The organism is Sorangium sp. So ce448, assembly GCF_051520915.1.
In the GTDB taxonomy this organism is placed as follows: domain Bacteria; phylum Myxococcota_A; class Polyangia; order Polyangiales; family Polyangiaceae; genus Sorangium; species Sorangium cellulosum_B.
Map to the genome: position 1 here is coordinate 12749820 of NZ_CP150343.1, position 57671 is coordinate 12807490.

The window sequence follows — 57671 nt, forward strand, 5'->3', positions numbered from 1 at the left end:
GACCTGCCCGGTTTTGTGCTAAGACCGGACTCCGTCGTGGTGGCACGCAAGAAGATTCTCATCATCGAGGACGAGCCCCACATCGTGCTGGGGCTGACGGACGCCCTCGAGTTCGAGGGCTTCTCGGTGGCGTCGGCCTCGAAGGGGAAGGACGGCGTGCTGCTCGCGCGGCAGGAGAAGCCGGACGCCATCCTGCTCGACCTCATGCTCCCCGACACCAACGGCTTCAAGGTCTGCGAGGATCTGCGGCGCTGGGACGCGTTCGTGCCGATCATCATGCTGACGGCCCGCGGCCAGGAGATCGACAAGATCCGCGGCCTCGACGCGGGCGCCGACGACTACGTGACCAAGCCGTTCAGCGTGGGCGAGCTCATCGCCCGCCTGCGCGCCCTCTTCCGCCGCGCCGCCCGGCCGGCCGAGGCGCCCGTCGAGGTGTTCTCCATCGGCAACGTGCAGATCAACATGACCGCCCACACGGTCTCGCGGGGCTCGCGCTCGGATCAGCTGTCGTTCTACGAGGTCGAGCTCCTTCGCCTGCTGCACGAGCGCGTGGGCCAGCCGGTCTCGCGCGAGGAGATCCTCCAGAAGATCTGGGGGATCGAGGCCGGGCCGTCGAACCGCACGGTCGACAACTTCATCGTCAAGCTGCGCAAGAAGATCGAGCGCTCGCCCGACAAGCCGGAGCACATCCTCACGGTCTACGGCTTCGGTTACAAGCTCGCTCCCTGACGGAGCGGCAGGACGTTGCGGAGGTCGCAAGGCACCGTCACCGCGGCGTCGGTGATGCGCTTCGCATCGAGCTCGGGGAGGCGCGCGCCCTCGCGGATCTGCCGCGCCTCGAGGCGGAGCCGGACGAGGCCCGGGCTGCCCGTCTCGCCGGCGTACCCGACCACGTCGCCCGCGTCGAGGCGCGCGCCCGCCACGACGCCGGGGCCAGGGCGATCGAGGTGGCCATGGAGCAGGAGGTACCTGCGCACGCGACCCACGTCGCGTGCCTCGCGCACGTCGTGCGCCGTGGCCACCGTGATCCCGGACAGCGCGCCGACGAAGACGACCTCGGCCTTCCCCTCCTGGCCCTCGAGCCTGAGCGCCGCCACCCGCTCGCCGCGCGCCGCGGCGATGTCGATCCCGCCGATCCACGACGGCGGCTCGGGCCGCGCGGCGCCGATCACGGCGACGGAGCCCGCTGCAGGCAGCGCGCCCGCTCCGGCTGGAGCGTCCTCGACAAGGAGGAACCCCGGCGGCGCGTCCGGCGCGCCGATCGGGAACGTGTACGCGGCGGCGCTCGCCGGACGTTCCGGGCGGCGGGGGATGTGCTCCTGGGCCTGGCTGCGCGTGCCCGCCCCGGCGGGACGCGCGCCGGCAGGCTCAGAGAGCGCCGCAGCGCCGCCTTCGGGGAGCGGCGCGCCCGGAGCAGGCAGCGGGACGCAGGCGGCGCCCTCCGGCACGGTGCGCGGGCCGCAGAGCGCCGCGGCGCCCGCGGCGCCGCGCGCCGCGGCCGCCGGAGGGACGACCGCGGGTGGCGGCGGCTCGGGATCGTCGATGCCGCCGAGCGCGAGGACCAGCGCCGACGCCGCGGCGCCGCGCACCAGCGGGGAAGGGGAGACCGCTGCCCTCGCCGGGCGGCCTTGCAATGAGCCGGACACACGCATGCCACGAACGGTCTACCGCATCGCGCGCGGCGGGCGAGCTCGATGCAGCGGCGGCGCGCTCGCCCCGCCCGGCTTGCGCGCGGCGGCCACGGCGCGGGCGGCGCCGGGCACGCGCGTCCGCGCCCGCCGTGGACGGGAATTCGCGAGGAACAGGCCCTTGTTGCCTGCCGGCTTGCGGAGGCGACGCGCTGTTGATAGCTCCTCTTCGTGCAAAATCGTCAAGCGATCGAGACGACCCTGAACAAGCTGTTCGACGCGGAGCGCACGGCTCGCCGGCTCCACGACGACCTGACGGCCATGCCCGGCGATGGGCTGCTGGATGTCCTCACCGACGCGATCGCGGCCGCGACGCGCGAGAACGACGAGGACGAGGCGGCGCTCCGGCTGGTGCGGATCGCGTCGCTGCTCGGCGAGCACGAGGGGCCGCGCGCGCTCGACGCGCTCATCGATGTGCTCGCGTCGGAGCACCCCGAGGCGCGGCAGGCCGCGGGCGAGGAGATCGAAACGCTGGCCTACGACCGGTTCAAGGAGGTCGCGCAGGCGATCGAGCGCGCGCTGAAGCGGCTGCCGGTGGGCTCGTCGGCGCTCCCGGAGCTGCCGTACCTCATCGCCGAGGTGCCGGAGCCGGGCGTGCCGAAGCTGCTCAGCCAGTTCCTGGGCCACAAGGATCCGGACGCGGTCGCGGCGGCGATCGAGACGCTTGTCGAGATCGGTGACCCGGCGCATGCGCCGCTCATCCAGCCGCTGCTCGACGACAAGCGCACGGTCGAGCTCGCCGACGACGGCGGCGACGACGCGACGTCGGAGGTCACGATCGGCGAGCTCGCCGAAGAGGCGCTCAGCCTCCTCGCGCCCTACGACGACGAGGAGGACGGGGTCGCCTGATGATCGGCCCGCCGCTGAGCGCGGCGGACGCCGTGTTGTTCGAGCACGCGGTCGTCCCGCGCTACCTCTCGTTCTTCGCCTCGCTGGCGGTCGAGATGCTGCTGCCCTCCGAGGCGGCGAGCATCGTCCACCTCGGCTGCCGGAGCGGCTTCCCCGACGCGATCGTGGCCGACAAGCTGCCCGGCGCGACCCTCGTGGGCGTCGACGGCTCCGCCGCCGCGCTCGAGCTCGCGCGCGACAAGGCCGCGCTGTTCTCCGGGATGAACGCGAGCTACGTGCTCGCCGACGCCCTGCCGACGCCGCTGCCGGACGCGAGCTTCTCCCACGCGTTCACGCTGCACCCGGTCTGCCGTCCGAGCGAGCGGGCGCAGCTCCTCGCCGAGCTGCGCCGGGTGCTGGTCCCCGGCGGCCAGGCGCTCATCGCGATGCCGTTGCGGGGTTCGTTCCCGGAGATCGCGGACATCGCGCGGGAGTGCGCGCTCAAGCAAGACCTCTCGGAGCTCGGCGCCGCGGTGGACGCCGCCGCCCTCAGCCGCCCCACGATCGAGACCATCGCCGAGGAGATCGAGGGCGCGGGGCTCGACGAGGTCGAGGTCGACGTCCAGCTCATCGCCGTGTCGTTCGAGAGCGGGCGTGAGTTCCTCGAGGATCCCATCTCGAGGTTGATGGTGATCCCCGAGTCGACGGCGATGCTCGACGTCGAGCCGCAGATCATCGACTCGATGCTCAAGTACCTGCACCACGCGGTCTCGAAGTACTGGTCCGAGGGGGTCTTCGAGCTGACCGTGAACGTCGGGTGCGCGAGCGCTCGGCGCCCCCTCGTCTGATCTCGATCGACGATCGGGCCAGGGCGCTGGTCGCGCGGAGCGCGGCCAGCGCCAGCGAGCGCGGCTAGCGCTCGCGCCCGCCGCCGCGGAGGCCGAGCTCGTCGAGCCCGGCGAGCGCCGCGAGCGAGACCGGGTGGTACGGCGGCCGCGGGGTGATCGGCTTCCGGGCGTCGCCCCCGCGCTCCTCGATGAGCCGCGCGCAGAGCGCGAGGCACCACTTGCCCTGGCACCAGCCGGTGCCGAAGCCCGTGTAGCGCTTGACGGACTCGATGTCCTTGTAGCCGCGATCCATCGCGGCCTCGAGCTCGTGCAGCGTGACGTCCTCGCAGCGGCAGACGAGCGTCTTCATCGACCTAATCGCCCTCGTACTCGCAGCGGGCGTCGCAGGTCTCGAAGATGGTGACCCGGTTCAAGGACGGCAGCGACGGCGCGAGGCGGGTCCAGATCCACCGTGCGAGCACCTCGCTCGTCGGGTTCTCCAGCCCGGGGACCTCGTTCAGGTAGTGGTGATCGAGCAGGTCGTGGAGGGGCGCCCAGGCCTCGTAGAGGTGGCTGTAATCGATGAACCACCCCGTCTCCTCGTTCACCGGGCCGCGGATCGCGACCTCGACCTTGAAGCTGTGACCATGGAGGCGCGCGCACTTGTGCCCCTGCGGAACCCTGGGAAGGCGGTGGGCGGCCTCGAAGCGGAACTCGTGTACGAGACGGACGTTCATCGGAGCAGCGGTCATGGGGCGGTCGCCGTGGGGCGTCAACGCCCCGTGGCCCGAACAGGGGGCGGCGTGAGTACGGGGTTCCCTCGAGGGGCTCGAGCGACTATACCGCCGGCCATGCCGCAGAAGCCCGCAGTGAGAGCCAAGAAGAAGCGTCGCGATACGAAGCGCCTGGCGAACTGGCGCGCCAAGAAGGAGCTGCAGAGCGCCCAGGGGACGCCGGCCGAGCCGGCCGCCGCCGCGCGGTCCGGCAGCTGAGCCTCGAGCACCGGCTCCGGCCGGTGCTCAGCTCGCCGGCTCGTCCTCTTCGTCGTCGTCTTCGTCGGTTTCCGGCGACGCCGGTCCCCTGCGTCGCGCCGCGCGAACGGTCGCGACCTCGGCTCGGGACGGGTTGATCACCAGGAAGCCGTGGTCCGCGTCGAGGAGCGCGACGTCTCCTGGCGACGCCCAGCGGAACGCCCCCGCCACGTCCACGATCGACGGCACGCCGAGCAGCTGGAGGAGCACGAGCGAGCGCGGCCCGGACCGGTCGCTGAGCGCGACGCCCACCGGGTGGGCCCGGGCGGAGATCAAGAGGTCGAAGACCGTCAGCTGGTCTCCCACGAGGACCGCCTTCGAGGGGAGCTCGGCCCGGGCATCCGGCGTCGCCAGCATCAGGATCGCATCGCAGAGATCCTCGATGTCACGGGCGCGATCCTGCAAGAACGGGTCACCGACGATCCCGTTGGCGGCCCGCGCCACCTCGCGAGCGACCGTCCCGAGCGCCTGCGCGACGTTGCGCCCGCTGGCCGCGAGCTCGAAGGCGCGCGCGCGCAGGCGGCCGTCGCCGATCATCAGGAGGTAGGTCGAGAGGAACGCCGCCTCCTGCGCGAGCCCTCGCTTCGCCGCGCGCGCGTTGAGGTCGAGGAGCGCCTTCTCCGCGATGTCGAACGCGAGCCGCAGGAGCTTCGGATCGCCGCTGCCCGGCCGCGCGCCGAGCGATGAGGTCGCCGGCCGCCGCAGGGCCGCGATGGCGCCGAGCGCGCGCCCGGCGACGACGGGCAACCCCGGCAGCGTGACCTTGCGCGTGCCGCCGCCCGTGCGCCGCCGCCGCTCGCGCAGCTCGTCGAGCACCTGCGCGTGGCGAGCGCCGGCCGCGATCGGGGCGGTCAGCGCCATGACGAGCTCGACGTCCCGCGCCGTGAAGGCGCGATCGCCCGCGCGCTGTACGACCAGGGCGCCGAGCGGGCGGCCGCTGCCGAGGATGGGCGCCGCGAGGAAGACCGGGAAGCGCTCTTCACGGAGCTCAGGGAACGCGCGATAGCGCTCGTGCTCGGTCGCCTGGACGACCGAGATCGGCCGCAGGCACTCGACCGCCATGCCCGTGATGCCCTGCCCGACCGAGAGCCGCACCGTGCCGCGCGCCTCGCGCGGAAAGCCGACGTTGCCGCGCAGCACCAGCTCGTCGCCGTCGCCCTCGAGGAGGTACAGCGAGGCCACGTCGGCGCCGAGGATCGCGGCGATCCGCTGCGGCGCCTCGTCGAGGAGGAGCGACAGCGGCATCGGCTTCGCCACGAAGGCCAGGTACTCGATCACGAGATCCAGGCGCTCGTCGCGGCGCACCTGGATCCTCGCGGAGGCGACCGACGGCGGCACGCCCTCGTCGTCGGCATCCGCGGCGCGGGCCGAGCTGCGGGCCGGGTCGCTCGAGACGGACGCGTCCTCCTCGTCGGGGCGGAGCTCGTCCAGCGGGCGGTCCACGAGGCTGTCTCGTGAGCCCTCCACGCCGGACGGCGTCGCCGACGGGCTCGCGATCGCTTCGAGCTCCGTGGGCGGATGGGTCGCCTTCGGATCGGTGCGCGACGACATGCCATGATCGCTATCACACACCGTCGCTCGAGCGCACCTTGCTCCCACCACGTCCGGATCGTGTCGCGGTCTGGACGGCGCGGCCGCGCGACGTGCGCGCTCGCCGCGAGCCGCCCGCGCGGGCAGCTGGACGTCAGGGCGTCCGCAGATCGACAGGGCCGTCGAGGGGCGGGCGCTGCATCGACCCGAGCGCGGAGAGCCGGGCGCGCGGGGCTGCCGTGGCCGCCGCGCGCGCGAGCGTCCCGCCTCCGCCCGCGCCGATCGCGGTGATCGCGCCGCGGATCGGCGCGAGCAGCGCCGGAGCGGCCTCGGCGCTGCTCGCCGCCACGTGGACGACGCGCGCCGCCGGCGGCAGCAGCAGCGATCGCGGCGCCGGATCGAGGCCGATCCCGTGTCCTCGACCTTCCCAGAACGAGCCCACGGCCTCGAGCGTGGCCCGGTACATGGTCACCTCCGCGCGGGCGGCGCCGTCGAGCGGCCCGCGCGGGACGCGCGCGCCCGCCTCCTCGAGCGCCTCGTGCAGGGCGCGCGCGAGCGCATCCGCGCGCTCGGCCGGGCCTTCCACCAGCGCGAAGCGCGGCGACAGGCAGCCGCGCTGATCGAATGGCACGACGTCCGCGGCGATGTCCCGAGCCGCCTCGACGAGGTTCGCGTCCAGGCCGACGACGGCGAGCCCCAGGCCGGCGCCGTGCCCGCGCACGAGCACGCCCGGGCCGGCCTGGGCCCGCAGCGTCGCCACGGTCTGGTCCGAGCCGTAGACGTGCAGCTCGGCGTGGGGCAGATCCCCGGGAACCCGCTCGCTGGTCGCCCCGGCGCCCCCGAGCGCGACGTCCGCGACCAGCGCGATGGCCCCGCCGGCGCGGCGGAAGCCTTCGTCGGCCTGCAGCGCGCGCACGAGGAGCTCCGCGATCACCGGATCGCGGCGGGACGGGCGCACGAAGACCTCCGGCGCTGTGGCCGTCGCGACGGCGATGGCCCGCAGCGGCGCCGTGCAGACGTTGGCCGCCAGGACCACGTGGCAGCGGCGCGCGCGCCCCGAGGACGCCACGAGCGCGTCGAGCTCGCCGTGGCTCGGCGCGACCTCGAGGTGGCGGGCGAGCGCGAGCTCCACGCCCTCGGACGAGAGGCCGCTCGTGGAAGGCAACCGCTGGCGCGCCTCGTCGCCCAGCGGATCGCGCGCGTCCGCGATCCGCGCCGCCGCGGCGACCGCGCGCTCGACCCGGAGGCGCCGCGCCGCGCCGTCGTCCACCATCACGCCTCGCCGCCGAGCATCTGGTCCATCGCGATCGAGCAGCCGCGCGGCGGTGCCCCGGACGCGCGGCCCAGGAGCTCGACGCCCTCCGCGGTGACGCGCACGCGGTCGGCGGTCTGGATGGCGACCGCCGAGTCGACGTTCGCGAGATCGACGATCCGCGCGAGCCCGATCGCCCCCGAAGGGAGCGGCGCGAGCGTTTCGGGGTCCACCGCCGTGACGCGCGTCCAGGGAGGCGCGAGGTACAGCCCCGGCGCCGCGCCCGGTGCGCCGGCGAGGGCCGCCGCGAGCGTGCCCTCGTAGAGCTGGCTGGAGAGCTCGGTCATGCCGTACTCGCTCACCACGTGCGAGAGGGGCACCCCGAGCTCCCGCGCGATCGACGCCCGCAGCTCCTCCGCGGGCACCTCCCGCGAGCGGCCCTTGTAGCCGCCGGTCTGCATGACCCGGCTCCCTTCGGGCAGCAGCGCCGCGCCCTGGGGCAGTTGCGCCTCGAGCAGATGCTCGATCAGATGAACGAAAGCGAACGACGTGCCGAGCACGAGCGCCGGCTCTCGCGAGGCGCGCGCCTCGGCGCACGCGCGGGCGAACCCTGCGGCGTCCAGCTCGCCGCCGCGAACGTGCCAGCTCGCCGGCCCCGAGAGGCGCGCCGCGAAGCGGTCGATCATGAAGCCGAGCGACGAGTCCGGCGCCTCGTGGAGCGGCGGCGCGAGGACGATCGCCCGGAGCCGCGCGCCGTCGGGCCACAGCAGGCGCTCCCCCCACGCGAGCGCGGCGAGCTCGTACGTGGCGGTCGTGCGGAACGGGTGCTCGCCGCGGGACGCCGCGCCGAGGGAGGTTCCGCTCGTGCGGAAGACGCGCTCGTCCGCCTCCGGCGGGTGGGCCGCGACGCGCGCGAACCGGAACACGTCGCACGGCACGGCGGGGATCTGCGCCGCGTGATCCATCGCGGCGACGTCCGCGCCGCGCGCCTCGAAGAGGCGCGCGACCGGCGCGCAATGCGCGGCCTGGTGCCGGGCGAGGTCGATCGCGAGCGCATCGAAGGACTCTGGGAGCGCCGCGCGCTCGCCCTGGTCCTGCGGAGGAGAGGCAGCCGCCGCTCGGCCGGCCCCTGTCGAGCCCGCCCCGTCCACGCCGAGCGACGCCTCGATGAACGCCCGCGCGCGGCGGTGCAGCGCCTCGCTCTGGTCTATCGGTCCCACGGGCACCGGGATAGCATGCGCGTCCTGCTCCGCTCGCGCGCTACGCCGTCAGCACGCGCGCGAGCGCGCCGGCCGCGGCCGAGAGCAGCGCCTCGGGGATGGTGAGCGCCGGCGTCAGCGTCAGCGTCTCGCCGCGCACCCCGCCCGTGAGGACCAGGTACCCTTCGGCCAGCATCCCGCGCATGGCCCGGAGCCCCAGCTCGGCGCTCTCGAGCTCGACGCCGACCATGAGCCCCGCGCCCCGCACGTCGACGACGCCCGCCCTGCGCGGGAGCGCCTCCCGCAGCATCGCCTGGAAGCGAGCGCCCACGTCGCGCGAGCGCGCGGCCAGCCGGCCTTCGTCGAGGGCGTCGAGCGTCGCGAGCGCGGCGCTCGACGCGAGGGGCGATCCGGAGTGCGTCGAGGTGTGGACCACCTCGCCCTCGCGCGCCCACGCCCGCATGATCGGCTCGGGCGCCACGCACGCGGAGATGGGCAGCCCGCCGCCGAGCCCCTTGCCGAAGCAGAGGATATCGACCGGCGCCCCGAGCTCTCCTGTGCGCGTCATCGCCCCCGAACGACCGAGTCCGGTCCAGATCTCGTCCGCGATCACGAGCGCCCCGTGCCGGTGCGCCGCTTCGCAGACCGCGCGCAGGAACGCGTCGGGCGGGACGACGCAGCCGCCCCGCCCGAGGATCGGCTCGAGGAGGACCGCGCCGACGTCGCCCCCGCGCAGCGCGAGCTCGACGGCGTCGACCGACCGCGCGGCGCCCGCCTCGTCGCGCGGGTAGGGCGCGAACGTCACGCGCCGGTTGAGCTGCTCCGCGAAGGGCGACCGGTAGCTCTCGCGCAGCCCGCACGCCGCGAGCGGCGCGTACCCGAGCCCGTGGTACGCGCCCTCGAACGCGACGAGCCCCGGCCGTCCCGTCGAGAGCGCCGCCGTCTTGATGGCCGCGGTGATCGCGTCGCTGCCGCTCTGGCCGAGCAGCGCCATGGGCGAGGGCCCGGGGTGCAGCGCCGCGAGGCGCTCCAGCAGGGCGATCTTCACGTCGGCCGAGTACACGTCGCCGAGCGCGAGGGTCAGCCGCGACAGCTGCTCCTCCGCCGCGCGCCGCACCGGCGCCGCCGCGTGGCCGAGCAGCAGCGCGCCGAAGCCGGCGCACAGGTCGACGTAGCGGTTCCCGTCGACGTCGCAGACGTTCGCGCCGCGCCCGTGCGACAGCACGATCGGCAGCATGTCGGCGCCGCTCTTCTGCGCCCGCGCCTCGCGCCGCCGGCCGAACGCCGGGCACTCGACGCGCTCGAGGCGCTCGAGGGCGCTCCGCGACAGGGGACCAGGCGGCGGCGACAGGATCGCAGGCAGCTCGGCGCCGCTGCCCGCGTCCGGCGCCGCCGGCAGCGGCAGATCGCTGTTCGGCATCGTCCTTCCTCCGCCGGAACCTAGCGCGCCCGCGGGCGGCTGCTCAGGCGCACACCCGGTTTCTCCCGCTGTTCTTCGCGTGATAGAGGCGCTCGTCCGCGCGCTTGATGAGGTCGTTCGCGGTGCGATCACCCTCCTGGAGGAGCGCCACGCCGACGCTGATCGTCACGCGGATGCTGTCGGCCTGGAACACGAACAGGTGCTCCGCGACCTTTTGACGCAGGGTCTCGCCGAGGGCCGCCGCGCCCTCGATGGACGTCTCCGGCAGGATGATGGCGAACTCCTCGCCGCCGTAGCGCGCGAAGACCTCGTCGCGGCGGATGCGGCTCTGCACGATGCGCGCGACCTCCTTCAGCACGAAGTCGCCGGCCAGGTGGCCGTGGACATCGTTGATGCGCTTGAAGTGGTCGATGTCGAACAGGAGGATCGCGAGGTCACGCTCGTGGCGGCGGCCGCGGATGATCTCGCGCTCGAGCGCCTCGTAGAGGTAGCGCTTGTTGTGGATCTGCGTGAGACCATCGATGATGGTCATCCGGTAGATCTCTTCGTGGTATTGCGCCTCCACGTCGGCGCCGGACAGGAACTTGAAGATCGTGGGGCCGATCTTCACCCGGTCTCCGTTCTTCAGCACGACCTCGCGGGAGATCTGCTCATCGTTGCAGTACGTCCCGTTGGTGCTCCCATCGTCGACGACCATCCAGGCGCTCGGCCGCTGCTCGAAATGGGCGTGCCTTCGTGACACGGAGTCGCCGTCGAGCACGATGTGGTTGTCCGCGCCGCGACCGACCCGCGTCGGGTTGTTCTCCAGCACGAACCGCTTGCCGAGCAGCGTGGGCTCCTTCGTGTAGATCACGACCAGGCAGTCGGTCGTGTTCTTGCTGCCGCCGCCCGGTGGGGGCTGGACCACCTGCGTTACACGAGTCTTTTCGTCGAAGTCACTCACGCGCGCTCAGCCCAACCCGTCGTGCGACCTAGCCTCGACATCGTTCGAGCTCTTCCCGAGACGGAACCTACCCGGGCGTGGCTCTTCGGCCGTGATGCAACGGTTCGATATGCCCTAGCTCGCCCAACGTCAAAGCGTACTGACATGCCCCGACTCCCGTCAAGACGGCCATCCGGGCGGAGCCGTCTTCAGTGCTTCCTCCGCCTTCCCGACCCGACAACGGCCTACGTCGCCCTCTGCGCTCCGTCGCGCTCGTTGTGCCCTTCCACGTTCTCGGCTTGTTCCCCGCACGCCGTCCGCCCCTCGCCGCCGTTTGCTGCCGCTCACGCCGCGCCGCACCGCCGGTGCTCGCCGATGCGCCTTGTGGGGCGCTGTGCGCTGCTATCGCAGTTGGCGCCCCATCTCTTTCCTCTTGTGCAGCCCGAGCTGCCGAGGACGCGGGTCTCTCTATGCGTTTCCCGAGCGCGCCGCCACCCGTCCGGCGAGCGATTGAGCCGGCAAGGGAGAGAATGGTTCGCTGGAACACGATGTGTCTGTTCGCCTGGCATGCCCGCGTTCTGCGGGGACGAGGCTCTGTGAGTTCTGCCTCAAAACCAGGGCGCATCACAACGCTGAACTGAGCCGAGCGGAACGCAGCGGATCGGAACCGTGCGAAGCGGAACGGAGCGAAGCGGCACGGAACGGAGCTGCGCCGGAGCGGAACCGAGCGGAACGGAGCGGAACCGAGCGAAGCCGAGCAGAACGGCGTGAAGCGGAGCGGAACGGAACGGAGCGGAACCGCGTGGACCCGCGTGCGCCGCGACCGTGCAGCGGCCCCGCCAGCGTGCCGGTTAGTTGACTTGGCACACAGGGTGCGTAGGATAGACCTGCGTCGCGGCGGAGACCTTCCCCCCCCAGGTCCGTCGCGGCGTTTTTCTTTTCAGGCTGCCGTGCCCATCTCCAGGCCGCAGCACGACAGCGCGCGAGGGGTGGACACCGCGCTGGCGCGTCGGTCAGGCGAGCGACGACAGCGTCGCGCGTAGCTCGCCGCCGTCGAATACCCAGAGCTCGCCCGGTCGTCCGATGGTCCAGGTCTCGTTCGCGGTGAGCGGGCTCGTCGCGACCACCGCGATCCGATCCTTCGGGGTCGTGACGGCCGAGAAGTCGACGCGGACATCGTCGTCGAGGAGCGTCGCGATGCCGAAGGGGGCCTTGCGGATGATGTGACAGAGCCGGGTTGCGCAGCGGGCGAAGAGGTGGCGCCCGTCGCCGAGCAGGAAATTGAACGTCCCGTCCTGGCCGAGCTCGCCGCCGAGCGCCGCGATCGCCTCCCAGAGCTCGCTGGGCCGGCGCGGATAGCATGGGAACGAGCTGCGGAGCCCCTCCAGCAGGTAACAGAAGGCGTGCTCGCTGTCGGTCGTTCCGATGGGGTTGAAGCGGCCCAGCGCGCGGCGCCGGACGCGAGGGAGCGTCCCGTTGTGCGCAAAGACCCAGTGGCGTCCCCAGAGCTCGCGCACGAACGGGTGCGTGTTGGCGAGAAGGACGTCGCCGCGGGTCCGGCGCCGGATGTGGCCGATCGCGAGCAGCGTCTTGATGGGCGTCTCGCTGAGGAATCGCGCCAGCGGGCTCTCCGCGGCGGGGCTCGCGTCGAGGAACACGCGAGCGGCGCGCCCCTCGAAGAACGCGAGGCCCCAACCGTCAGCGTGGGGACCGGTGCGGCCACCCCGGTGCCGGAGGCCGTTGAACGAAAAGACGATGTCTGTGGGGACGTTGCACTCCATCCCGAGGAGCTCGCACATGCTCGCGGCTGGACCATATCACCCGGGAGGGCGTCTGAGATCTCGACGGTGAGGCGCCGATGCGGCTTCTTCATCAAGGCCAGGCGGCGGCGCGGCCTCGCTCCTCGCCGCACGATCCTGGCCAGCGACGCGGCGCGATGCGCTGCCGCGGCGCGCCGGCGCGGCCTGGCGCCCGCCCCATGATCCCGGTCGACGCCGCGGCGCGATGCGCGGCGTCAGCGATCCGGCTCGCCCTGGAGCGACGCGCGCGGGATGGAGTGGACGAGATCGATGACCGCCTTGACCGTATCGACCGGAGTCTCCGGGATGATGCCGTGGCCGAGGTTGAAGATGTGCCCGGCGCGCCCGCCGGCCTCCGCGAGCACCGCGCGCGCGCGGCGCTCGGCGACGGCGCGCGGCGCGCAGAGCAGCAGCGGGTCGAGATTGCCCTGCACCGCGCGATCGTACCCGATGCGCTGCCACGCCTTGTCGAGCGGCGTGCGCCAGTCGACGCCGATCACCGTGCCGCCGGCGTCGCGCTGCGCCTCCAGGAGCGCCCCCGTGTTCGTGCCGAAGTGGATGACCGGGACCCCGGTCGCCTCGAGGTCGCGGAGGATGTGCCGCACGTGCGGCTGCACGTGCTCGCGGTAGTCGTCGATCGAGAGCGAGCCGACCCACGAGTCGAACAGCTGCACCGCCTGGGCGCCCGCGGCGACCTGAGCGCGGAGCAGGCGGCGGACGACCTCCGAGATCTTGCCCATCAGCGCCGACCACGCCTCGGGGTCGCTCCACATCAGCTGCTTCGTGAGCCGGTAGTCGCTCGACTTGCCCCCCTCGACCAGGTAGCTCGCCATGGTGAACGGCGCGCCGGCGAAGCCGATGAGCGGCGTCTTGCCGTCCAGCTCCTTGCGGATGAGGCGCACGGCGTCGAGCACGTAGCCGAGGCCCTCCTCGGGCTCGAACACCCGCAGCCGCTCGATGCCGGCCCGATCGCGCACGGGCTCGTGGATCACCGGGCCCTCGCCCTTCGCGAACTCGAAGGGGGCGCCCATCGGCTCGAGCGGCAGCAGGATGTCCGCGAAGAGGATCGCCGCGTCCATCCCGAGCCGCAGCGGCTGGAGCGTCACCTCGAGCGCGAGCTCGGGCGTCTTGCAGATCTCGAGGAGCGTGTACTTCTTCCTGAGCTCCCGGTACTCGGCCATGTACCGGCCGGCCTGGCGCATGAACCACACGGGCGTGACATCGGTCGGCTCTCGCCGGCAGGCGCGCAGGAAGCGATCGTGCATGGAAGGCTCCAGGAGGGGTCGACGGGACGCCGTCGGGACGCCCCTTCATGTCCGTTCAGCCATCGCCCGGCAATGGGTTTCAGCCCATCGCCCGAACGTGGGTCGCCGGGAGCGCGGCGCGGCCGGGCCCGAGGCGGCCCGGTCGAGGGGGCGGACCCAAGCGTCGGCTCCCCCGCCGTGTAGACTACGAGTCTATGGCGCGTCCCTCCAGACCTCCCGGCTTTGACATGACGTACAGGCCCGAGAAGCGCATCGCGTTCGGGCCGCCGCTGAAGGAGCGCCTCCCGGCGCTGCTCTACCTGACCTTCGCCCTCGGCGTCTCGGCGGTGATCTTCTACGGCCAGAACGCTCCCTCGAGCTCCCGGATCTTCCAGTACGTCGTCGAGGGCGATCGCCACCGGCTCGTCTCCTCCAGCGTGTGCGCCATCATCCTGTGCGTGAGCGCGCTGGCGATGGTGCTGCGCGAGCAGATGCGGGGGGTCGTCGTGCACCCGGAAGGGATCGAGCTGCGCGAGCTGCTCACCTTCGGCGTGCCGCGCGTGCGGCGCTTCGCCTGGTCGCAGATCGACCGGATGGCGGTGCCCTCCGCGCAGGCGGGCGCCGGCGCCGCGGCGGCGGTCAGCGGGACGGCGCCAGCGAGCAACATCCGGCTCGATCTCTGGGATGGGTCCCGCACCTGGCTGCCGGACGTCGGAGACAAGATCGCGCTGTCGGTGATGCTGGAGCGGGTCGCCCTGGCGCGGGCGATCCCGATCGAGGGGGGGACCGGGCTGATGGACGACCTCGGGAACCCCCTTCAGGACGACGGCTGAAGGCGCCTAGCGCGCGCTCGCCCCGGCCTTCCGCTGCGCGAACTCCTCGCGCACGCCCTGCCGCAGCTCGGGATCGAGCAGGAGATCCGCGCACGTCATCGCCATGGCCTTGGCGGCGATCAGCATCGAGTCCTGACCGGCGGGGCTCGCGGCGCGCTCGGCGAACGCGTGCTGGTGGCAGGTCGTCTCTCCCTTGCCGCAGATCGCGATCCACGGATGGATGGCGGGGAGCGCGTGGGACACGTCGCCCATGTCGGTCGAGCCGGTGCCGACGGCGGGGTCCATCTCCATCGGCGAGCGGCCGAGGGCGCGCAGGTGCTCGCCGAAGCGGCGCGCCATCTTCCGGTTGTTGACCATGTTCTTGTAGCCGCCCTGATCGACGAGCGTCAGCTCGACCCCGCTCGCCATGGCGGCGCCGCGGGCGCAGCGCTCCACGATCGCCCGCACGCGGGCGAGCTCCTCGGTGTCGAGGGCGCGGACCGAGAACTCGGCGACGGCGAGCTCCGGGATGATGTTGACCGCCTGACCGCCGTTCTTGATGAACCCGTGCACCCGGACGCCGTCGCGGAAGTGGACGCGCTGGCCGTCGATCAGCCGGAAGGTGTCGAGGCAGGCCGTGAGCGCGCTATGGCCGTCCCACGGCGCGAGCGCAGCGTGCGACGGCTTGCCGCGGAACTGGAGCTCGAGCCAGGTGCTGGCCAGCGTGTCGTGCGCGAGCAGGTCGCGGTCGAACGGGTGGAACATCATCGCGGCGTCGACGCCCTCGAAGGCGCCCGCCTCGAGCAGCCTGATCTTGCCGCCGCCCCCCTCCTCGGCGGGCGTCCCGACCAGATCGATGGTGCCGGCCACGGCGTCCTTCTGCCGAGCCAGCGCGAGGAACGCGCCGAGCGCACCCGCCGCGATCAGGTTGTGCCCGCAAGCGTGGCCGATCTCCGGGAGCGCGTCGTACTCGGCGAGGATGGCGAGGTGGGGACCCTCGCCACGCCCGATGCGCGCGCGGAGCGAGGTGGGCATGCCGGCGAGCCCCCGCTCGACCTGGATGCCGCGGTTCTCGACGGCCTCGGCGAGCCAGGCCGCGGCCCTGTGCTCCTCGAACCGGAGCTCGGGGTTCGCGTGGATGCGCGCGGCGATCTCGCGGAGGTCCGGGGAGAGGTCGTCGATGTCACGCTGGATGCGGCTCGGGTCGAGGTTCATAGGGGCGAGCGATACTACTCTGGATCTGCGCGGCTCGCCCGGGCCATGGTGGCGCCGGCGGAGGAGCTCCGCCGACGCCGCCCGGTGGTGACGCTCGCACGCTCGCGCGCCGCGCCGCGCCGCGCCGCGCCGCGCCGCCACGCTGTCGGGACTTCTCACGGAGCCAGGATCCTCGAATGCACGGACCGCGCTGTTCTTCGCTCCTCTTCTGCTTCTGCTCCTGCCTCGCGGCGGCGCTCGCGCTCGCTGCCTGCGACGCGCGCCCACGCGCGCGCCAGGAGGCCGGGCCGGCCGCCTCGAGCGCGAGCGCGGGGCCTCTGCCGGCTCAGGCCGCTCCGGCGCAGGCCGGGCCCGCCCGCGTCGCGGTCGAGGCGAGGGCGATGGGCACGAACCTGCTCCTCGCCGCCTACACGAGCGAGGCGATGGATGAGGCGGCGATCAGGGCCCGGCTGGACAAGGCGATCGCCGAGATCCGCAGGCTCGAGGGGCTCATGACGACCTGGCGGCCGGACAGCGAGCTGTCGCGGGTCAACGCGGCGGCCGGGAAGGGCGCGGTCGAGGTGAGCTCGGAGTCTCTCGCCGTGATCGAGAAGAGCCTCTGGATCAGCGAGCGCTCGGAGGGGGTCTTCGACGTCACCTTCGAGGCGATGCACGGGCTCTGGAAGTTCGACGAGGACATCGACGACAACGTGCCGCGCAAGGAAGACGTCGAGCGGGCGCGCGCGCTCATCGATCACAGGCAGATCAAGATCGATCGCGCGCGGCGCACGGTGATGCTCGGGAAGCCCGGGATGCGGATGAGCCTCGGCGGGATCGCGAAGGGCTATGCCGTCGACGCCGCGGCGCGCGTGCTGCGCGGAGAGGGGCTGACGTCGTTCTTCGTGCAGGCCGGCGGTGACCTGTACATCGCCGGAAAGAAGCCGGACGGGTCGCCGTGGAGGGCAGGAGTGCGGGATCCGCGCGGCAAGGACGCGAACGACTACTTCGCGATGATCGAGGTGGAGGACCACGCCTTCTCCACGGCGGGCGACTACGAGCGGAGCTTCATCAAGGACGGCAGGCGCTATCACCACATCATCGATCCGCGGACCGGCTTCCCGGCGTCCGAGAGCCGGAGCGTGACCATCTGGGCAAAGGACGCGCTGACCGCGGACGCCGTCGATGACGCGGCGTTCATCCTGGGGGCCGAGAAGGGGCTCGCGCTCGTCGAGTCGATCGAGGACTGCGGCGCGGTGATCGTCGACCGGAACAACAAGGTGTGGGTGTCGAAGCGGCTGGAGGGCAAGGTCGAGGTGCTCCGCCAGCCGACCGAAGGGCTGTAGTGGTCTCGGCCCTGAGGCTAGATTTCAGGTGTTGCGCTTTGCGTGTGGAGCCAATCGTGCTCTCGGGAACTTGGGGCGTGCGCGCGCTTTCCGAGGAGCTTCGGGCCATCAAACGTCAAGACGAATTCAATGTTGCAATTGCCATTCTCAGCGAGGGAGATGTCGATGCATCTGCTGAGTCGCTCGCGATGTGCGGCGTTTCAGCCTTTGAAGAGCTCGTCCAGCGTCCTGGCCGTGAGGATACGCTCGGCCCACACCGCGAGCCGCTCCCCGGACGCGGCGAGGACCTGCTCCCGTCTCGCCTCGGGCACTTCTCCGAACCGCGCCCGGAGCTGGCGCATCAGCACGGCGCGCTGGCCCTCGTCGAGCCCCGCGCGCCGCCCCTCATCGAGCGCTGCCTCTCGCTCGCGGGCCTTGATGGCCTCGATTTCAGGGTTGCCCTTGCGCTCCAGCGCGCGGACGACCTCGCGCTCGGCCGCCGCGCCGTCGAGCAACGCGCGGACGGGGACCGGACGGATCAAGCACGGATCCTCGATGGTCGCGTCAGGCGCGAGCGGCACGAACCGCCCCTCGGCCGACGACCACTCGGCGACCTCGTCACGCTTGACGAAGATGACGAAGACGCGGCGCACCCCTCGGACGACGAGATCATCGGCCTTCTCGCGCGCGTCCTGCGTCGACTGCTCGTTGACGATCTCGAACGAGAGCTCTTCCAGATACCGGCGTCCCGTCGCCGGATCGAGCCCCGCCCTGCGGATGGAGAGGTCGGTGGCGAAATCCGAGCCCTCGGCGACGCGGGTGATGAGATCGGCCGCGCCGATGTAGCCGGGCCGAAGGTGCGGCGCGATCAGGAAATCCAGCCGCACCTGCTGCTCGGCGTGAGGCTCGAGCGCCGGCGCCGCGACGACCTTGCGCCCGCGGATCAGCTCGTCGCGCGTCACCTCGGGCGCCACGAGGTGCTCATCGACGGCCGGGAAATGCGCCCGCCGCGGCTCCGCGGGCGGGAACCTCACCGCCGCGCCGCCCCGGGCGGCCGGGGCGAGCAGCAGCGCGGCACCGGTCGGCTTGGGATCCATGCCGACAAGGCTAGCACGAAGGCGGTCACACGAGCTTCGCCGCCCGGCCAGCGCGCGCCGCGGGGCCGCTCCCGGAGCGGGCAGAGGCGCGCGGTCCACGCCGGTCGCCGCCCTCACCGCCCCTTGTAGACCGGCTTCCGCTTCTCGGCGAACGCGCGCAGCGCCTCCAGCCGATCCTCGCTGCGCAGCGTCTCGTCGTAGTGGACCCGCTCGATCTCGAGCCCGAGCGAGAGCGGCACGTCATAGCCGTCGTCGATCGCCCCGAGCGCCGCGGCCTGCGCGATGGGCGCGCCGCTCGCGATCGGCTCGATCCACGCGATCGCGTCGTCGACCACCGGCGTCCCTTCGGGGGATACCCGGTTCACGAGGCCCCAGGCGAGCGCCTCGGGCGCGGTGAGCCTCCTGCCGAGCAGGATCATCTCCTTCGCCCGCGCCTCGCCGACGACCCGCGGCAGCCGCTGCGTGCCGCCCGCGCCCGGGATGATGCCGAGCGACGTCTCCGGCAGCGCGAGCTCGGCGTGCGGCGCCGCCACCCGGAGATCGCAGATCAGCGCGAGCTCCAGCCCCCCGCCGAACGCGACGCCGTTGATCGCCGCGATCACCGGCTTCGGGCTCCGCGCGAGCACCCCGAGGTCGGTCCGGTACAGGCCCACCTGGCGACGGACGTCGTCGGGGCTCATGCCCTGCCGCTCCTTCAGATCGGCGCCCGCGCAGAACGCCTTGTCACCGGCGCCCGTGATCACGATCGCGCGCACCTCCGGGTCGTCCACGAGCTCGCGCCCGAGGCGGCCGAAGGCGAGCAGCGCGTCCCGGGAGAGCGCGTTGCGGCGATCCGCCCGATCGATGGTGAGCACCGCGACCGCGCCGCGCCGGTCGAGCTTCACGGGAGGGGCTTCCGACATGGAGCTTGCCTAGCCGACCGCGGCGGCGCGGCAAAGAGGCTCGCTCACTTGGCGTCGGCCGCCTTCTTGGCCTTGGTGCTCGCCGCCTCGAGCTTGCCCAGCCGCGCCCTGATCTCCGCGTTGTCGCGCCGCAGCGCCTCGAGCTCGTCCCGCAGCCGATCCAGCTCGCGCTTGCCCGCCCCGCCGAGATCGCGCAAGACCTCGCGGATCCGACGCCGCACCCGCCCGTCGAGATCGCGGTCGAGCTGCCGCTGGAGCGCGCCACGCGCCCGGCCGTCGCCGAGATCGCCCAGCGCGCGCGCGACGTCGACCCGGAGGTATGGATCCGGCTGATCGAGGAGCTCCTCGAGGAGCTCGCGCGTCCGCCGATCGCTGGAGAGCTTCGGGAGCGCCATGATCGCCGCCCGCCGCCCCCGCGTCGGGACGCCGTAGCGCGTGCGGGCCGTCAGGTGCGGCACGGCGCGCTCGTCCCGCAGGTTGGCCAGCCCGTCGATCACGCCGCAGCGGATGACCTCGCCCCACGAGGGGCGATCCAGGAGATCGACCAGCGTCTCGAACCCCGAGCTCTGCCGCGTGGCCCCGAGCGCGCGCGCCGCCTCGGCCTGCACCAGGTAGCTCGCGTCGCGCAGGGCGAGCTTGCCGAGGACCTCCGCCGCCTTGGCCGACCGGAAGTTGCCGAGCGCGCTCGCGACCGCCCGGCGCACCTTCGGGTGCTCCACGCCCGCGCTGCCCTCGAGCAGCGCGAACGCCGCGCTCGACTGGAGCGCGCCGAGCGCGGCCGCGGCGGCGGCGCGCACCCCCCAGAACTCGCTCGCGTCCGAGAGCGACTGCCCGAGCGCCCGCGCCGTCGGCGGGTCGTCGCGCCGAGAGAGCGGCTTCGCGGCGAGCATGCGGCCGCGCGCCGTGGGCGCGTGGGCGAGCTGCGCCCGCAGGAGATCGCCGGGCGCGTCGACCCTGACCTCGCCCAGGATCCTGAGGTCCGGATCCACCACCACGAAGCGAGGCCGCCGCGGGAGCGGGATGACGAAGGTGTGGGCCGCCTGATCCACGCGCCGCACCTCGCGCCGCGTCATCGAGCTCTTGCCCTCCGTGAAGCCGAAATCGAGCACCAGGTCGAACGCGAAGATGGGCGGCGTCGAGGCGTCCGGCTGGAGCGCGTGCTCCCGGCTGGGCTGCCCGGCCGCCTGCGCCTGCTTCACCGTCACGGTGCACTGGTCGCCCTCGATCTCGATCTTCACGTCGAGCTCGGGGTGCCCGGCGCGGAAGACCCACTGCTCGAAGAAGCGCTCCAGCGACTTGCCGCTCACGTCCTCGAGCGCGCGGGCGAGATCCCGTGTCTCCACGACCCCGCGCGCGTGGCGCGTCAGGTAGGTGCTCACCCCGCGCCAGAAGAGGTCGTCTCCGAGCTCCCGGCGGAGCAGGTGGAGCACGAGCCCGCCCTTCTCGTAGAGGTGTCGATCGAAGATGTCGAGCGGCGCTTCGTAGTCCTGACAGACGATGGGCCGCCGGTAACGCCCGCGCGCCTCGCCAAGGTACGAGTCGAGATCGGCCTTCAGGCCGTGATCGTACTCGTCGGCGCCGAGGTGATGCTCCCGATAGACGTGCTCCATGAACGTCGCGAATCCCTCGTTGAGCCAGCCGTGCGACCAGTCGCGGCAGGTCACCAGATCGCCGAACCACTGGTGCGCGAGCTCGTGGGCGATGAGATCGTCCGAGGAGATGTCGAGCGCCGCCCGCTCGTCGAGCAGGATGTGCTCGTACATCGTGGTGGCGGTCGTGTTCTCCATCCCTCCGAAGATGAAGTCGCTCACCACCACCTGTGCGTAGCGGCGGAAGGGATATTTGACGCCGAGCTTCTCGCTGAAGTGGCGGATCATGTCCGGCGTGCGCGCGAACGTGCGGCGGCCGTCCTCCTCGCGCCCCTTCGGCACGAAGTACGCGAGCGGGACGTCGAGCGCCGCGCCGTCGATGCGGGCGAACTCGCCCGCCACGAGCGTGAACAGGTAGCTCGGGTGAGGCTCGTCCAGCCGGTAGTGATAGACGCCCTCCTTCTGCGATCTCGCGTCGCCCTCGAGCTCGCCGTTCGACAGGCAGTACCAGCCCGGCAGCACCTGCGCGCGGAGCTCGGTCGTCTGCTTGATATGGGGCTTGTCGATGCACGGGAAGATGTGGCGCGCGTCCTCGTCCTGACACTGCGTCCAGACCTGGCGCGGGCGGTCGGGGACGTGCTCGTCCGGCTGGAGGAAGTAGATCCCCCGCCGCGGTGTCGCCCGGTACCGGACCAGGATCGACACCTCGGCCTCGTCGAGCGGCACGGCGACGCGGATCGTCTCGCCGTCGTACGTGTGCTCGGCCGCGTGGAACGCGCCGCTCGCCGCCTTGCCCGCGCCGCGCTTGGGCTTCGCGGCGCGGCCGGCCCCGGCGCTGATCTCGACCGCCTCGAGGTCGAAGCCGATCGCGTCGAGCGCGATCTCGCGCGCGCCGGGGTCGACGCGGACCGCGTCGAGCCGCGCCGTGCCGCGGATCGAGCGGGCCTCGACGTCGAGCGCGAGATCGAGGGCGATGTGCCGGATCGTGAAGGGGCGCGGACGCTCGTAGACGCGCCTCGTCCCGGCCAGCGTGAAGGGCCGCGACGCGGCCGCGAACTCGGACGACGACAGCACGGAGCCGCAGGCGCAGCGCGAGTGGAGCCGGTACTCGATGGACATCTCCGCGGAGTTTCCCCGCGCGGCGCCCGGCGCTGCAAGCAAGAACTCGTGCGCGGGGGCGGGCCGCCGGGCGGATCAGCCCGTCTTGAGGCCGTCGAGCACCTCGAGCGCCAGCTCGTATTTGCCGAGGGGCGGCATCAGGTAGGCCCCCTGCACCCGGTCGCGCACCGAGAAGAGCATCTCGCGGGCGATCTTCACCCCCTCCTTGCGCGCCTCGGGGCCGGCCGGGACCTTGCGCATGCGCTCGCGGATCTCCTCGGGGATCTGCATGCCGGGCACCTCGTTGTGGAGGAACTCGGCGTTCTTGTGGCTGACCAGCGGCAGCACGCCGACGAGCACCGGCATCCCCAGGTGCTCGATGCGCCGCAGCACGTTCTCGAGCAGATCCTGGTGGAAGATCGGCTGGGTCATGATGATGTCGGCCCCCGCCGCGCGCTTCCGTTCCAGACGCGCGATCTCCTTGTCGAGGTCCTGGGCGCCCGGCTCGAGCCCCGTGGCGAGCAGGAACGACGTCTTGCCGCCCGGGATCGGCTTGCCGGCCGGGTCGAGGCCGCGGTTCATCGTGCTCGCCATGTTGAGCAGCCCGATGGAGTCGAGGTCGTAGACGGCGGTCGCCTCCGGGTAGTCGCCGATCTTCGGCGGATCGCCCGTGATGATGACGAGGTTCTTGATGCCGATCGCGTGGGCGCCGAGCAGGTGCGCCATCTGGCCGATGAGGTTCCGGTCGCGGCCGCAGACGTGCAAGATCGGCTCGATGCCGTAGCGCTGGACCAGGAGCGAGCAGAAGGCGAGGTTCGTCATCCGCGCCGTGGCGCGCGGGCCGTCGGCGACGTTCACGACGTCGACGCCGCTGTCGATGAGCATCTTCGCGGCGCTCAGCGCGCTCTCGGGGTTCAGGCCCGGCGCCGGGTTCACCTCGACGGAGACCACGAACTTGCCCGCGGCGATCTTCGCCGCGAGGGGGCTCCGCTCGCCGAGCGGGGTGGGCTCGAGCCCCGTGGGCGCGTCCATCGTGATGTGCGGGCGCGCGGCGGCCTCGGGCGCGGCGCCGCCCCGGAGCATGCGGGCCGACTTGGCCATCCACCGGACGTGCTCCGGCGTGGTGCCGCAGCAGCCGCCGATCATCGCCGCGCCCGCCTGGATCATGCGGCGGGCGAAGACGTCGAAGTACTCGGGCGTCGCCATGTAGAGCTGGCGGCCGTCGACCGTGCGGGGCAGGCCCGCGTTCGGCTGCACGCAGAGCGGGAGCCCCGCGGTCGCCATCCGCTCCGCCATCGCGAGCGACAGCTGCGGGCCGTCGCCGCAGTTGACGCCGAGCAGCTCGACCCCCCAGTCCCGCAGCGTCCGCGCGACGCGCTCCGGCTCGCTGCCGTCCGCCGCGACGCCGCTCGTGTCGAACGTCATCGACGCGAGGACCGGGAGCCCAGGCGCGGCCGCCCGCGCCGCGTCGATGGCGAGCTTGATCTCGTCAAGATGGCGAAATGTTTCAAGGATCAGGAGGTCCGCGCCGCCCTCGGCGAGCGCGCCGGCCTGCTCGGTGAACGTGGCGGACGCGGCGGCGAGGTCGTCGCGCGTGGCGACGCCGGGCACGAGCCCCGTCGGGCCGATCGAGCCGGCGACGTACGCGTCGCCGCCCGCGATCTCGCGCGCGAGGCGCGCGCCCGCGAGGTTGAAGTTGCGGACCTCGTTGACGAGCCCGTACCGCTCGAGCCGGAACCTGTTGGCGCCGAAGGTGTTCGTCTCGATGACGTTCGCGCCCGCCGCGACGTACTCGGCGTGGATCTTCTTCACGAGATCGGGGCGCGCGACGTTCAGCTGCTCGAAGTTCTGGGTGACGAACACCCCGCGCTCGTAGAGCAGCGAGCCCATCGCGCCGTCGAACACGAGGATCGAACGCTGGAGCGCGTCGAGGAATGGGGCCTCTGGTCTCGTGCGGGACATGGGGCGCATCGTAGGGGCGCTCCGGCTTCTCAGGAAGGGGGGCTCGACGCGGTTGACGGCGCGGCGCGGATCTCGGTAGGGCAGTTCTCGAGATGAGCACGCCCCGATGGCTTCAAGCATTCGCCCTGGCGGTCTCCGCCGCTGCTCCGCTCCTCGCCGCCCCTTCCGAGGCGCACGCCTGGCATCCGCCCGTGCACCGCTCGGACGCAGGCGTGGATCTCTACCTGTGGAGCGCCCGTGATTTCGGCACCTCGCTCGCCGCCGTCCCGTTCGTGCAGTTCGAGCCGACGCCAAATCTGTTCATCAACCTGAAGTTCCCGCTGGCGCTCTCGTTCGACGGTCCGGGGGACCTCGAGGATCTGGATCGCCAGTCGCGCGCCGCGCTCGGCAACCCGACGTTCACGCTCTACTACTCGGACGCGGGCCGCAAGCTCACGTGGTACGCGGGCGGCCGCGCCGGGCTGCCGCTCGGCGCGGTCGACGGCTACGACTGGCACGTGGCCCGGGGCTTCAGCGCGTCGGCGATGGCCTATTACGATCTGCACCTCTGGGCGGCGAACGCGCTCCCGGTGGGCGGCCTGGGCGGCATCGAGTACCGCTTCGGGAGGTCGTTCGTGCTCCGGGCGGGCGGGGACCTCACGTTCTTCATCCCGGTGGGGGACGGCGTCCGGCGCGGGTTCATCGACGACTCCGACGATCTCGAAGCGGTGTTCCAGGCCAAGGTCGAGCCCGAGTTCCAGAGCCGCTCCGGCTTCGGCGGCGGCGTGGCGCTCCAGACGGTGTGGGTGCCGTCGTCGGTCTACGACGATCAGGGGCAGGTCTCGCTGCTGCCGTATTTCGTGTACGACAGCCAGAAGACCTTCTTCATGCGGGCCGGCCTGCTCCTCGCGCTGGACGAGCCGCTCGGGCCCGCGTTCGACCGGGGGCGGGTGACGTCCCTCTATCTGCAGTTCGGCGGGCACCTCGACTAGCGTGCCGGGCGGTTCGAGAGAGCGAGAGATGAGCCAGACATGACCCGTCGCCGTGCCATCGCCTGGGGCGCCGCCGCCGTCGCCGTGCTGGCCCTCGTGCTCGTCTGGCTCAAGCTCAACCAGTTCCCGCCGGACACGATGCCCGAGGGCGCTTATCTCCGCATCGCGTACAGCATCGGCGTCAGCGATCCGCGCGCGTGCTTCCCGTACCTCGAGGACCGGGCGCAGCACGCGGCGTACACCATCCGCGACTACCGGCGGAAGGCGAGCGAGCGGATCGAGGCGAGCTACCCGGAGCCGGAGCGCGCGCGCCTGCTGGAGCAGTACCGCGCGCACGCGATGGCCGAGGACGGGGCGGACGTGTGGGTCGACATGGCCACGAAGCAGGGCTTCATCGCGCGCCTCCGGCGCGACCTGTCCGGCATCGGGAAGGTGGAGGTGACGGGCGAGCGGGCCACGGTCGAGACGGCGCGCGGCACGCGGTACCCGTTCCGGCGGCGAGACAACGGCATCTGGGGGCTCACGCTGTTCACCGCGGATCTCGTGGCCGAGGCCGAGCGGGCCGCGCGGGACTGGGACGTCGTGGAGAAGGCCGCGCTCGATTACGAGCGGGGGCGGTGAGCGAGGTCAGCGGACGAGGCGGCCGATCGCGTGGGGCCGCGCGCCGGTCTGCGGGAAGTACGCGGATCCCGACGTGAGGCTCCAGCTGTACCCGGTGAGGTCCCCGGCGTTCGCCCGGCCCTGGGAGACGGCGTAAATACGCATGGTGCCCCTGCCCGCGCCGCCGTCCGTGCTCCCGCCGCGGCAGGGCTTGGCTGGATCGGCCGGCACCCATCGCGTGTCTCCCGTGCTCGGGTCCGTGGTGCACCCGTGGGCGGTGCTTGTCGAGTCGATGACCCGGAGCGAATACTGGGTCGTGCCGGAGACGACGGGCTCGGCCGGCGCGATGGCGGTCGGGGACGCATCGACGATCGCCGTGTGTCCCGAGCCGCTGTCCGTGTAGTTGATGACCAGCAGATCGCCAGGCAGAATGTCGTCGATCTTCGAGATCCGCTTGAAGTGGTTCCCGGCCACGACCTGACCGTACAGGCTCGTGGAGGTCGGGCTCGTGGAGCCCCACCAGCCGCGGAGGATCGAGGTCGTCAGCGTGGGATCCTCATGCAAGAGGGACAGGGTGAACAGCGTTGCGCCCTGCGTGGTCCCGGTGAAGCTCACCCAATCGATGCTGCTCGGCGTCCCGAACCTGTTGGTGTCGGGGCCGTCGAGCACGAACGGCTTGTCGGCGGCACGCTCGACGAAAGCGCGGGCTCCCACGAGGTGAGCCGGCAGAACCTCTTTCACCTGGACGACGTGAGCGGCGCCTGCGCCCTCGCCGTGAGCGCCATCGGCCCATGTACCGGCGATCAGCGTGTCTCCGGAGAGCGCTACACGGACATCCCACGTGTTCCACGTGGAGCTCTCGACCTTGCTCTGCGGCGTCCATACGCCGCCGGTCCTGGCGAAGATCCTCGGTCCCTGCCCGCCGTCGTGGCTTCCGCCGAGGATCAACCTGTCCCCGGACACGGCGACGCTGGCGCTGCGACCCCAGCCGCCATAGTCCGGCGTGTCGACGTCGTTGCGGTACAGCATGGCCTGCTGGGTCCACGCGCCCTCGCTGCGCGCGAAGACCACGGCGGCTGTCCTGTCGGGGCCGCGCTCATCGTAGACGGTGGTGCCGACCGCCAGCGTCTCCGCGCTCAACGAGAGCGAGGCGCCGAACCTGTAGTGCGGCGTCGCTCCTATCGGCGGGTAAAGAATGGCTTGTTCGGACCAGGCGCTGCCGGCACGGGCAAATACGTGAACCTGGCACGGACGATCCCAGCCCGAATTGAAGTCGACCCCATCATCGCATTCTCCACCCATGGCCGCGGTGTCGCCGTCCAGGGCGACGGTGGAGCCTTGGTCGAAGGTCTCGGTGCTGGGTACGAGCTTGGCCTGCTGCGCCCACGCGGCGCCGCTCCGGGAGAAGATGTACGCAGCGCCGGGGCCATCAACCGTCGGGGCGCTATCGTAGGGCGCCCCGACCATGATCGTGCTGCCCGACACGGCGACGGCATATCCGAACCAGTTGTCGCGGCGCGGGTTGTCCTGTGCGACGAGCTTTTGCTGCTCCTGCCACGCGTTGCCGCTGCGCGTGAACACGTACGCAGCGCCGTGATTCGCCGGATAAGAGAACGTCCCGACGACGATCGTATCCCCGTCGATGGCGACGGACGCGCCGAAGCGATCGCCCGGCAGACCATCGCTGGGCGCGAGCACGGCCGCCTGGGTCCACGACGCGCCGCTGCGCACGAACACGTAAGCTGCTTCCGCGTCCAGGCTGCCAACCACAGCGGTGTTCCCCGAGATGGCCACGGACCACCCGAAACCGTCGTTGCTCGCAGCATTGCTGGCGTAGAGCACGTGTTGCTCGGTGGCGATGAGCGGGTCGACCTCGAGCGGATAGGCCGCGCCGGTGTCGTCCACCACGATCGAGAGGCTCGCGTCGCTCAGCTTGATCTCCGCCGGAAGCACGCTCCCGCGCGCGTCCTGAACGACGAGATCGGCATAGCGCATCACGGCCGCGCCGGTCTCGTCCAAGAGCTCCACCGACTGGCCGTCCTCCGAGAGCTCCGGCGAGAGATCGCCCCCGAGCGCGATCTCGAGCTCCACCTTGCCTTCGCCGTCGCGACGGCATGGAGGCGGAGAATCGAGGGAGAAGCCCTGCTCCAGCCCGAGGGGGCCGTTCAGGTACCACTCCGTGACGCTCAGGCCCGCGGACGGGGCTAGGTGCCTGAGCTCGACGCGGTTGTTTGATCCGCGCGGTTCGGCCGCGACGTCCAGGGGGACGAGATCCCCCTCGCAGCCATAACGCGCGAGCTTCATCGTGATTCGACCCGCGCTCACCGAGCTCTCGCGGGTCACGACGACGCCGGCCGACGTGAACTCGGAGACGAGGCCGTGCGCCGGATTCAGAGCGCTCACCCCGGCGCGCGCGCCCACCGTGTTGTGGCTTACATTGTACGCAGAAGACGCCTGTCTCTGAACTGTCGCGATGAACGCCGCGCGGCGCTCCAGAGACGCGGCGTCGGGCCCCTGCTGCCCGTGAGGCCGAGTCTCCTCGGCGCCGTCCGTGCTCGCTGGATCAACCTCCGCGCTGCAGGACGTGACGGCGATGATGCAAAACCAGAGTGCATGAATGGATGTTCTATGACGCGGCATGTGGCTCTCCCTGTCGGTGGTAAACCCTGACGGACCGGCGACGTGTGCGGCGCCGGAGCCAATGACCCGAGCTTGTATTGGAAGGCGGTCCACAGCGGCTCGCTGCTGTCGAGCGCCTTGCGGAGCCCCCCAGCGCACGAGCGCACGCGGATGGTTAGGTCACTTGAAGGACGGTCCCGTCCTTATTTGCCGTTCTCATCGTCCTCTTCGGTTTCGCGCGTGTCAAGAAGAGCGAACATCGATGATGTTGAGGGAGAGAGGGCCCCGCCTCGATAGGTCGTGGTGAGAAGATCGGTCCTTCAATGCGTGGATGTCAGACCGCCGCCGCACGCAATGCGACATGTCGACGGAACGGATAACGGCATCCCCGAGCGTGACGGTGTGGGTGAGAGTCTCAGCGGGGAGCGCCGCCGAGGCGCTCAGGCGACGATCCGCTCCGTCTTCACGCCAAGGAGCTTCTTGGCACGATCACTCTTGGACTAGTCCAACTCGAGGTGCTTGCGCGGTGTCATGGTCATCATGGAATCGCCCGACGCGCCGCGCGCGACGCCGACTCACCTCGTCGCGATCCGCCCGAGCGCCTCGTCGGCGGACAGCAGCACCTGCTCCCACTCGTCGAGCGCGTTGGGCCAGTGCGGCGAGAAGCGCAGCACGCCGTCCGGGATCGCGCAGGCGATCCCCAGGCGGGTGAGCTCGCGGTACAGCTCGACCACCGAGGCGCCGCCGGGCGGCCTCACCCCGAGCGAGCAACCCCGCAGCGCCGGATCTCCCGGCCGCAGGCTCTCCCATCCGCGCTCCCGGAGCGCCTCCTCGAGCGGGTCGAGGAACCGGTTCGCATGCTCGTGGATCCGCTCGACCCCGATCTGAAGGATGAGGTCCACCGCCGCCTCGAGCCCGGCGAAGCCCGCGGCGTTGAGGTTGCCGCCCTCGACGAAGTCGGCGCGCTGCCGGATGGGCCGGTCATACCGGAGCTTGCCCGGGCCCTGGAGCAGGAAGCTCACGGCGTCCTCGTGGCTCAGCCAGCCCGCCACCGCGGGCCGCAGCGATGGCAGGCGCTCGCGGCGGACGTAGAGGAAGCCCGTGCCCTCCAGCCCCATCAGCCACTTGTGGCCGCCGCACGCGAGGTAATCGACCCCGGCCGCCTCCACGTCCACCGGCGTCGCGCCGACCGCCTGCACGGCGTCCACGCAGAGCTCGGCGCCGTGCGCGCGGCAGAGCGCGCCGATCGCCGCGAGCGGCATCCTGAGCCCGGTCTGGAACTGCACAGCGCTCACCGCGACGAGCCGCGCCCCGCGCTCGAGCTCGCCCTCCAGCTGGGCGAGGCCCGAGCCGCTGCCGTCCGCGAAGCCGCCGAGCGGAAGGAAGACGACCTCCAGGCCGAAGATCGCGGCCGCTTGCTGCCACGGGGTCACGTTGGCCGGGAACTCCCCCTCGAAGAGGATCACCCGGTCGCGCGGCCGCCAGGGGAAGCACAGCGCGATGTCCGTGAGCCCGCGCGTCGTGCTCTGGACCAGCGCGATGTCGTCGCCCGCGGCGCCGATGAGCCGGCCGAGCTTCTCCCGCAGGCGGAGCCGCTGCGCGTACCAGGCCGGGAACGCGGCCGCCCCCTGCGCGGCGTAGTCGTCGAGCAGCGCCATCATCGCGAGGCGCACCGGCCGCGACGGCGGCGAGATCCCCGCGTGGTTCACGTAGACGAGCGGCGCGAGGTGCGGGAACAGCCCGCGATCGCCGAGCTTCGCGGTGAACGCCCGATCCCGATCGATTTCGGCGGTGTGTCGCATCAGCTGACTCCGCGCTTCCCCCGGCGCTCCCCGCGGACCTTGGCGAGGTAGCGCGGCGGCGCCCCCTTGCCGGCCGCCGGCGGCACGAGGCAGTGCGGCTTCGTGCCGATGAGATCCCCGCGGCCCGCCTTGATCAAGGCCTCCCGCGCCTCGTCGTGGTGCGCCGGGTCCCAGTAGAGGAGCAGCGCCTTCTGGAGCTTCTTCTCGCGCAGGTCCTTCGCCGTGTACACCGGCTCCCGCGTGAGCGGGTCGATCCCCGTGTGGTACATGCAGGCCGCCATCGACATCGGCGTCGGGATGAAATCTTGCACCTGGCGCGGCCTCATCCCGCTCTTCTTCAGGTAGATCGCGAGGTCGACCATGTCCCGCAGCGTCGAGCCGGGGTGCCCGGAGATGAAGTAGGGCACGAGGAACTGGTTCTTGCCGGCCTCCTCGCTCGCGCACCGGAACTGCTCGGCGAAGCGCTCGTAGCTCTCGATGCCCGGCTTCTTCATCTTGTCGAGCACGTCCTTCTTGTTGTGCTCCGGGGCGACCGAGAGCTGGCCCCCCGTGTGGTGCGCGGCCAGCTCCTCGATGAACTCGGGCGACCGCTCCGCGAGGTCGTAGCGCACGCCGGAGGCGATGAAGACCTTCTTGATCCCCTGCTCCTCGCGCACCGCCTTCATCAGCTTGAGCAGCGGGCCGTGGTCGGTGTTCAGGTTCTCGCAGACCTCGGGGAAGACGCACGAGAGCCGCCGGCAGGCGTTCTCGATCGCCTCGTCCTTGCACCGCATCTGGTACATGTTCGCGGTCGGCCCGCCGAGGTCGCTGAGCACGCCGCGGAAGCCGTCCATGCGCCGCAGCGCCCGCACCTCGCGCAGGATGCTGTCCGCCGAGCGCGACTGGATCACCCGCCCCTCGTGCTCGGTGATCGAGCAGAACGTGCAGCCCCCGAAGCAGCCGCGCATCGTGACGACCGAGTGCTTCACCGTCTCGTACGCGGGGATCGGCGCGTCGTACGACCAGTGCGGCACCCGCGTGAACGGCAGGTCGTAGAGCGCGTCCATCTGGCCCGTCTCCAGCGGGAACGCGGGCGGGTTGAAGTACACCGCCTCGGCGCCGTGCGCCTGGAGCAGCGGGCGGGCGTTGCCGGGGTTCGTCTCGAACTGGAAGGCGCGCGACATCTCCGCGAAGGCGCCCTTGTCGGCGGCGACCTCCTCGTAGCTCGGGAGGATCACCGCCTTGCCGTCGGCGACGTAGCGCGAGCCCTCGATGTGCTCCCACTCGCCCTTGCGCAGGGGGACGGCGGTGCCCCGGACGTCGCGGATCGACCGGACGGGCTCGCCGCGCCGGAGGCGATCGGCGACCTCCCAGACGGCCTTCTCGCCCATGCCGAAGATGAGCATGTCGGCCTTGGCGTCGAGCAGGACCGAGCGGCGGACCTGATCGGACCAGTAGTCGTAGTGCGCGATGCGCCGGAGCGACGCCTCGATGCCGCCGAGGACGATGGGGACGCCGGGGAACGCCTGGCGGCAGAGGTTCGCGTAGACGATCGAGGCCCGGTTGGGGCGGAGGCCCACCTGCCCGCCCGGCGAGTACTGGTCCTCGCTGCGGACCTTCTTCTGCGCGGTGAGCTTGTTCAGCATCGAGTCGAGGTTGCCGGCGGTGACCCCGACCATGAGCCGGGGGACGCCCATCCGCAGGAGGTCGCTCGTGTCCTGGTAGCGGGGCTGGGAGACGATGCCGACCCGGAAGCCGCGCCCCTCGAGGAAGCGGCCGATGATCGCGGCGCCGAACGCGGGGTGGTCGACGTAGGCGTCGCCGTTGACGAGCAGGATGTCGAGCGCGTCCCACCCCCGCGCGCGCATCTCCTCCCGGGTCGTCGGCAGGAAGGCGGTCAGGTCGCGGGGGGCGGCGCCGGCGCTTCGGCGGAGCTGGGTGAGGGGCACGGCGCCGTCACCCTACGGGCCGGAAGAGCGGGCGGCAAGGGGGCGGCCCCGGCGGGGGGGCGACGGTGACGGCGTGACGGCGTGACGGCGCCGGGGAGCCCCGCGGGGCCGCGGCCGAGGCCGGCGCGCGGGGGGCCGGCGGGAGGGCGCAGCCCGCGTTTTCCCGGGAGAAACGCCAAAGTTACACGATACCCGGCCAGCCGGTCACGGCTTCTGGTCACCGGAGCATCGGATCTCCGGACGCGACATGAGGGCTGGCGCGCGCCACGCACCACCGCGGCGTTACACACAGCGGCAGTCGCTGGTGAGCTCATCAAAAAACGCTTCAAAACAAGCGGTTTTTGCGCGCGGGGGAGGGTTCCAAAACGACCCGGAAAGAGGGTGCGTAAAAATAATATGTGGAATCACGATCAGATGATGCCCTCCGCGCCAAACATCTCAGCTTCGCTGTGGTGCACGAGGTGGGCGTTCCCTTCCTTCGCGGGCTGCTCCAGGGGTTCGGCGTGGGGGCGAACGATCGCGAGGACGTGGTGCACGACGTCCTCCTCGCCGCTTACCGCAATCTGGAGACCTTCGACGCGAGCCGCCTGCTGCGCGCGTTGCAGGGGCGGCGCGACGAGGACGACTTCTTCGAGGACGACTTCGAGGACGAGGACCACGAGCCGGTGCCGCTCAGCGAGGTGCTCCCGTGGATCGGGGAGGGGCAGCCGCGGCGGGTGTGGGACTCGCTCTACCGGTGGCTCTACGGGATCGCGTGGCGGCAGGTCAGCCACTACCGCGACCGGGCCTATCGGCGCCGCGAGATCCCGGACGGCCTGCGGCTCATCGCGATCTCCGCCGGCGCCGACAGCCGGCCCCGTCTGGAGCAGCGGCTGGAGGCGATGGAGCGGGCCGAGGTGATCGACGCGCTGCTCGCCAGCCTCGACCCGCAGCGGCGGGTCATGCTGGTGATGCACGACATGCTGGACATCCCGGTGGTGGATATCGCCCGGGAGCTCCAGATCAACGAGAACACCGGGCAGAACCGGCTACGGCTCGCCCGGGAGGACTTCCGGGCGGCGGTGAAGCGGCTCGACCCGGAGCAGCGGAGCGCGCTGCGCATCGGCGACCGGCCGTTCGCCGCCGAGGCGACGACGAAGCGGCGGCCGGCGCGGCGGCGGGGGACCTGAGCCATGCCCCGGCGGCCCCCGGTACCCATCTTCTGCGTCTACGCACCAGGCGAGTTGATCCAGCTTCGGCGCCCGAGGACCATCAGGCCGTACTGGAGTCGACGACGAGACCCAGGCTCGTGAGCGCCGTCAGAAGCGATTGCAGGGCTGCGTTTCCGTCGCGCGATCCCGTGACGGTGGGCTTCGAGGCTGGCGCGCCTCCGAAGAACCCGAGCTTGGCGTTGCCGACGCGGATGACGTTCAGCGTCGACACCTTGAGCCGGATCTCTCCGTCAGTACCGCCGGGGGCAGGCGACGGCACCGCGAGGACGAGGTTGCCGGGGTTCGTGTTGGTGGTGGCGCTGGGGTGCGGGGCCTGCGACACGATGGTCATGTCGCTCGTGGCCGCGTCCGAAGTCCTCGTCTGATGAAGAAGGATCGGCCCGGAGATGTTCTCGGTCCAAGACCAGTAAGGTGCCGCGGCGTAGACGTGCGTGCTAGAGACGCTCATGAACAACGTCGACGTGTCGCCGATGAACACGTTGTTGCCTGGAGTCGAGAAGAGCTCGAGATAGGACGGCGATGTCACCCTGTTGGCCGTCAGGTTGGCGTCGGCCGTGGAATAAACATGGCTCCAGTTCGCCGCCAGATGGTCGGACGAATTGATGTACGAGACGCCGTTCGTCGTGTCGACGTACTCGGAGCCCGGCGGGGCCCGTAGGCTCGTCGGCGCTCCCGCGAATTGGATCCGGTAGTGGCCCGTCTGCACGGCGTGCTGATTCGCACTGTTTCTATGAAGGATCGCGCCGTCGGGCGGATCCAACGTGTCGGCGACCAGGGTCGAGTACTCGAGGAAGTCCGGGTCGAGCAGCTTGATGTTCGTGCACCCCTTGTTGATCGTGATGACCGTCCGGGCGTGGATCTCGATCGCGTAGGGCTGGATGGAAGTGGTCGTACGCGAGAACCGTCCGCCGCGGACCGTGACGTTGTTCACGGAGTCGAGGAGCAACCCATGGTACGTGTTGTCGTAGCAGGTCACGCCGTCGAGGACGATGCGCCCGGTCTGGTTCTCCGACCCCTGACCTGTGCCGATGTCCTGGAGCGTGATGCCGGCCTGGTTCTCGACGTAGAGCCCCCCCTTCACGAACAGGTCCTCTACCGAGTTCGCGATGAGCCCCGGGCCCGCGTTGCCCCGGCACGTGAGATGGGCGATCGTGAGATCACGCCCGACGACACCGGCGAGGTTGGTGCCCACGGTCACCCCCGCTCCTCCGTTGTTTCGTGCGACGCCGCCGAGGATCTTCACCCCGCGGTAAGGTTGGAAGAATGCCTTGATCGTCCGGCCTGCGGACGGCGCGGCGCTCAGCGGGGTAGCGAGCTCCACCTCCCAGTCGTACTCGCTCAGGTAAGTCACGGAGGAGATGGGAAGCAGCTCCCAGCGCGTCGTGGTGTCGTTGAAGAAGGCGAGCGCATTGATCACGAACTGCGGCTGCGGGTACGGCCGGTTCGGTAGGGTCACGGTGAACTTCGTCGGGGAGGCCGGCGGATCTGTCGCCTTAACGCTTCCGCTGAAGGGGGCGAGCGACGAGACCAGGAAGCCCGAGCCCTGGCAGTCGTGGGCGTGGCAATCGATGAATTCGCAGTCGAAGGCGGCTCCGGCGAGGAAGCCAGGTGGAGCCAAGGAAAACCCGTGGGAGGTCTTCCCGTTCTTTGCCGTGCAGTCGACGACCCGCACGTGCTCGGCACCGGCGAGGTAGAACGCGGGCTTCGACACCCCGTCCACGACGCACCTGGAGATCACGCCATCCCGAGAGCGGTAGGCGCAGGCGATGCCGTTCGTTGTCGAGCCGTACATCCCGGCCCCGTCACCCAAGACGGTCACGTTGTCACAGAGGAAGTCGATGCAGTGGTTGAATTGGACTCCGCTTCCGCTCGAGGGTCCCGCGGCCGCGAACCGGATGCGGAGATTGCGGATGCCGACGTTCTTGAGAGCGGGAGGGTCGCTGTTGATGACCGTCTGGAACAAGACGGGGATGAACGAGCTGCCCGGCGTGGTCGTGTCGACCAGGAGTTCGGTCTCTTTGTCGCTCCCTTCGATCACCACGCCCGGCTTCGAGATCATGAGCCGCGCTGTGACCTTGAAGACGCCCTTCGGTATTCGGACGATCCCGCCTCCCGCCGCTCCGCACGCATCGATTGCGGCCTGGATCTTGGCGGTCGCGTCGGTGCCGAATCGGGCGGTCACCGAGTCCTTCGTGACGGCGGCAGACGCGGCCATCGTGATGGTCGTGCCGTTCGTGACCGTGGAGATGGTCGTGTCGAGCCGGGCGGAGCGGTAGAGCGTCAAGTCGGACCCATTGCTCGGGGGCGCGGGCGTCACTTTGAGCGACGTGTCGCTGTCGATGTCGACGATCGCGTAGCTCGTCAGCGTCCCGCCGTTGTCGATCGTCACGAACTGGCCGACGGCGAGCTGCGTCGTGAACGAGGTCAAGTCGCCCGTGATCGTCACGTCGCCCTGGGACGTCGTCACCGTGCCGGAGGCGGCATTCGACGGGATGTTGACCGTCAGGGCCTTGCCCTGGTCGGCCTTGGTGAAGCCCGCGGTCGAGGAGGTCAGCGTCGTCGAGCTCGCCATCACGTACGCGTCGGTGATCGTCTTCGCGTCGCCGCGAGCTCCGAACTGCTCGACGTCGTAAACGACCTCATGGCGTCCGAAGTCGAGCGACGTGGTGTCGACGGTGATCGTACCCGTGGTCAGCAGACGCCACGCCTCGTGGGCGTGCTTCGTCCCCTGGTTGACGATGACGGTCATGTTCGGCGCCGGACCGTTCGTGGTGTCGAAATCGGCCGGGCGCGACATCGAGTTGCCAGCGCCATTGAATGTCCAGATGCCGTTCAGCGCCTTCGTGGCCTGATTGGTCAGAAGTACGCGACTGCCTGTCGTGAGGGAAACGCCGTCGATCGTCGATGCGCTCGGCTTCGGCTTCAGAGGGCTTCCGTCTTCCTCGATTCCCACGTCGTCGCATGCGGTCACGGATTGAGCCCAGAATGTCGTCATGGCCATCGCGGCTCTCCTTGAATATGGGGTGAAATTCGTAAGCAGGATAAGGGATAGGGCACATCAATCATGTTAATGACTCAGGGCATAAGTCAATTGCGAAGTGGCACAGGCTATCGTCGGTTGCACGGCATGCGCGCGCGATCGCAGGTGCTTGCCGGCCGGCGGATGCCGTGCATCGTCGGGACGACCCGCTGGAGGCATACGGCTCCGAAGGGGTTGGTGCATCGATGACCCGATCGGCCGACTGCGATGGCGGCGTCGAGGTGGGCGAACTGCGCCTCGTGTCCGCTACCCGCATCCATCAGGTCACGAGGATCGGCGTGCGCCCGATGGCGAGCGCGAGAGGTTGCGACACGGCGCTCCCAGCGGCTGGCCCACCTCGTACCGGACCGCCTCGGCCGCGTTGCTCCGCCCCGCACGCCGAGGCGCACGCGGGCGCGGGCGAGCGCGCCGAGGCGTGCGGCGAGGTTCAGGACGAAGACGACAGGAGCGGCGTGGCGAGGAGGACGAGGGCTACGAGCTGGTGCAGCGCAGCGAGGTGTGCTCCCGTGGATCGGGGGGTTGCAGCCGCGGTGGGTGTGGGACGCGCTCAGGCGCGGAGCGCACAGCGGGAGAAAGCGAGGCTCGTCAATAAGGGCACGCCAGCACTTCCGGCGCGCTCAGGCCATAGGTGCTCACGCCCGAGATGACGTTCTCTTCTGGATGAAAGAGCGCCTGGGCGCCGGCCGGCCCCGACAGCCAGCATTGCTGCTGGATGGATCGCGATTGCCTCCCGCGCCAGGGGTCGCAGCGGGCCACCGCACCGCCGCGGATCGTGACGTCGCTGGCCTCTATCTTGATGCCGGGATGGGAGCCCGACGTGAAGCGCAGGGCGTTGTCGAAGACGAGCAGATCGTCCAGGGTCACGTCCTCTACCCGGGCCGAGGTCGCGGGCAGCGCCGTCCGCGAGCTCAGGAGCACGCCGTAGAGCGCGTTTCCCCAGGACCAGACGTCCCGGAGCGCCACGCCGGCGCCTGCCTGCACGTGGACGCCATGGCTCCCGTTGTAAGCGAACTTGACCTTCTTGATCAGGATCCCCGTCGGACGTTGTTCTCCACGAGGATGGGCGGCGTGTCGTGGTACCCGGCGATGGAGGACAGGTAGACGCCGCTCTTCGACACGCCGTCCACGAGCACGTGCCGGATGACGCCCCCGGAGCCCCAGGTGAAGCCGATGCCCTCCAGGTTGCTCGGCTTGCAGGAGGGTAGCTGCGGCGCGAGGGGCGAGTACCGCATGATGAGGTTCTCGACCTTGCAGTCCGAGCAGGTGTTCAGCTGGATGCCGCCGTTCGCCCTCCTGCGCGGCCCGTCCGTGAGCGCGATCTGCAGATTGCGGATCCAGAGCCCCCGGATCGCGCTGGCGGCGGTCCCGTCCCGCTTGACGACGCTGGTGACCTGGATGGCCCCGGGGTACTGCTCCGGATTGCAGGGGATCGCCAAGGGGGTCGCGGTCCGGGGATCACCCGGGGGCGCCTCGGGAGACAGCTCCGGTCCCTCCAGGGTGAGCGCGTCGTAGTGAGGCCGCAGGGGGGTGCGCAGCACGTAGCGCCCCGCAGGGAAAGCCACGGTGCGCCGGCTGGCGGGCAGCGCGGCCGCGCACTCGATGGCCGTGGCGATGCTCGGGCTGTCGTCGACGGTCGTGCTGTGATCGACGGATGCGTCGGCGGAGAAGGGCCATTCCGGCGGCCTCGCCAGGTAGGGCAGGACGTTGACCACGCCGTCCGGGTCGACGGAGCCTGGCAGGCAGCAGGCCGCCCCCTGGCAAGCATTCAGGTCCTCGTGCAGCGTCCTCGTCCCCGGGCAAACGCGGCTTTCGGGGCAGAAGGGCCCCGTGCAGATCGGCGATTGCGTGGCGTAACCGGGGCAAGCGATGCCGGTCGTCTGGTCTGCCAGGAAGGGCGGCTCGGTGTAGGGCAGATCAAGGCTGCAGAAACCCTGGGAGGACACGGCGCGCTCCTCCGGAGCGAGGGTGATATCCCCAGCCCGCCTCGGAGCGGGCGGTGCTGTCCGGGGGCAGCGTCGCTCCGGCTGGAGCGGAGGCGAGCGCGAGCAGGACTCCGAACCAGATCTGCACAACCCGCTGGTCCAATAACACACATACCTCCTCTCGGGCGAGGGTCGATCCATCGCTGTCAGTCACCACCAGGAGCAAGGAGCGAGCGCAGAAGTCGAGCGGAGCACCGCTGTGCCAAGGAGGGACTCACCTCCTCCGGGGTGCCGCGAGGCGAGCACACCGATGTCCCGCTCTCCGTGTCCGGCCTGAGCGATCTTCATGAGCGGGCGCGCCGCGCGCGGCGCGGCGGCCCGCCCCGGCGGGCGCCGAGAGCGCACGTCAACGCCAGGGACGCCGGGCGCCGGGGCGCGCTGGCTCGCCGTCAACGCCTGGTGCCGCGGGTCAGAAAATCTGCTCGGGCTCTCTCGCGAGCGAAGAGAGATTTCAACGCAAAGCCGCAAAGTCGCAAAAAAAGAACAAAATTCGTGCAGTTTTGCGCCTTTGCGTTGAAGTCTCTCTCTCCGGATCCCTGCCGGACTCGTGGTGGATGGAGGTAGGCGAGGCTGTCCGTGACAGTTACTTTCGAGAGCGAGTCGCCCGTCGCGCTGAACGCGCCGGAGGCACCGCCGCACATGCCCGCGGGAATGTGGTCGCGCCCACGATATGCAACGTGGCTTGTCATGCTGAACGCCTCTGCGCAAGCGCCGCGTCCGAGCGCTTCGAGGCGGCACGCCGAGGGCGATCGGGGGAGAAGAGCCCGCGACGGCCGGGCGAGTTTCGTGAAGGACGGGCGCGCGCTCCTGCTCGTGCTCACTCGTAGTGGACCGACTCCGCGGCGTTGCTCCGCCCCGCGCTCCGCGCGGGATAGAGCGACGCGAGGAGCGCCACCGCGGTCGCGCCGAGCGCCGTGAACAGGCCGTACTCCGGCGGGATATGGAACTCGACCTCGAAACTCGACACCGTGCGCAGCGCGCCGAGCGCCGCGGAGCCCAGCGGGATCCCGAGCAGCACGGCCAGCGTCCCGCCCAGCGCGCCCACCAGCGCGCCTTCCATCAGGACCATCCGGCGGACCTGCCCCGCCGTCATGCCGAGCACGCGGTGCAGCGCGAGCTCCCGGCGCCGCGCGTGCAGCGCCAGGACCATCTGGTTCGCGACGCCGATCGCCGCGAGCACGGTCGTGAAGCCGAGGATCATGTCGAAGATCACGAAGTCGCGCCCCGTCGCCTTCCGGCGGATGGCCTCGATCTCGACCCCCGTCTGCATCCGGACGTCGCGCGCGCGCGGCACGTCGGCGAGCAGCTCGGCCCAGGGCGGCGTCGCCGAGCCGCCGCGCGCGGCCGCGGCGCCGGTCCGGGGATCGGCGAGGGCGATCGTGTGGCCGATCGCTGTCGCGTACGGGGAGATGACCGGGAAGTCGGACGCGTCGATGACCGCGTACGTGCGGAGGTTGCGGTACGCGCCGGCCGCGTGGACGTAGCCGAGCTCGTCGGTGATGCCGACGACCTCGAGGCGGCGCGTGCCGGCGCGGCCGCCCACCTCGAGCTGGTCGCCGGGGCCGACGCCGAAGCGGCGGGCCATCATCGTGGAGACGAGCGCCTTGCCCGGGCCGAAGCGGCGGGCGAGGGCGATCGAGTCGGCGCGGCCCGTGGCCTCGGCGAGCGCGAGGAGCTCGTCGGCGGGGACGGCGTAGGCGACGTTGGGCCACGGGGTGCGGCTCGAGAAGCGCGCCGCGACGAGGCGCTCGGGCAACCGCGGCAGCAGCCGCTCGGCGTGGCCGAGCGGCTCGTCCGGGTAGAGGAACGCGTAGGGCGCGAGGGCGCGGCCGGCCCAGGCCGAGACCTCCTGCTTGAGCGCCGTCGTGGCGATGTGCAGCGCGAGCAGGAGGGCGAACACCATCATCACGCCGCCGACGCTCCAGGCGAGCTCGTGGCCGCTGTGCTCGACCCGGCGCCGCAAGAGCAGGCGCTCGGCGGCCCAGCGGCGCGGCGCGAGGCGGACGGCGAGCGCGCCGAGGCGGGCGACGAGGTCCGGGACGAAGACGATGGCGGCGAGGAACGCCGCGCACGCGAGGCCCGCCTCGAGCACGAAGAAGGCGAACAGCGGGACGGACTCCTGGAAGAACGGGCGCAGCAGGCCGTAGACGAGCACCATGAACGGCAGCGCGAGCAGCGTGACGCCGCGCATGCGCCGCCGCTGCTCGGCCCCGCCCTCGACGAAGCGCGGGCGCAGGGCGCGCGCGATGTCGAGGCGGAGCGCGTCGCGCACCGGGCGCAGGACGCCGAGCAGCGCGGTGAGGGCGCCGGTGCCGCAGACGAGCAGCATCGCGCTCCAGGGCAGGACGATGGCGTTGAGCGGGATGCGCGCGCGGCCCGTCGTCGTGATGCCCGCCTTCGCGGCGAGGTACGCGAGCGGGATCGACCCGAGCAGGCCGAGCGCGGCGCCCCCGACGCCGAGCATCAGGGCCTCGAGGACGAAGACCGCCGCGACCTGCGGCGGCAGCGCGCCGGCGCTGCGCAGGAGGGCGATCTCGCGGCGGCGGCGCTCGACCGCGACGTTGAACGTGAAGAAGACGATGAGGGCGCCGACGAGGAACGCGGAGAGCGAGCCGAGGCGGATCGCGGACCGCATGATCTCGTAGTCCTCGTGGGTCTCCTCCTGGGCGTCCTCCGCGTCGATGGGCTGCCCGTCCGGGCGGAAGCCGCGCAGCGTGATGGTCTGATCGGTGAAGACGGGGAGGTCGGGGTTGGTGACGGCGCTCCTCGCCTCGACGGCGCGCGTCCCGACGTCGAGGATGAGGACGACGTTGACCGTGGCCGTGCCGAGGGCGACGCCGAGCACGGCGGCCATGGCGCCGAAGCGGTCGGCGCGCAGGTTGCGGAGGGCGAGGATCCGGACGAGCGGCTGGAAGAGGGCGCGGAGGAGGAGGAGCATTCAGATGCCGAGCTCTTTCAGCCGATCGTGGACGGCGGCCGAGGTGACGGCGGGGCCCGCGAGGGCGGCGTCGTGCAGGAGCAGGCCGTCGCGCATGAAGACGACGCGGTGGGCGCGGGCGGCGTCCTCGGCGTTGTGCGTGACGAGGAGCATGGCGCTGCCGGCGTCGCGGAGGGCGTCGGCGAGCAGCGCCATGATGCGGCGGCCGGTCGCGACGTTGACGTTGCCTGTCGGCTCGTCGGCGAGCACGAGCGCCGGGCGGCGGACGAGGGCGCGGGCGATGGAGATGAGCTGCATCTCGCCGCCGGACATCTGCGACGGCAGGTGCTCGGCGCGGGCGCGCATGCCGACGCGATCGAGCATGCGCGACGCGGCGTCGTGGTCGGGGGCGGCGCCGTCGATGAGGTAGGGGAGGACGATGTTCTCGTAGCCCGTGAGGGTCGGGACGAGGTTGAAGAACTGGTAGACGATGCCGACGCGGCGGCGGCGCAGGAGGGTCCGCCCGTGCTCGTCGAGGGCGGCCATGTCCTCGCCGAGCACGCGGATCTCGCCGCGATCGGGCGACTCGAGGCCCGCGACGCACGAGAGCAGCGTGCTCTTGCCGACGCCGGAGGGGCCCATGATCGCGCACATCTCGCCGGCGTGGATGTCGAGGTCGACGCCGCGGAGCACCTCGATGGGCGTCGCGCCGAGCGCGTGGGACTTGTGGAGGTTGCGGACGCGGAGGACGGCCTCGTCGGAGGCAGGGGTCGAGGGGGTGCTCATGGGCGTGCGCGGTGCCGGGCTCGGCATGTGCCGAGTGTCAGAGCCCATTCTATCTCTGTGGTGTTCGGCGGTGCGCGTTCCTCCGCTCAGGGAGAGAACATTTCCTGAAGGACGGCCAGGATGCGCGTGAAGGTCGCCGGCGATATGCGACCCAGATGGCGGACGAGACGCTCCCGCTCGACGGTGCGGAGCTGATCGATGACGACGTGCCCGCTCTTGTTCGAGAAGCGGCACGCGACGCGGAACGGGTAAGGCTGCCCTCCTGTCGTGAGCGGCGCCACGATGACCGTGCGCAGATGCGCGTTGAGCTCGTCCGGCGAGACCACGACGCAGGGGCGCGTCTTCTGGATCTCGCTTCCGCGGGTCGGGTCCAGATCGATGAGGAAGACATCCCCGCGACGGACCGGTTTCACGCCTACCACTGCCATTCGGCCTCGTCGAAGCGTGTCGGCGTGGGAGCGTCGAGCATCGGGTCGCCGTCCTCGGCGTGCAACCGCTGAGCGGCCTCCGCCCAGCCGCTCCGAGGCGACTTTCGTGCGGCAATGATGATGGTATTGCCACGCACCTGGAGCTCGACCTCCTCGGTCAAGCCTGCTTGCTCGATGAGGGGCTTCGGGAGCCGGACTCCCCTGGAATTGCCGATGCGGACCAGGCGGGTTTTCATGTTCAGCCTACGTGATCACAACGTACCTACCGAGGCAGGCGCCGTCAAGGCGACCCGGACTGCGCCGTTCGTGCTGTTCCGGAAGCCTGGCCGGATGTCAGGGAGCACGACGTCGCGGAGCGGATGGGTCATTGGCGCGTCCTGGGCTTTCGCCCCGCCCGGACCGGGCGAGGGGCGCGCAGGATACGAGAATTGGCCGTGCCCATGGCGATGGCCGGGCGCTTACGGCGCAGCAGCCTGCTACTCCGCCCAGAGCACGGTCAGGTCGAGCTCGATGGCCTCGAACGGCACGACGCGAACGCGCGCGGCGTCGCGGTAGACGGCCGCGGGTCCCCAGCGACGATCCGCGTCGAGCACGTAGGCCTCGAGGCTCCGCGCGATCGGGTCGACCAGCCACGCATACCGCACGCCCTCGCGCGCGTAGATAGGCATCTTCTCGTCACGGTCGACGTTCTCCGTGGATGCGCTCAGCACCTCGCAGATCCAGTCTGGAGCGAGCGCGAAATACGCCGTCTTGGGCAGCTCGGGCATGCGCTCGCGGCGCCAGCCGGCGAGGTCGGGCACGAGCACGTCGACCTCCCCCGGCGCGTCCGGATCGGGGAAGTGGAGCTCGGGTTCGACAAGGATGCGCCAGCCTCCTGGGCCGCCCCGCCCCCGCTGGAACGGACCGAAGAGCTCGCCCTGCAGCGCGCTCTCGGCGCTCGCGTGTCGCGGCGCCGGTCGGGGGAACACGTGCAGGGTGCCGCCGACGAGCTCCGCCACCTTGTTCGGCGGGACGGCGCCGAGGTCGGCGTACGTGGCGCGGCGCTGCTTCTCGCCGGGCTGGCCCATGGGCGAAGCCTGCCCGGGGGCGGGCGGCGAGGCAAGGCGGTGAAAGCAGGGGAGGTCGGCGCGCCGGTCGGGGCGGTGACCGGGGCAGGGCTACGACCGCGATCACCAGGGCGAGCCCGAGCGCGTGCGGGTCTCGCTTACCGGGAGATCTGCGAATGCGTCCAAGCGCTCGGGTGGCGTGATCCGGAGCCTCGGTGACGCGCACTGGCAGGAGCCCCGTCGAGCCTCTTAAGGATCATCTCGACAAGGATGTGAGGGGTCGATGCGGACGATCAAACAGATCATCGCGGAGCGCGCATCAGAGATCGTCGAAGCGTGGGCCAGCGAAGCGAACAGGGCAGCGGCGGCGCGGGGGCTGGCGAGCCCCGAGCTGACGAACATGATGCCCAAGTACGTGCGGACGCTCGCCCGTGGATGGGACGGGGAGGACGTGCGCCGCGAGCGAGACGAGCTCATCGAGAGCCATCTGTCCTCCCGCTTGCGTGCTGGCTTCAGCCTCGAGGAAGCGCTTGAAGAGTTCGCCATCCTCGGGCGCGCGATCGTGCGCACCTGGGCCATCGCAGCCGCCGAAGAGCAGCCGAGCTTGGAGGAGATCGCTCGCCTCTTCGCCGAGATCCACGCCCGTTCCGTGTTCATAGCGCGAGCGTTCCGGCAACACCTCCTGGAGGACGAGCAAACCGAGAAGCGCTACCTGCGGCTGCTCCATGACCCATTCTTGCAGCCTTTCGGCGGAGAGGCGCCCCTGTCGTCGGGGCGTTTGAGGAAGGTCCTCGAGGTCGTCACGGAGTCGATGGACGCCGATACGGCTGCGCTGCTGTTGTACGACATCAGGACCGGGAAGCTGGAGATGGTCGCTTCGGTGGGCCTGGCCGATGAGCCGTTCGTCGAGTACGTGCGAGCCGTCGACGCATCGTCCTTCGCAGGCGCCGTCGCCTTGCAGGAGTATGCGATGTCGATGCGCGACGTGGAGACCACGTTGCTCGACGTGCCGGAGAGACTCCGGCACAGCGGCATCCATTCGCTGCTCGGCATCCGTCTCCCGCCGCAGCGTTCTCTCATGGGTGTCCTGTACATCGGCCTCCGTGAAAAGCGGACGTTCACCGCCCGTGAGACGCGGCGCATCGCGGCGGTCGGCGAGCGGCTCGCGCTCCACCTCGACAACGCCAGACTCTACACGGAGCTGCTCGATCAGCTCGGTGCCCTGCGCGTCGCGCGCGAGCTACGAAACCAGTTCGTCGCGGTCCTGGCGCACGATCTCCGCGGTCCGCTGTCGGCCGCGAGGCTGGCTGCGACGATGCTCGCCGCGCAGCCGGACGCGAGCGGGCCGGACGTCGCGAAGCGGATCAAGGTCGTCGTCCGCAACCTGGATCGGGCGGACCGCATGGTGACCGATCTGCTCGACGCCGATCGGATTCACGCCGGCCGGCGTCTCTCGGTCACGCTCGAGGAGTGCGACCTGAGCGAGATCGGCCGCGAGCTCGTCGACGAAATCGCGGCCGATCACCCTGGCCTCATCGTGCTGCATGCAGACGAGGGCGTCCGAGGGATCTGGGGTGCCTCGGAGCTGCGACGCGCGCTCTGGAACCTGATCTCGAACGCGCTGAAGTACGGCGCGAACGACGCGCCGATCGCCGTCGCCATCACGAAGCTGCGGGACGGCGTCGAGATGAGCGTGCACAACGAGGGCGCGCCGATCCCGCCGGAGGCACAAGAGACGCTGTTCGATCCGTTCACGCGCGCCGCAGGCGAGAACGGCGCACACGGATGGGGCCTCGGTCTGATGCTGGTACGCGCCTGCGCCGAATCCCACGGCGGGAGCGTCGATGTGGACAGCGCTCCCGGTCGCGGCACGACGTTCACGATGCGGCTGCCAGCGGACGCGCGGCCGGCCCAGGGCTGTACGTGAGGCGTTCTGCTCGTCGCCATCGGCCGCCTCCAAGCCGCGGACCCTCTGCTGACCCTGAGCGTCGGAGATTCTGCTCGATTCCTGAGCGGTTTCTCTGGATCTCGGGTGCGGTGATCTGTTTTTTTTGAGTCGATTTTCTGGATCTGGATCTAGCTCTCGATGAGTGCCGGTGAGCGCCGAGGTTGAGAGCCCCACCGGCTCTCTGCCCGTCAGCGCGTTGTGGTATTCTTCGGTGCATGAAGACGATGGCGTTTGGAGCGGTGGGCGAGATCTTCGTGCTTTTACAGGGAAGCATGGCTCCGTCCGACGAGGATTGGAACCTGTACCTCGACGCGATTGTGGCTCATTTTCAGGGGCGCACCCGTACGCGTACGCTGATCGTGACGGACGGCAGCGCGCCGTCTCCGGCCCAGTGGCAGCGCATGATGCGCCACCCATGCTCATCGTTGTTTCGCTTGCCGAGCAAGATCTGCCTGGTAACAGGCTCGACATTCGTTCGTGGAGTGGTCGATGGTATGGATACACCGGCGCTGAATCCGTTCAGCGGTCAATACGAGGTCTTCACGAGAGACCAGATCATGGACGCGCTGCGGGCGCTGGGTGCCTCGGCCGTCGAACAGAGGGAAGCTGTCGCGCTTGTGGACCGGCTCCAGCAGACGCTCGGCAAGAGCTGAGGGATCTTCGCGCCGAGGCGTTCGCCGCGACCCGCTGCTACAAAGGAAGGCAGTCCCACGATCCGTCTGAAGGACGAATTCGCGGTGCCGAGGGGCCGCGCAACGGAGATCCGCCTGACGCGCGCACCGACGGGCGCGGCGTGGTATCCTGGGACGAACCCAGCGCGCCTGGTGATCGCAGGAGGGGACCCATGGGGGACAGCGGGAACACAGGGCTCGGCGCCGCCGAGCTCGCGTCGAACGAGGTGTTGAGAGCGGTCGCGGCGGGTGCGGCGACGCTCGCGCAGGGGGCGAACGGCGACGGCGTGCGCGCCCTGCAAGAGGCGCTCGGCGCGATCGGCGAGGCGATGAAGGCCGACGGCTCGTTCGGGCCGAAGACGCACGCCGCCATCGTCGCGCTGCAAGCCGGGGAGGGCCTGTCGCAGACGGGCATCGTGGACGCCGCGACGATCGCCGCCCTCGACAGGCGCCTCGGGGCTCGGCGTGCGCAGCCGCTCGAGGAGGCCATTGCCAGGGCCGCGGGGCTCAGCCCGGAGGAGGTGGCGGCGCTCGGCCGCAAGCCGTCCGCGGTCCAGGCGTCCGCCGCGGCCTCGCGCCACGATCAGGGCTATTTCACGGATGCGAAAAGGCTCCCGCGGGTCGTGCCCGGGGCCGAGCCGGACCCGGACTCGCCGCCGCCCTCCGTGGACTCCGTCGGCGACAGGCCCGCGACCGCCGCCTCCGGCGCGCTCGCCGCCGATCGGAGCGCGCGCCTCGACGAGGTCCGGGGCGCGCTACGGGGCGACGTGCGCGCGCTGGCCGCGCTCGACAGGCTGCTCGCCGCGGGCCGGCTGCACGCGGGGGCGCTCCTGCCGAACCTCGCGACCATGGCGGGCGTCCGGCGCGATGGCAGGCTCGTGCTCGAGGGCGGCATCGATCCACACGTCGTGCTCGCGCAGGCGATCCGGCACGTGGACAACCCGCTGCGCGTCAAGCAGGGGGCGCGCCACGGCACCTGCGGCGCGGGGACGATGGAGTACGTCCTGCTGCGCACTGATCCGGCCGAGTTCACGCGGCTCCTCGACGGGATCACGCGGGAGGCGGGCGAGGTGACGCTCCGCTCCGGCCGCGTGCTCAGGATGCCGCGCAACGCGATCTCGCGCGACGCCTCGGGCCGCATCGACATCGACCGGCTGTTCCAGTCCGCGCTCATGAACCACGCGACCCTGATGAGCTGGATCTTCGATTACGACAACCCCGAGGACAACGACTCGTTCTGGGCTGCTCTGGGGGGCGACTCGCGCGTCCCGCTCGGCAATTTCACGAGCCTGTTCCAGGACATCATGGGCGGCAGCTACACGAGCGTGTCGGCGCTGCTGCGCAGCGGCGCGTCCGTGGCTGATGATGTCGTCGGGGCCCTGGGGCGCGGGGAGAAGGTGCCCATTCTCCTGAAGTGGGAAGGTGGCTACCACTGGGTCGCGGGCGAGAAGAGCGAGCGTGGGGCGGATGGCTCGCCGGCCTCGGTGATCCTGCGCAATCCTGCGGGGGCGGACAGCTGCGAGGGCAACCCGCCGCGCGCACCGCTGCCGGAGGGGTGCGGGCGGTTTCGCATGAGGTACGCTGATCTCGCGGCGCATATCCACGGAGCGACCATCAGGGGCTGAACCTCGCGGGGAGGGGAGGACCGCAAGTCGTGGAGTGAAGGCGCGCCCTTCGGGGCACGGATAAGGTGGTGATGGTGTCGCCTTTTCAGGGGGAGCGGGATGATGCGAATGGGCGGGTTTCAGCCGCGCGTTCTGCTGGAATTGCTCTGGGAGGTACATCCGCGGGAGCGCGGGGTGCTGATCCTCGTGGGTGAAGGCGAGCAGGTGAGCGAGGTCGCCCAAAGCCTCGGGTTGCCCGTTGCGACCGCGTCCTCGTAGCTACGGCGGGGACGGAAGCGCCCGGCCGCCGTGTTCACGTGGCGGCGCCGAACGTAGACTTTGCCCACCATCATCACCACAGGCATTGCTTCTCAGGGCTTGCGACCGAACTCCTCGTCGACATCATCAGTGATCTTGCCGTAAGGATCCACGAAAAGAAGCGTGCCTGCAATAGCGTCCCTCACGATAGCGTCCGGAGCACTTCGTACCTCGAATATCCTGGCGTCACACTGATGGACTCGTCAGCGGAATTCAATCGCATCAACGCGCAGTGGCGGCATCCCCAGGCGTTCCAAGCGGGCATCAGTAACCACCCGACCAAGGCCATCGTGCTCACCTCGTCGAGGCCGGCTACCAGTCCCGACGGGGTGAGCACGATGGCCTTGGTCGGGCGCTTACGTTGTGCGCGCCGCTTTGTCGTTTGATGCAGTGGTCGAAACCCTCCCATTTTTGAGCGTTACTTAGGTTCAAAATGACATATTTGGTCTGTGCCACACACGAAGCCGTCGCAGCACCTCCCAGTGCCGAAAGGAAGGCGGTTTGAATGCTCCTGGTCTGAGAACAGGCCGCATAGTGGGTCATTCGGTATGCACTTATTTCTGTTTGTTTGTCGAATTGGATTGTAGCAGGATTCGCCATATATATTGCATTTTGCTGCCGATTGCTCAGGAACAACTGCGCCAGAGGTGGCCGCGTGTGCGCTCGACCTATCACCGGGGGAAGCATTGCTAGACGCGTTGACAGAGGGCGATGTGTCGGTAGGTGATATTTGCGACGCCCCCGATCGAAGGCTGTCCATTTCTAGAGTGGAATACGGATCAGTGTCGCTGTTCAAGTTGTTCGTATTGTGTTGAGCTGGCGTGGCTCGATTTGTCAAATTGGATCTTATTGCCGTGGCGCCGCTGGAGATTGCGAGTGACGATGCGATAGAGATAATAGCAGTGCCCGCTCCGATGCTGCCTATCATTGTTGCGGATGCGGTGAGTGTGGATGCTATCGAGCTTGTTGTCGATATAGTCGCAGAGAGCTTGGCCGACAGCTGTGACAAGTGAAGCATCCTCCATGCGGAAGAGCCAACGATAGATATCACGGTTAGCGCGGTGATAGCAAGCGCAATAGTTCCAAAGAAAGCAATGGCTATGCCGCCCACAACGACAACGACTGCGCATTGATATAGCATATGCGCCCTGATGCGTGCCAATTCGATGTTCGGATCATGTGTGATTGCTGTTGTCTGTGTGTGATTCCGGTGGGTATTTATGACGGATTCCGGGTGCAGTAGCAGCCGGATCTCGGTTGCGAGCTCAGAGAGCATTTGTTCCGCAGCGGCGGCGGAATTGCCAAATACGAACTTGTCTCCTCGTGGTCTGCGTTCAAGGTCGCGAATCCAATCTAATGATTGCCAATCGCAGTGGCTGATGAGTACCGGTATAATTTTGACGTTCTCGTTTGTTCGTCGAAGAAGACGAGGTGTGACCGTGTTCTGAATGAATTCGGAATTTAGGTAGTTTACTGTGATTAGCAATATTGCAATGCTGGCTTGGTCTATTGCTTTGAAAAATTCTTCTTGTCTATTGCTACCAGGTGGAATTTGGTTCTCGTCCCAGATGTTGAATAAACCTCGTTGTGCGTGTCCGCGGAGATGCTTGACGAGGCGGTTCTTCCACTCTTCGTCGTCCGGGCTATAGCTGATTAATACTACCGGCCGCTGACTCATGACTGCGAGTGGAGTATCCTCCGATCCTATTAATCGTGTCAATGCTGGCGAGTAAGCGCCAAGACATCGCCTGGGCGTGGCACGTTGCCGCTCTCGCCGGGGCCGACGATGCCGGACGGGGGGCAATTTCAGCGCGACGCCTTCCTCGGCGCCCACGTAGGAAGCAGCGCAGGCGATGCCTCCCCGACCCGATGCAGCCCGGACCACGCCCCCGGCGAGCAATCCGTGCCAGGCCGGGGCGCGCGGGCGACCAGCCGTTCATCGCGACGTTCCCCGGCGACACCACGGCGGAACCGCCGACGTCACGGGAAATCGCTCTGTGCTCCCTTCCCGCCTCATCGTACCCTGCGCTCTGCGGCCATGGATCTCTACCCCTCGCTCCTTCAGATCGTAAGGATCCTCCTCTCCGAGGACGACGACGCGAAGGCTCCCGAGCTCGTGCTCCGCCGCGTGCTCGAGGCGACGGGCGCCGACCGCGGCTTCATCGTGGTCCGAGAGGACGGCTCCTACGAGCAGAAGTTCGCGGTCCACTTCGACAAGGCGAAGATCTCCGACAAGGAGCGCAAGTTCAGCCGCGGCCTCGTGCGTCAGGCCATCGAGACCCGGCAGATCGTCCACCTCTCCAGGGACACCGACGAGCCGCGCTCGTCGCTCCTCAAGAGCCTCGAGGAGTCGGGCGCGGCCGCCGCGCTCGTGGCGCCCCTCGCCCACGGCGCCGATGTCTACGGCGCGGTCTACGTGGAGTACAGGTCGCGGGCCGCCAGCGACGAGGCGCTCCGCTTCGTCGCCGAGTTCGCCGAGCTCGCAGGGCTCTTCCTCAAGCGGGCCCTCGAGCGCGAGGCGCTCCGCCGCCGGAGCCAGCGCCTCGAGCGCGATCTCTTCGCCCGCTACGATTTCGAGGGCATCGTCACGCAGGACGCCAGGATGCTCGCGCTCCTCAAGACGGTCGCGCAGGTGGCCGACTCGGACGCGACCGTGCTCGTGCGCGGGGAGACGGGCACCGGCAAGGAGCTCATCGCCCGCGCGCTCCACGTGAACAGCCCGCGGCGCAGCAAGGCCTGCGTCACGCTCCACACCTCGGCGCTGCCGGGCAGCATCCTCGAGTCGGAGCTCTTCGGGCACGTCAAGGGCGCGTTCACCGGGGCCGACAGGGACCGCGTCGGGCGGGTCGCGTCGGCGCAGGGAGGCACGCTGTTCCTCGACGAGGTCGCGGAGATCGCGCCCGACGTGCAGGCGAAGCTCCTGCGCTTCCTGCAGTTCGGAGAGATCCAGCGCGTGGGCTCCGACCGGACCGACAAGGTCGATGTCCGCGTGATCGCGGCGACGCACCAGGATCTGCCGGCGCTCGTCGAGGCAGGGAAGTTCCGGCGAGATCTGTACTTCCGGCTCAAGGTGATCGAGATCGAGATTCCGCCGCTGCGCGAGCGCGCGAGCGATGTCCCGCTCCTCGTCGAGCATTTCCTCCGCACCTGCTGGAAGCGCCCCGGCGAGCGGCCCCGCTTCACCGAGCGCGCCGCGCGGGCGCTCCGCGAGCATGTTTATCCGGGCAACGTGCGCGAGCTCGCCCACGTGGTGGAGCGCGCGTGCATCCTGGCGACGGGGCCGGAGCTCGACGTGGATCTGCTCCCGTCCGATGTGGCTCAGCCAGCAGGCCCCGGGCCCCTGGCGCCGCGCTTCTCGCGGCTCTCCGCCGACGAGCTCGATGCGGCGCGCGAGGCGGGCGTCGCCGAGCTGGAGCGCGCGTTCCTCGTGGCGCTGATGGATCGGCACGGAGGGAACGTGTCGCAGGCGGCGCGGGAATCCGGGTTCAACCGGACCTACCTGCAGAAGCTCCTGGCGAAGCACCGCGTCGCCGGCGCAGGTGGCCGGCGCCCTGCCTTCGATGGGTGACGGACGCCGCCGGCCTTTGAACCGCCAAGCCGCCAAGGACGCCAACGGGAGAGGGGGAAGGTGGCCGTCCGGGCATCCCCCCTATTCCCCGGTTTTCTTGGCGCCCCTGGCGGCTTGGCGGTTCGCTTCCCCGGCCGACTTCCCGCAGTGGAGCCACCCTACGCTCGGGAACCTGCTGGAGCCCGAATGGCTCACCCACAAATTCTTCTGAGGAGGCACTTCCCCATGCATCGAAGGGGCCGCCTGAACGAAGCAGCCTGCGAGTGCCTTCTCGCGTTTCAGCGCCTGCGGCGGCGTGCGAAGAGGGCGCCCAGGGCCACGAGGGCCGCGAAGCCGCTCCCGCTATTCTCCGCGGATCCGCGTGCGGCGCGGCAGCCGTCGCCCGGCTCTTCGCCGTCGCCGGAGCCGCCGGTGCCGCTCACGCTACCCCTACCGCCCTGACCGCCGGAGCCGGCCATTGCACCGGCGCCGCCTGCGCTTCCGCCCGCGCCTGCGCTTCCGCCGGCGCCTGCGCTTCCGCCGGAGCCGCCGGAGCCGGCCATTCCGCCGGACCCGCCCGCGCCTGCGCTTCCGCCGGCGCCTGCGCTTCCGCCGGAGCCGCCGGAGCCGGCCATTCCGCCGGACCCCCCCGCGCCTGCGCTTCCGCCGGAGCCGGCCATTCCGCCGGACCCGCCCGCGCCTGCGCTTCCGCCGGAGCCGCCGGAGCCGGCCATTCCGCCGGACCCGCCCGCGCCTGCGCTTCCGCCGCTGCCCTCCGGGGTGACGCCGCCCTCGTAAATCTCCGTGCTTCCATGCGCCTCGGGGTCGCCGTCCCCGGACGAGCAACCTCCCAGTAACCCCCCGAAGACCAGGACGCGATTGCCATCGAGCAGCACGGACGACGGAGAGCTGCGTAGCCTGCTCAGGTTCGGCACCATCGACCAGTTATTCGTCACGGGGTCGTACACCGCGGCGCTCCGGAGGTCGCACTGGCTGCCGCCCGTCCATTCCGTGCCGCCCGCGATGAGCACCAGTCCGTTTCCGAGCAGCGTGGCCGTATGACGTCGGCGCGCGACGTCCAGGGGCCCGGTCACCGTCCAGTCATTCGTCGCCGGGTCGTAGACCTGCGCGTGCGGGACGTGCGGCGCGCCCATGACCAGCACCCGACCATCCCCGAGCAGCGTCGCCGTGAAATCGGCGGGCGGCATGAGCAACGCCTGCGTCGGCGTCCAGGCGTTCGTGGCCGGGTCATACCGATCGGCGCCGCTGCCGCTCACCACGAGCACGCCGCCGTCGAGCAGCCTCGTCGCCTGGTGCCCGGAATGCGCGAAGGTCAGCGTCCCCGCCGGGGAGAACGTCCCCGTGGCCGGGTCGTAGAGCTCCGCCGTGGCCGGATTGCCAGCGCCGCCGCTCACCAGCACCTTCCCGTTTTGCAAGAGGACCGCCGAGTGCCCCGAGCGCGAGACGACGAGCGAGCCCGTCGCCTCCCAGGATCTCGTCGTCGGATCGTAGAGCTCGGCGACCGCCGTCCCGCCGCCCACGACGAGGATACGATCGTCGGGGAGCCGCAAGAGAGCGACGCTCCGATCGTGGTGCGCGACCATGGCCCCGGTGAGCGTCCACGTATTGCTCGCCGGATCGTAGGCCTCGGCCGTCGACGGAGAATCACCGCCCACGACGAGGATCTCGCCGGTCGAGACCCGGATCGACGCGGGCTTGCGGCGCGCCTGCGAGAGCGACGCGACGCCGCTCCAGGCGTTCGTCGCCGGATCGTAGAGGTCCGCGGACAGGGTATCGTTCCAGTCGTTGTCGTACCCGCCGGCCACGAGCACGCGGCCATCGGCGAGCTCGGCCCACGTGCCGTCTTGCCGCGGCACGGGCATGTTCCCGGCCGGCGTCCACGGGGACTGGCAGCCGACCGGCAACGCCCCGACGCAAGCGCCCGCCTGGCAGACGCCGTTCGCCGTGCAGCCGTCGGCGCTGCCGCAAACCGCTCCGCTCAGCGGCGTGCAGGTGCCATTCGCCGACGCGCCTGCGCTCACCGCGCACGCGTCACACGAGCCCGCGTCACACGCGGCATCGCAGCAGACACCGTCGACGCAGAAGCCGCTCGCGCATTCGCCCGCGAAGAGGCAGGAATCGCCCGGGGCCGCGAGGGTGAGCCTCTCGACGGTCGCGCTCCCGCCGCCGACCACGAGCACCCGCCCGCCTGCGAGCTCCGTGGCAGTGTGGCGGCTCCGGTCCATGTTCAGGTACTTGCCGAGCGACCACCTCCCGCTCGCCGGATCGTAGACCTCCGTGAGCGCGCCGCCGCCGGCGACCAGCACCCGGCCATCGGCGAGCGGCGTGGCCGTGTGGTTGTGGTGGGTGACGTTCATCGGCGTCGCGGTCGTCCAGGTATTGCTCGCCGGATCGTAGAGCGCCGCGCTGCGGTTCGTGGAGGAGAACCCCTCACCACCGTAATCGGTATAGCCGCCGGCGACGAGCACCTTGCCATTCGCGAGGAGCGTCGCGGTGTGCCCTTCCCGATTCTGGATCGAGCCCGCGGCGGTCCACGTGCCCGTAACCGGATCGTAGATCTCCGCGCTGCCGATGGGGTCGCCGGATGCGTCCACCCCGGCCACCACGAGGACCTTGCCGTTCGGCAGGAGCGTGGCCGTGTGGGAGGAGCGCACCCGCGCCAACGGGCCCGCGTCGGTCCACGTATTCGTGACGGGATCGTAGATCTCGCTCGAGCCCATCACCCACTCTTCGAACTCGCCGGCGGCCACGAGGATCCGGCCATCGGGCAGGAGCGTCGCGGTGTGGCGTTCGCGCGGCGTGACGAGCGGCGCGGCGAGCGTCCATGCATCCGCGGCGGGGTCGTAGATCTCCACGACCTCGGTCACGCCGCCGGCCACGACGACCCTGCCGTCCGGAAGCAGCGTCGCGGTGTGGCCGGTGTGCCGCGTGCTCATCGGCGCGACGAGCACCCATGTATTCGTGGTGGGGTCGTACATCTCGGCCGTCTCGCTCGCTCCGCCGGCCACGAGGACCTTCCCGTCGAGCAAACGTGTCGCCGTGTGCCTGCTCCGGGCGACGTTCATCGGCGGCGCCATGTCCCAGCGTGGCGCCGTGAGCGCGGCGACAGCCGCCCCGATGCCTTGCTCCTTCACGAGGCTTCGCGGGGTATCGGCGTCATCGCATCCGAGCGCCGCAGCGAGCGGCGCGACGAGGAGGACGGGGGCGAAGCGGCGCAAGAACGAGGCTGAACGCATGCTCGACGATAGCAATCTCGATGTTCTAGCTGTCAAGAAAAAATGGGCTCCTCCGTAGAAGCGCTGAGTGCATGGTTCGAACAAGGGCATAACGACTTGCGACCACGCGATGGATACCCTGCCTCACTCTCACCTCGCCAAGGTCGATGACGATCGCGAGCTCGAGATTCGAGAGCCGCGGGTAGGTGAGGGCCTGCGCGGCCCCCTCTTCACCGAGCGCCGCCGTGCTCCGCGAGCCACTCATTCACCGCCGTGAGCGCGCGCTTCGCGTACTCCCCCTCCTCGGCCGCATAGGCGTCGCGCGCCTGGGTCGCGAGCGTCATCGCCCGCGCCCGGTCCCGCGCCGATCCCCAGAGCGCCCGGGCCGCGTGGAAGCGCGTATCGGCGAGCTCGATCGGTGAGACGCCCTCGCCCTTCGCCGCATAGAGGGCGAGCGCCCGCTCGGCGAACGGGCGCGCCTTTCCCGGCTCGCCCTTCTCGTTGTAGGCGCTGGCGATCCCCGTGAGCATCGATGCGACCGCATGCGAGCTCGGGCCCACGGCCTTCTCCTGGATCGCCGCGGCGCGCTCGAGGCGCACAAGGCCCTCGGCGTACCTCTTCTGCGCGACGAGCGCGCTCCCCAGGTTGGCGAGCGAGGCGGCCACGCTCGCGTGATCGGGGCCGAGCGCCTTCTCGCGGATCGCGAGCGACCGCTCGTAATAAGGAGTCGCCTCGGCGAACTTCTGCTGCATCTCCAGGACGGCCCCGATGTTGTTGAGCGATGACGCGACGTCGGCGTGCTCAGGGCCGAGCGCCTTCTCCCGGATGGCGAGCACCCGCTCGTGAGCACGCCTGGCCGCGTCGGTCTCTCCGAGCATGACGAGCGCATTGCCGAGGTTGTTGACGGAGGCCGCCAGGAACGGGTGATCGGGGCCGAGCGCCGTCTCCTGGATGGCGATGGCGCGCTCGATCCGGGGCAACGCATCTCGGTATTTGCCCTGCGTGTTGAAGAGGCGACCCAGGCTGTTGAGCGTGAGCGCGACGCTCGGATGAGAGGCGCCCAGCGTCTCCTCTCGGATGGTGAGGGCTCGCGCGTAGGCGCGCTCCGCGTCGTCGAACCGCTCGAGGTGGAGGAGGACGGTGCCCAGGCGGCTCCACGTCGCCGCGACCTCGGGATGCTTCGGGCCGAGGGCCTTCTCGAGGCCAGCCAGGGCGCGCTCGACGTGCTGCGCCGCCTCGCCGTACTTCCCCTGCTCGTCGAGGACGCTGCCCAGCGTGCCGAGCAGCCGCGCGCTCGCCAGCGTGTCGCCCCCCGTCCGCTCGACCGCGCCCTCGGCGGCCAGCTGCAGCGCGAGCGCGTCGGCGTGCCGGCCTCCCAGGTAGCCGACGACGTAGATGAGCTGCGGCCACGCCTCCGCCGCGAGAGCGTCGTCCCTGGCCCGCGCGGCCGCGCGCAGCGCCTCGCGGAGCGCCGCCTCCGCGGCCGGGGCGTCGTGTGCGTCCCGCGCCGCGCGCCCGAGCATCAGGAGCGCCTCCGCCTCGATCGGGGCGTAATCCGCCGCGCGGGCCTCGTCGGCGAGCGGCCGCGCGAGCGCGAGCGCCTCGCCGAACTTGCCGGCCTCATCGAGGGCCCTGACCTCGGCCAGGCGACCCCGCAGCGCGTCGATGCGGGCCCGCGCTGCGGCGTCCGCGGGCGGCGGGACCGCCGCGGTCAGCGCGCCCGCGTCCGCGCAGCGATCGAGGCCCGGGAGCGCGAGCGACGCCTCGATCGATCGATCGAGCACCTCGGCGTCCGCCCTTTGCGCGAAGAGCGCCGTGAGCGCCCTCATCTCCTGGCGGCGGCGCTCCAGGCACAGCGTCCGGAGATCGAGCAGCCTGGCCGACTGATCGCCCCTCACGTGCGTGGCCTCGCACGAGTCGGCGTACATCGCGACCCACGCGCGCGCTCGATCGCCCAGCGCTTTCTCCACGCGCCGGTACGTGTCCTCCGCGTACGGCCGCCCGGTGCCGGTGAACGCTGCCCGCACCTTCGCCATCGTCGCCTCGTCCCAGACGCCCGCGAGCCTCGCCTCGCCGCCCTTGCAGAGCCTGTCCGCAGGCTGCCGCGCGAACGCGAACACGAGCAGGCCCGCGAGCGCGAGCCCCGACGCCGCGACGAGCCCGCGCCTCCACGCCGCCGCCGGATCCTTCGCGAGATCGGCGAGCAGCGCGTCCATGTCGGGGTACCGAGCGTCCCGGTCGACGGAGAGCCCGCGCTCGAGACAGCGGCGGATCCGCGCCGGCATCTCGGCCCCTCGCGGCGGCTCTCGCGCCCGCCCGAGCGCCACGTTCTCGCGCAGCTCGTCGTAGGTCTTGCCGGCGAACGGACGCTCGCCCGCGAGCGCCTCCCAGAGCGACACGCAGAACGCATACTGATCGGCCCGCGCATCCGCGGCCTCTCGCCGGTGCTGCTCCGGCGCCATGTAGACCGGCGTCCCCAGGAACGAGCCCGAACGCGTGAGCGCGGCCTCGATCCCCGCCTCCGCGACGCCGCCGCCGGCATCGCCCTCCGCGAGCCCCGCGAGCCCGAAATCGGTGACGCGCACGCGGCCGTCGGCGCCGACAAGGACGTTGTCGGGCTTGAAATCGCGGTGCACGAGCCCCGCGTGGTGCACCTGCGACAGCCCTTTGCCCGCCTGGAGGAAGGCCGCCACGACCTCGGCGGCGGGCCGCCGCTTCTCCGCGCAGAACGCGCGCAACGTCCGGCCGTCGACGTGCTCCATCACCACGCGGACCTGCCCGCCCGAGGCGTCGACCTCGTGCACCGTGACGACGTTGGGGTGCTTGATCCTCGCCATGGCCTGCGCCTCGCGGACGAGCCGCGCGAGCGCCGTCGCCGCGCCCGAGCGCCCCAGCACCTCGGGCCGAAGCACCTTGATCGCCACGTCGCGGCCGAGCACGTGATCGCGCGCTCGCACCACCACGCCCATGCCGCCCTCGCCGAGGCGATCGATCACCTCGAACCTGCCGAGCTTCGTCCCCGGGCGCAGATCGAGCGACGCCTCGGCCCCGGGCGGCGCCGGAGGCCCGGGCGCTCCCTCGTCCGGGACGACAACCGTGCTTGCGAGCGGATCGATCGTGACGCTCGAGGACACCTGCTCGTCGCGGGAGGTCGACCGCCTCGACGGGTGCTCCTCGGCGGTCGCGGAGTTCGACCGCGGCTCCTCCGAGAGCAGCGCCTCGCAGCGGGTGCAACGCGGGTTGAACGGAGAGTTCTCCGCGCTGCACCCCGGGCAGATGATCACGCTCTCGCCCAGGCTCA

42 protein-coding genes and 1 pseudogene (1 of these 43 only partly in view) are annotated in these 57671 nt (G+C 70.7%); 14 read left to right on the forward strand and 29 right to left on the reverse strand.

Features of this window, described 5'->3' with window-relative positions:
- Nucleotides 1-39 precede the first annotated feature (39 nt).
- Nucleotides 40-729 carry a response regulator transcription factor gene (locus WMF45_RS47915; protein ID WP_437713728.1) on the forward strand — a complete coding sequence of 230 codons (690 nt, stop codon included), beginning with the start codon at nt 40-42 and terminating at the stop codon, nt 727-729.
- On the opposite strand, the gene WMF45_RS47920 is transcribed toward WMF45_RS47915, so the two are convergent.
- Nucleotides 711-1652 (reverse strand): M23 family metallopeptidase, encoded by a 942-nt coding sequence (locus WMF45_RS47920; protein WP_437713730.1) that lies wholly within the window; start codon nt 1650-1652, stop codon nt 711-713. The genes WMF45_RS47915 and WMF45_RS47920 overlap by 19 nt on opposite strands.
- 207 nt (nt 1653-1859) lie before the next feature.
- On the opposite strand from WMF45_RS47920, the gene WMF45_RS47925 reads away from it, so the two are divergent.
- The gene (locus tag WMF45_RS47925) at nt 1860-2537 is read left to right on the forward strand and encodes a HEAT repeat domain-containing protein (RefSeq protein WP_437713732.1); all 678 of its coding nucleotides are present in this window, start codon (nt 1860-1862) and stop codon (nt 2535-2537) included.
- Nucleotides 2537-3364 carry a class I SAM-dependent methyltransferase gene (locus tag WMF45_RS47930; RefSeq protein WP_437713734.1) on the forward strand — a complete coding sequence of 276 codons (828 nt, stop codon included), beginning with the start codon at nt 2537-2539 and terminating at the stop codon, nt 3362-3364. Before WMF45_RS47925 ends, WMF45_RS47930 begins: the two co-directional genes overlap by 1 nt.
- Before the next feature lie 64 nt (nt 3365-3428).
- Here WMF45_RS47930 and WMF45_RS47935 read toward each other — a convergent pair whose 3' ends face one another.
- Nucleotides 3429-3713, reverse strand: coding sequence for a (2Fe-2S)-binding protein (locus WMF45_RS47935; protein ID WP_272096324.1), 285 nt, complete (start codon nt 3711-3713; stop codon nt 3429-3431).
- A 4-nt stretch (nt 3714-3717) separates the two neighbouring features.
- Nucleotides 3718-4080 carry a 6-carboxytetrahydropterin synthase QueD gene (gene queD / locus WMF45_RS47940; protein WP_437713736.1) on the reverse strand — a complete coding sequence of 121 codons (363 nt, stop codon included), beginning with the start codon at nt 4078-4080 and terminating at the stop codon, nt 3718-3720.
- 114 nt (nt 4081-4194) lie between these two features.
- On the opposite strand from queD, the gene WMF45_RS47945 reads away from it, so the two are divergent.
- On the forward strand, nt 4195-4335 hold the full coding sequence (locus WMF45_RS47945) for a hypothetical protein (protein WP_012241230.1): 141 nt from the start codon (nt 4195-4197) through the stop codon (nt 4333-4335).
- 27 nt (nt 4336-4362) lie between these two features.
- On the opposite strand, the gene WMF45_RS47950 is transcribed toward WMF45_RS47945, so the two are convergent.
- The 7 genes from WMF45_RS47950 to hemE form a co-directional block, all read right to left on the reverse strand.
- Complete coding sequence (locus tag WMF45_RS47950) at nt 4363-5925, reverse strand: GAF domain-containing protein (RefSeq protein WP_437713739.1); 1563 nt, start codon at nt 5923-5925, stop codon at nt 4363-4365.
- A gap of 133 nt (nt 5926-6058) precedes the next feature.
- A complete protein-coding gene (locus tag WMF45_RS47955) occupies nt 6059-7177 on the reverse strand; it encodes an acyl-CoA reductase (protein WP_437713741.1) in 1119 nt (372 codons plus the stop codon).
- Nucleotides 7177-8376, reverse strand: a complete 1200-nt coding sequence (locus WMF45_RS47960; protein WP_437713742.1) for an acyl-protein synthetase — start codon at nt 8374-8376, stop codon at nt 7177-7179. Before WMF45_RS47960 ends, WMF45_RS47955 begins: the two co-directional genes overlap by 1 nt.
- 40 nt (nt 8377-8416) lie before the next feature.
- Nucleotides 8417-9775, reverse strand: a complete 1359-nt coding sequence (locus tag WMF45_RS47965; protein ID WP_437713744.1) for an aspartate aminotransferase family protein — start codon at nt 9773-9775, stop codon at nt 8417-8419.
- A 43-nt stretch (nt 9776-9818) separates the two neighbouring features.
- Nucleotides 9819-10718 (reverse strand): GGDEF domain-containing protein, encoded by a 900-nt coding sequence (locus tag WMF45_RS47970; RefSeq protein ID WP_012241235.1) that lies wholly within the window; start codon nt 10716-10718, stop codon nt 9819-9821.
- 992 nt (nt 10719-11710) lie between these two features.
- Nucleotides 11711-12496 (reverse strand): class II glutamine amidotransferase, encoded by a 786-nt coding sequence (locus WMF45_RS47975; RefSeq protein WP_437713746.1) that lies wholly within the window; start codon nt 12494-12496, stop codon nt 11711-11713.
- Nucleotides 12497-12711: 215 nt separating this feature from the next.
- Entirely contained in the window at nt 12712-13761 is a 1050-nt protein-coding gene (gene hemE / locus WMF45_RS47980) for a uroporphyrinogen decarboxylase (RefSeq protein ID WP_437547498.1), read from the reverse strand.
- A gap of 227 nt (nt 13762-13988) precedes the next feature.
- On the opposite strand from hemE, the gene WMF45_RS47985 reads away from it, so the two are divergent.
- A complete protein-coding gene (locus tag WMF45_RS47985; protein WP_437713748.1) occupies nt 13989-14573 on the forward strand; it encodes a hypothetical protein in 585 nt (194 codons plus the stop codon).
- A gap of 6 nt (nt 14574-14579) precedes the next feature.
- On the opposite strand, the gene WMF45_RS47990 is transcribed toward WMF45_RS47985, so the two are convergent.
- Nucleotides 14580-15767 carry a M20 family metallopeptidase gene (locus WMF45_RS47990; RefSeq protein WP_437713749.1) on the reverse strand — a complete coding sequence of 396 codons (1188 nt, stop codon included), beginning with the start codon at nt 15765-15767 and terminating at the stop codon, nt 14580-14582.
- A 176-nt stretch (nt 15768-15943) separates the two neighbouring features.
- On the opposite strand from WMF45_RS47990, the gene WMF45_RS47995 reads away from it, so the two are divergent.
- Nucleotides 15944-17089, forward strand: a complete 1146-nt coding sequence (locus WMF45_RS47995; RefSeq protein ID WP_437713751.1) for an FAD:protein FMN transferase — start codon at nt 15944-15946, stop codon at nt 17087-17089.
- 200 nt (nt 17090-17289) lie between these two features.
- Here the strand turns inward: WMF45_RS47995 and WMF45_RS48000 are convergent, their stop codons facing one another.
- The 4 genes from WMF45_RS48000 to WMF45_RS48015 form a co-directional block, all read right to left on the reverse strand.
- The gene (locus WMF45_RS48000; protein WP_437713753.1) at nt 17290-18165 is read right to left on the reverse strand and encodes a hypothetical protein; all 876 of its coding nucleotides are present in this window, start codon (nt 18163-18165) and stop codon (nt 17290-17292) included.
- A gap of 113 nt (nt 18166-18278) precedes the next feature.
- Complete coding sequence (locus tag WMF45_RS48005) at nt 18279-19067, reverse strand: enoyl-CoA hydratase-related protein (protein WP_437713755.1); 789 nt, start codon at nt 19065-19067, stop codon at nt 18279-18281.
- 44 nt (nt 19068-19111) lie between these two features.
- Nucleotides 19112-21775 (reverse strand): M1 family aminopeptidase, encoded by a 2664-nt coding sequence (locus WMF45_RS48010; RefSeq protein WP_437713756.1) that lies wholly within the window; start codon nt 21773-21775, stop codon nt 19112-19114.
- A 75-nt stretch (nt 21776-21850) separates the two neighbouring features.
- Complete coding sequence (locus tag WMF45_RS48015) at nt 21851-23716, reverse strand: bifunctional homocysteine S-methyltransferase/methylenetetrahydrofolate reductase (protein WP_437713758.1); 1866 nt, start codon at nt 23714-23716, stop codon at nt 21851-21853.
- Between the two features lie 92 nt (nt 23717-23808).
- Here WMF45_RS48015 and WMF45_RS48020 point away from each other — a divergent pair, with 92 nt between their 5' ends.
- Both WMF45_RS48020 and WMF45_RS48025 read left to right on the forward strand, forming a co-directional pair.
- A complete protein-coding gene (locus tag WMF45_RS48020; RefSeq protein ID WP_437713760.1) occupies nt 23809-24687 on the forward strand; it encodes a hypothetical protein in 879 nt (292 codons plus the stop codon).
- Nucleotides 24688-24726: 39 nt separating this feature from the next.
- Nucleotides 24727-25308, forward strand: coding sequence for a hypothetical protein (locus WMF45_RS48025; protein ID WP_437713762.1), 582 nt, complete (start codon nt 24727-24729; stop codon nt 25306-25308).
- A gap of 6 nt (nt 25309-25314) precedes the next feature.
- On the opposite strand, the gene WMF45_RS48030 is transcribed toward WMF45_RS48025, so the two are convergent.
- From WMF45_RS48030 to WMF45_RS48040, 3 genes are all read right to left on the reverse strand, one after another.
- Complete coding sequence (locus WMF45_RS48030) at nt 25315-27690, reverse strand: FG-GAP repeat protein (protein ID WP_437713764.1); 2376 nt, start codon at nt 27688-27690, stop codon at nt 25315-25317.
- 791 nt (nt 27691-28481) lie between these two features.
- Nucleotides 28482-29708, reverse strand: a complete 1227-nt coding sequence (locus WMF45_RS48035; protein WP_437713766.1) for an aminotransferase class V-fold PLP-dependent enzyme — start codon at nt 29706-29708, stop codon at nt 28482-28484.
- Entirely contained in the window at nt 29708-31555 is a 1848-nt protein-coding gene (locus tag WMF45_RS48040; RefSeq protein WP_437719660.1) for a YgiQ family radical SAM protein, read from the reverse strand. Before WMF45_RS48040 ends, WMF45_RS48035 begins: the two co-directional genes overlap by 1 nt.
- A gap of 479 nt (nt 31556-32034) precedes the next feature.
- Here WMF45_RS48040 and WMF45_RS48045 point away from each other — a divergent pair, with 479 nt between their 5' ends.
- On the forward strand, nt 32035-32805 hold the full coding sequence (locus WMF45_RS48045) for an RNA polymerase sigma factor (protein ID WP_437713767.1): 771 nt from the start codon (nt 32035-32037) through the stop codon (nt 32803-32805).
- 82 nt (nt 32806-32887) lie between these two features.
- Here WMF45_RS48045 and WMF45_RS48050 read toward each other — a convergent pair whose 3' ends face one another.
- From WMF45_RS48050 to WMF45_RS48085, 8 genes are all read right to left on the reverse strand, one after another.
- A complete protein-coding gene (locus WMF45_RS48050) occupies nt 32888-35848 on the reverse strand; it encodes a hypothetical protein (RefSeq protein ID WP_437713769.1) in 2961 nt (986 codons plus the stop codon).
- A gap of 624 nt (nt 35849-36472) precedes the next feature.
- Nucleotides 36473-36868: a hypothetical protein gene (locus tag WMF45_RS48055; RefSeq protein WP_437713771.1), complete on the reverse strand. Its 396-nt coding sequence runs from the start codon at nt 36866-36868 to the stop codon at nt 36473-36475.
- Nucleotides 36869-36912: 44 nt separating this feature from the next.
- Nucleotides 36913-37830 (reverse strand): glycosyl hydrolase family 28-related protein, encoded by a 918-nt coding sequence (locus tag WMF45_RS48060; protein WP_437713772.1) that lies wholly within the window; start codon nt 37828-37830, stop codon nt 36913-36915.
- An 856-nt stretch (nt 37831-38686) separates the two neighbouring features.
- Nucleotides 38687-40807, reverse strand: coding sequence for an FtsX-like permease family protein (locus WMF45_RS48065; protein WP_437713774.1), 2121 nt, complete (start codon nt 40805-40807; stop codon nt 38687-38689).
- Nucleotides 40808-41572 carry an ABC transporter ATP-binding protein gene (locus WMF45_RS48070; RefSeq protein ID WP_012241252.1) on the reverse strand — a complete coding sequence of 255 codons (765 nt, stop codon included), beginning with the start codon at nt 41570-41572 and terminating at the stop codon, nt 40808-40810. It abuts the gene before it with no gap.
- An 86-nt stretch (nt 41573-41658) separates the two neighbouring features.
- Complete coding sequence (locus WMF45_RS48075) at nt 41659-42000, reverse strand: type II toxin-antitoxin system PemK/MazF family toxin (RefSeq protein ID WP_437713775.1); 342 nt, start codon at nt 41998-42000, stop codon at nt 41659-41661.
- Nucleotides 41988-42236, reverse strand: a complete 249-nt coding sequence (locus WMF45_RS48080; RefSeq protein WP_437713776.1) for an AbrB/MazE/SpoVT family DNA-binding domain-containing protein — start codon at nt 42234-42236, stop codon at nt 41988-41990. The genes WMF45_RS48075 and WMF45_RS48080 overlap by 13 nt, the downstream gene beginning before the upstream one ends.
- A 240-nt stretch (nt 42237-42476) precedes the next feature.
- The gene (locus WMF45_RS48085) at nt 42477-43067 is read right to left on the reverse strand and encodes a Uma2 family endonuclease (RefSeq protein ID WP_437713778.1); all 591 of its coding nucleotides are present in this window, start codon (nt 43065-43067) and stop codon (nt 42477-42479) included.
- A gap of 262 nt (nt 43068-43329) precedes the next feature.
- Here WMF45_RS48085 and WMF45_RS48090 point away from each other — a divergent pair, with 262 nt between their 5' ends.
- The 4 genes from WMF45_RS48090 (at nt 43330) to WMF45_RS48105 (ending at nt 48600) form a co-directional block, all read left to right on the forward strand.
- On the forward strand, nt 43330-44973 hold the full coding sequence (locus WMF45_RS48090; protein WP_437713780.1) for an ATP-binding protein: 1644 nt from the start codon (nt 43330-43332) through the stop codon (nt 44971-44973).
- 236 nt (nt 44974-45209) lie between these two features.
- Entirely contained in the window at nt 45210-45647 is a 438-nt protein-coding gene (locus WMF45_RS48095; protein WP_437713781.1) for a hypothetical protein, read from the forward strand.
- A gap of 191 nt (nt 45648-45838) precedes the next feature.
- Nucleotides 45839-47290, forward strand: a complete 1452-nt coding sequence (locus WMF45_RS48100) for a peptidoglycan-binding domain-containing protein (protein WP_437713783.1) — start codon at nt 45839-45841, stop codon at nt 47288-47290.
- A 1118-nt stretch (nt 47291-48408) separates the two neighbouring features.
- Nucleotides 48409-48600, forward strand: coding sequence for a hypothetical protein (locus tag WMF45_RS48105; RefSeq protein WP_437719691.1), 192 nt, complete (start codon nt 48409-48411; stop codon nt 48598-48600).
- Nucleotides 48601-48959: 359 nt separating this feature from the next.
- Here WMF45_RS48105 and WMF45_RS48110 read toward each other — a convergent pair.
- Nucleotides 48960-49265 (reverse strand): annotated as a pseudogene (locus tag WMF45_RS48110) (toll/interleukin-1 receptor domain-containing protein); the annotation flags it as partial.
- Nucleotides 49266-49625: 360 nt separating this feature from the next.
- Between WMF45_RS48110 and WMF45_RS48115 the strand changes: the two are divergent.
- Complete coding sequence (locus tag WMF45_RS48115; protein ID WP_437713785.1) at nt 49626-51155, forward strand: sigma-54-dependent Fis family transcriptional regulator; 1530 nt, start codon at nt 49626-49628, stop codon at nt 51153-51155.
- A 278-nt stretch (nt 51156-51433) separates the two neighbouring features.
- Here WMF45_RS48115 and WMF45_RS48120 read toward each other — a convergent pair whose 3' ends face one another.
- Nucleotides 51434-54391, reverse strand: coding sequence for a Kelch repeat-containing protein (locus WMF45_RS48120; protein WP_437713786.1), 2958 nt, complete (start codon nt 54389-54391; stop codon nt 51434-51436).
- Between the two features lie 209 nt (nt 54392-54600).
- On the reverse strand, nt 54601-57671 hold the 3' portion of the coding sequence (locus WMF45_RS48125) for a tetratricopeptide repeat protein (RefSeq protein WP_437713788.1). 1 nt of this gene lie beyond the right edge of the window; the window shows 3071 of its 3072 coding nt (coding positions 2-3072); its start codon straddles the right edge of the window (only 2 of its three bases are visible, at nt 57670-57671); the stop codon is at nt 54601-54603.

What these genes read in the sequence shown, in the direction of transcription:
- WMF45_RS47920 (WP_437713730.1), bottom strand. Translation starts at nt 1,652, where the DNA reads ATGCGTGTGTCCGGCTCATTGCAAGGCCGCCCGGCGAGGGCAGCGGTC.
- WMF45_RS47930 (WP_437713734.1), top strand. Translation starts at nt 2,537, where the DNA reads ATGATCGGCCCGCCGCTGAGCGCGGCGGACGCCGTGTTGTTCGAGCAC.
- WMF45_RS47935 (WP_272096324.1), bottom strand. Translation starts at nt 3,713, where the DNA reads ATGAAGACGCTCGTCTGCCGCTGCGAGGACGTCACGCTGCACGAGCTC.
- queD (WP_437713736.1), bottom strand. Translation starts at nt 4,080, where the DNA reads ATGAACGTCCGTCTCGTACACGAGTTCCGCTTCGAGGCCGCCCACCGC.
- WMF45_RS47945 (WP_012241230.1), top strand. Translation starts at nt 4,195, where the DNA reads ATGCCGCAGAAGCCCGCAGTGAGAGCCAAGAAGAAGCGTCGCGATACG.
- WMF45_RS47950 (WP_437713739.1), bottom strand. Translation starts at nt 5,925, where the DNA reads ATGTCGTCGCGCACCGATCCGAAGGCGACCCATCCGCCCACGGAGCTC.
- WMF45_RS47955 (WP_437713741.1), bottom strand. Translation starts at nt 7,177, where the DNA reads ATGGTGGACGACGGCGCGGCGCGGCGCCTCCGGGTCGAGCGCGCGGTC.
- WMF45_RS47965 (WP_437713744.1), bottom strand. Translation starts at nt 9,775, where the DNA reads ATGCCGAACAGCGATCTGCCGCTGCCGGCGGCGCCGGACGCGGGCAGC.
- WMF45_RS47975 (WP_437713746.1), bottom strand. Translation starts at nt 12,496, where the DNA reads ATGTGCGAGCTCCTCGGGATGGAGTGCAACGTCCCCACAGACATCGTC.
- hemE (WP_437547498.1), bottom strand. Translation starts at nt 13,761, where the DNA reads ATGCACGATCGCTTCCTGCGCGCCTGCCGGCGAGAGCCGACCGATGTC.
- WMF45_RS47985 (WP_437713748.1), top strand. Translation starts at nt 13,989, where the DNA reads ATGACGTACAGGCCCGAGAAGCGCATCGCGTTCGGGCCGCCGCTGAAG.
- WMF45_RS47990 (WP_437713749.1), bottom strand. Translation starts at nt 15,767, where the DNA reads ATGAACCTCGACCCGAGCCGCATCCAGCGTGACATCGACGACCTCTCC.
- WMF45_RS47995 (WP_437713751.1), top strand. Translation starts at nt 15,944, where the DNA reads ATGCACGGACCGCGCTGTTCTTCGCTCCTCTTCTGCTTCTGCTCCTGC.
- WMF45_RS48000 (WP_437713753.1), bottom strand. Translation starts at nt 18,165, where the DNA reads ATGGATCCCAAGCCGACCGGTGCCGCGCTGCTGCTCGCCCCGGCCGCC.
- WMF45_RS48005 (WP_437713755.1), bottom strand. Translation starts at nt 19,067, where the DNA reads ATGTCGGAAGCCCCTCCCGTGAAGCTCGACCGGCGCGGCGCGGTCGCG.
- WMF45_RS48010 (WP_437713756.1), bottom strand. Translation starts at nt 21,775, where the DNA reads ATGTCCATCGAGTACCGGCTCCACTCGCGCTGCGCCTGCGGCTCCGTG.
- WMF45_RS48015 (WP_437713758.1), bottom strand. Translation starts at nt 23,716, where the DNA reads ATGTCCCGCACGAGACCAGAGGCCCCATTCCTCGACGCGCTCCAGCGT.
- WMF45_RS48020 (WP_437713760.1), top strand. Translation starts at nt 23,809, where the DNA reads ATGAGCACGCCCCGATGGCTTCAAGCATTCGCCCTGGCGGTCTCCGCC.
- WMF45_RS48025 (WP_437713762.1), top strand. Translation starts at nt 24,727, where the DNA reads ATGACCCGTCGCCGTGCCATCGCCTGGGGCGCCGCCGCCGTCGCCGTG.
- WMF45_RS48035 (WP_437713766.1), bottom strand. Translation starts at nt 29,708, where the DNA reads ATGCGACACACCGCCGAAATCGATCGGGATCGGGCGTTCACCGCGAAG.
- WMF45_RS48040 (WP_437719660.1), bottom strand. Translation starts at nt 31,555, where the DNA reads ATGCGCGCGCGGGGGTGGGACGCGCTCGACATCCTGCTCGTCAACGGC.
- WMF45_RS48050 (WP_437713769.1), bottom strand. Translation starts at nt 35,848, where the DNA reads ATGGCCATGACGACATTCTGGGCTCAATCCGTGACCGCATGCGACGAC.
- WMF45_RS48065 (WP_437713774.1), bottom strand. Translation starts at nt 40,807, where the DNA reads ATGCTCCTCCTCCTCCGCGCCCTCTTCCAGCCGCTCGTCCGGATCCTC.
- WMF45_RS48070 (WP_012241252.1), bottom strand. Translation starts at nt 41,572, where the DNA reads ATGAGCACCCCCTCGACCCCTGCCTCCGACGAGGCCGTCCTCCGCGTC.
- WMF45_RS48075 (WP_437713775.1), bottom strand. Translation starts at nt 42,000, where the DNA reads ATGGCAGTGGTAGGCGTGAAACCGGTCCGTCGCGGGGATGTCTTCCTC.
- WMF45_RS48080 (WP_437713776.1), bottom strand. Translation starts at nt 42,236, where the DNA reads ATGAAAACCCGCCTGGTCCGCATCGGCAATTCCAGGGGAGTCCGGCTC.
- WMF45_RS48085 (WP_437713778.1), bottom strand. Translation starts at nt 43,067, where the DNA reads ATGGGCCAGCCCGGCGAGAAGCAGCGCCGCGCCACGTACGCCGACCTC.
- WMF45_RS48090 (WP_437713780.1), top strand. Translation starts at nt 43,330, where the DNA reads ATGCGGACGATCAAACAGATCATCGCGGAGCGCGCATCAGAGATCGTC.
- WMF45_RS48095 (WP_437713781.1), top strand. Translation starts at nt 45,210, where the DNA reads ATGAAGACGATGGCGTTTGGAGCGGTGGGCGAGATCTTCGTGCTTTTA.
- WMF45_RS48100 (WP_437713783.1), top strand. Translation starts at nt 45,839, where the DNA reads ATGGGGGACAGCGGGAACACAGGGCTCGGCGCCGCCGAGCTCGCGTCG.
- WMF45_RS48115 (WP_437713785.1), top strand. Translation starts at nt 49,626, where the DNA reads ATGGATCTCTACCCCTCGCTCCTTCAGATCGTAAGGATCCTCCTCTCC.
- WMF45_RS48120 (WP_437713786.1), bottom strand. Translation starts at nt 54,391, where the DNA reads ATGCGTTCAGCCTCGTTCTTGCGCCGCTTCGCCCCCGTCCTCCTCGTC.